At 42.3% G+C, this 57,671-nt stretch carries 49 protein-coding genes and 1 pseudogene (1 of these 50 running past the window's edge); 38 read left to right on the top strand and 12 right to left on the bottom strand.

All coding sequences use genetic code 11. The annotated features are described in order from the left end of the window. From bioH to BWD47_RS16005, 5 genes are all read left to right on the top strand, one after another. Positions 1 to 680, top strand: partial view of a pimeloyl-ACP methyl ester esterase BioH gene (gene bioH, locus BWD47_RS16025; RefSeq protein WP_075594301.1) — the 3' portion only. Its footprint begins 58 nt before the window's first position; 680 of the gene's 738 nt are visible here — the last part of the coding sequence; its start codon lies off the left edge, out of view; it ends in the stop codon at positions 678 to 680. A 100-nt stretch (positions 681 to 780) separates the two neighbouring features. Beyond that, positions 781 to 1,089 (top strand): hypothetical protein, encoded by a 309-nt coding sequence (locus tag BWD47_RS16020; RefSeq protein ID WP_036973397.1) that lies wholly within the window; start codon positions 781 to 783, stop codon positions 1,087 to 1,089. 5 nt (positions 1,090 to 1,094) lie between these two features. Continuing rightward, the gene (locus tag BWD47_RS16015; protein WP_075594300.1) at positions 1,095 to 1,955 is read left to right on the top strand and encodes a putative metalloprotease CJM1_0395 family protein; all 861 of its coding nucleotides are present in this window, start codon (positions 1,095 to 1,097) and stop codon (positions 1,953 to 1,955) included. Between the two features lie 106 nt (positions 1,956 to 2,061). Further along, positions 2,062 to 2,793: an outer membrane beta-barrel protein gene (locus tag BWD47_RS16010; protein WP_065979407.1), complete on the top strand. Its 732-nt coding sequence runs from the start codon at positions 2,062 to 2,064 to the stop codon at positions 2,791 to 2,793. A gap of 282 nt (positions 2,794 to 3,075) precedes the next feature. Next, positions 3,076 to 8,616: a S8 family serine peptidase gene (locus BWD47_RS16005; RefSeq protein WP_075594299.1), complete on the top strand. Its 5,541-nt coding sequence runs from the start codon at positions 3,076 to 3,078 to the stop codon at positions 8,614 to 8,616. Between the two features lie 91 nt (positions 8,617 to 8,707). On the opposite strand, the gene BWD47_RS16000 is transcribed toward BWD47_RS16005, so the two are convergent. From BWD47_RS16000 to greB, 4 genes are all read right to left on the bottom strand, one after another. Further along, entirely contained in the window at positions 8,708 to 11,023 is a 2,316-nt protein-coding gene (locus BWD47_RS16000; RefSeq protein ID WP_065979405.1) for a Tex family protein, read from the bottom strand. 136 nt (positions 11,024 to 11,159) lie between these two features. After that, the gene (locus BWD47_RS15995) at positions 11,160 to 11,741 is read right to left on the bottom strand and encodes a CBS domain-containing protein (protein WP_036973388.1); all 582 of its coding nucleotides are present in this window, start codon (positions 11,739 to 11,741) and stop codon (positions 11,160 to 11,162) included. A gap of 52 nt (positions 11,742 to 11,793) precedes the next feature. Continuing rightward, complete coding sequence (locus tag BWD47_RS15990) at positions 11,794 to 12,099, bottom strand: hypothetical protein (protein WP_036973387.1); 306 nt, start codon at positions 12,097 to 12,099, stop codon at positions 11,794 to 11,796. Between the two features lie 116 nt (positions 12,100 to 12,215). Next, positions 12,216 to 12,698 carry a transcription elongation factor GreB gene (greB, locus tag BWD47_RS15985; RefSeq protein ID WP_036973385.1) on the bottom strand — a complete coding sequence of 161 codons (483 nt, stop codon included), beginning with the start codon at positions 12,696 to 12,698 and terminating at the stop codon, positions 12,216 to 12,218. A 166-nt stretch (positions 12,699 to 12,864) separates the two neighbouring features. Between greB and ompR the strand changes: the two genes are divergently transcribed. Next, positions 12,865 to 13,584, top strand: a complete 720-nt coding sequence (ompR, locus tag BWD47_RS15980) for a two-component system response regulator OmpR (RefSeq protein ID WP_036973384.1) — start codon at positions 12,865 to 12,867, stop codon at positions 13,582 to 13,584. A 5-nt stretch (positions 13,585 to 13,589) separates the two neighbouring features. Continuing rightward, positions 13,590 to 14,885 carry a two-component system sensor histidine kinase EnvZ gene (gene envZ / locus BWD47_RS15975; RefSeq protein WP_036973383.1) on the top strand — a complete coding sequence of 432 codons (1,296 nt, stop codon included), beginning with the start codon at positions 13,590 to 13,592 and terminating at the stop codon, positions 14,883 to 14,885. Positions 14,886 to 14,959: 74 nt separating this feature from the next. Here the strand turns inward: envZ and BWD47_RS15970 are convergent, their stop codons facing one another. After that, a complete protein-coding gene (locus tag BWD47_RS15970) occupies positions 14,960 to 15,664 on the bottom strand; it encodes a 2OG-Fe(II) oxygenase (RefSeq protein WP_075594298.1) in 705 nt (234 codons plus the stop codon). Between the two features lie 36 nt (positions 15,665 to 15,700). Between BWD47_RS15970 and BWD47_RS15965 the strand changes: the two genes are divergently transcribed. From BWD47_RS15965 to speD, 9 genes are all read left to right on the top strand, one after another. Further along, positions 15,701 to 16,099 carry a thioesterase family protein gene (locus BWD47_RS15965; protein ID WP_036973381.1) on the top strand — a complete coding sequence of 133 codons (399 nt, stop codon included), beginning with the start codon at positions 15,701 to 15,703 and terminating at the stop codon, positions 16,097 to 16,099. 81 nt (positions 16,100 to 16,180) lie between these two features. Then, positions 16,181 to 16,759, top strand: a complete 579-nt coding sequence (locus BWD47_RS15960) for an aminodeoxychorismate/anthranilate synthase component II (protein ID WP_075594297.1) — start codon at positions 16,181 to 16,183, stop codon at positions 16,757 to 16,759. A 47-nt stretch (positions 16,760 to 16,806) separates the two neighbouring features. Continuing rightward, the gene (locus BWD47_RS15955; RefSeq protein ID WP_036973752.1) at positions 16,807 to 17,967 is read left to right on the top strand and encodes an HDOD domain-containing protein; all 1,161 of its coding nucleotides are present in this window, start codon (positions 16,807 to 16,809) and stop codon (positions 17,965 to 17,967) included. Between the two features lie 368 nt (positions 17,968 to 18,335). Next, positions 18,336 to 19,541 carry an aspartate aminotransferase family protein gene (locus BWD47_RS15950; protein ID WP_036973379.1) on the top strand — a complete coding sequence of 402 codons (1,206 nt, stop codon included), beginning with the start codon at positions 18,336 to 18,338 and terminating at the stop codon, positions 19,539 to 19,541. Between the two features lie 81 nt (positions 19,542 to 19,622). After that, entirely contained in the window at positions 19,623 to 20,639 is a 1,017-nt protein-coding gene (gene astA / locus BWD47_RS15945) for an arginine N-succinyltransferase (RefSeq protein WP_036973377.1), read from the top strand. Between the two features lie 18 nt (positions 20,640 to 20,657). Further along, on the top strand, positions 20,658 to 22,127 hold the full coding sequence (gene astD, locus BWD47_RS15940; protein ID WP_065979401.1) for a succinylglutamate-semialdehyde dehydrogenase: 1,470 nt from the start codon (positions 20,658 to 20,660) through the stop codon (positions 22,125 to 22,127). Positions 22,128 to 22,257: 130 nt separating this feature from the next. Beyond that, on the top strand, positions 22,258 to 22,605 hold the full coding sequence (locus BWD47_RS15935) for a DUF3802 family protein (RefSeq protein WP_065979400.1): 348 nt from the start codon (positions 22,258 to 22,260) through the stop codon (positions 22,603 to 22,605). A gap of 88 nt (positions 22,606 to 22,693) precedes the next feature. Then, entirely contained in the window at positions 22,694 to 23,107 is a 414-nt protein-coding gene (locus BWD47_RS15930; RefSeq protein ID WP_036973371.1) for an OsmC family protein, read from the top strand. An 88-nt stretch (positions 23,108 to 23,195) separates the two neighbouring features. Then, positions 23,196 to 24,008, top strand: a complete 813-nt coding sequence (speD, locus tag BWD47_RS15925; protein WP_036973370.1) for an adenosylmethionine decarboxylase — start codon at positions 23,196 to 23,198, stop codon at positions 24,006 to 24,008. Positions 24,009 to 24,060: 52 nt separating this feature from the next. On the opposite strand, the gene BWD47_RS15920 is transcribed toward speD, so the two are convergent. Continuing rightward, positions 24,061 to 25,389 carry a M24 family metallopeptidase gene (locus tag BWD47_RS15920; RefSeq protein ID WP_065979398.1) on the bottom strand — a complete coding sequence of 443 codons (1,329 nt, stop codon included), beginning with the start codon at positions 25,387 to 25,389 and terminating at the stop codon, positions 24,061 to 24,063. A 145-nt stretch (positions 25,390 to 25,534) separates the two neighbouring features. On the opposite strand from BWD47_RS15920, the gene BWD47_RS15915 reads away from it, so the two are divergent. From BWD47_RS15915 to BWD47_RS15895, 5 genes are all read left to right on the top strand, one after another. After that, positions 25,535 to 27,010: a bifunctional ADP-dependent NAD(P)H-hydrate dehydratase/NAD(P)H-hydrate epimerase gene (locus BWD47_RS15915; protein ID WP_075594296.1), complete on the top strand. Its 1,476-nt coding sequence runs from the start codon at positions 25,535 to 25,537 to the stop codon at positions 27,008 to 27,010. Positions 27,011 to 27,252: 242 nt separating this feature from the next. After that, positions 27,253 to 28,767, top strand: a complete 1,515-nt coding sequence (locus BWD47_RS15910) for a S41 family peptidase (RefSeq protein ID WP_075594295.1) — start codon at positions 27,253 to 27,255, stop codon at positions 28,765 to 28,767. A gap of 161 nt (positions 28,768 to 28,928) precedes the next feature. Then, positions 28,929 to 30,224, top strand: a complete 1,296-nt coding sequence (locus tag BWD47_RS15905) for a tyrosine-type recombinase/integrase (RefSeq protein ID WP_075594294.1) — start codon at positions 28,929 to 28,931, stop codon at positions 30,222 to 30,224. Positions 30,225 to 30,890: 666 nt separating this feature from the next. Next, on the top strand, positions 30,891 to 31,454 hold the full coding sequence (locus BWD47_RS15900) for a recombinase family protein (RefSeq protein WP_039037949.1): 564 nt from the start codon (positions 30,891 to 30,893) through the stop codon (positions 31,452 to 31,454). Positions 31,455 to 31,465: 11 nt separating this feature from the next. Continuing rightward, positions 31,466 to 32,416: a hypothetical protein gene (locus BWD47_RS15895; protein ID WP_256719391.1), complete on the top strand. Its 951-nt coding sequence runs from the start codon at positions 31,466 to 31,468 to the stop codon at positions 32,414 to 32,416. Between the two features lie 123 nt (positions 32,417 to 32,539). Here the strand turns inward: BWD47_RS15895 and BWD47_RS15890 are convergent, their stop codons facing one another. The 4 genes from BWD47_RS15890 to BWD47_RS15875 form a co-directional block, all read right to left on the bottom strand. Next, entirely contained in the window at positions 32,540 to 33,292 is a 753-nt protein-coding gene (locus BWD47_RS15890) for a hypothetical protein (RefSeq protein WP_178387094.1), read from the bottom strand. A gap of 378 nt (positions 33,293 to 33,670) precedes the next feature. Continuing rightward, a complete protein-coding gene (gene groL, locus BWD47_RS15885; RefSeq protein WP_075594292.1) occupies positions 33,671 to 35,317 on the bottom strand; it encodes a chaperonin GroEL in 1,647 nt (548 codons plus the stop codon). Between the two features lie 51 nt (positions 35,318 to 35,368). After that, positions 35,369 to 35,656, bottom strand: coding sequence for a co-chaperone GroES (locus BWD47_RS15880; protein WP_036973362.1), 288 nt, complete (start codon positions 35,654 to 35,656; stop codon positions 35,369 to 35,371). Positions 35,657 to 35,799: 143 nt separating this feature from the next. After that, positions 35,800 to 36,276 carry an FxsA family protein gene (locus tag BWD47_RS15875; RefSeq protein ID WP_036973751.1) on the bottom strand — a complete coding sequence of 159 codons (477 nt, stop codon included), beginning with the start codon at positions 36,274 to 36,276 and terminating at the stop codon, positions 35,800 to 35,802. A gap of 161 nt (positions 36,277 to 36,437) precedes the next feature. On the opposite strand from BWD47_RS15875, the gene cutA reads away from it, so the two are divergent. From cutA to BWD47_RS15800, 15 genes are all read left to right on the top strand, one after another. Then, positions 36,438 to 36,758 carry a divalent-cation tolerance protein CutA gene (gene cutA / locus BWD47_RS15870; protein WP_036973361.1) on the top strand — a complete coding sequence of 107 codons (321 nt, stop codon included), beginning with the start codon at positions 36,438 to 36,440 and terminating at the stop codon, positions 36,756 to 36,758. Continuing rightward, positions 36,758 to 38,599: a protein-disulfide reductase DsbD gene (locus BWD47_RS15865; protein WP_075594291.1), complete on the top strand. Its 1,842-nt coding sequence runs from the start codon at positions 36,758 to 36,760 to the stop codon at positions 38,597 to 38,599. Before cutA ends, BWD47_RS15865 begins: the two co-directional genes overlap by 1 nt. A gap of 350 nt (positions 38,600 to 38,949) precedes the next feature. Next, positions 38,950 to 39,402 carry a type II 3-dehydroquinate dehydratase gene (aroQ, locus tag BWD47_RS15860; RefSeq protein WP_036973359.1) on the top strand — a complete coding sequence of 151 codons (453 nt, stop codon included), beginning with the start codon at positions 38,950 to 38,952 and terminating at the stop codon, positions 39,400 to 39,402. 30 nt (positions 39,403 to 39,432) lie between these two features. Continuing rightward, a complete protein-coding gene (accB, locus tag BWD47_RS15855; RefSeq protein WP_036973358.1) occupies positions 39,433 to 39,894 on the top strand; it encodes an acetyl-CoA carboxylase biotin carboxyl carrier protein in 462 nt (153 codons plus the stop codon). Positions 39,895 to 39,917: 23 nt separating this feature from the next. Next, entirely contained in the window at positions 39,918 to 41,258 is a 1,341-nt protein-coding gene (gene accC, locus BWD47_RS15850) for an acetyl-CoA carboxylase biotin carboxylase subunit (RefSeq protein ID WP_036973357.1), read from the top strand. 143 nt (positions 41,259 to 41,401) lie between these two features. Then, positions 41,402 to 41,872, top strand: a complete 471-nt coding sequence (tsaE, locus tag BWD47_RS15845) for a tRNA (adenosine(37)-N6)-threonylcarbamoyltransferase complex ATPase subunit type 1 TsaE (RefSeq protein WP_036973356.1) — start codon at positions 41,402 to 41,404, stop codon at positions 41,870 to 41,872. 35 nt (positions 41,873 to 41,907) lie between these two features. Beyond that, positions 41,908 to 43,251 carry an N-acetylmuramoyl-L-alanine amidase gene (locus BWD47_RS15840; protein WP_036973355.1) on the top strand — a complete coding sequence of 448 codons (1,344 nt, stop codon included), beginning with the start codon at positions 41,908 to 41,910 and terminating at the stop codon, positions 43,249 to 43,251. 23 nt (positions 43,252 to 43,274) lie between these two features. Further along, the gene (mutL, locus tag BWD47_RS15835) at positions 43,275 to 45,128 is read left to right on the top strand and encodes a DNA mismatch repair endonuclease MutL (protein WP_075594290.1); all 1,854 of its coding nucleotides are present in this window, start codon (positions 43,275 to 43,277) and stop codon (positions 45,126 to 45,128) included. Between the two features lie 6 nt (positions 45,129 to 45,134). Continuing rightward, positions 45,135 to 46,052 carry a tRNA (adenosine(37)-N6)-dimethylallyltransferase MiaA gene (gene miaA, locus BWD47_RS15830; protein WP_074989208.1) on the top strand — a complete coding sequence of 306 codons (918 nt, stop codon included), beginning with the start codon at positions 45,135 to 45,137 and terminating at the stop codon, positions 46,050 to 46,052. An 80-nt stretch (positions 46,053 to 46,132) separates the two neighbouring features. Continuing rightward, a complete protein-coding gene (hfq, locus tag BWD47_RS15825; RefSeq protein WP_036973352.1) occupies positions 46,133 to 46,396 on the top strand; it encodes an RNA chaperone Hfq in 264 nt (87 codons plus the stop codon). Between the two features lie 17 nt (positions 46,397 to 46,413). After that, positions 46,414 to 47,703, top strand: a complete 1,290-nt coding sequence (gene hflX / locus BWD47_RS15820; protein ID WP_036973351.1) for a ribosome rescue GTPase HflX — start codon at positions 46,414 to 46,416, stop codon at positions 47,701 to 47,703. Positions 47,704 to 47,794: 91 nt separating this feature from the next. Further along, complete coding sequence (hflK, locus tag BWD47_RS15815; RefSeq protein WP_036973350.1) at positions 47,795 to 48,961, top strand: FtsH protease activity modulator HflK; 1,167 nt, start codon at positions 47,795 to 47,797, stop codon at positions 48,959 to 48,961. Positions 48,962 to 48,966: 5 nt separating this feature from the next. Continuing rightward, positions 48,967 to 49,845, top strand: a complete 879-nt coding sequence (gene hflC / locus BWD47_RS15810; protein WP_036973349.1) for a protease modulator HflC — start codon at positions 48,967 to 48,969, stop codon at positions 49,843 to 49,845. Positions 49,846 to 50,070: 225 nt separating this feature from the next. Continuing rightward, positions 50,071 to 51,384, top strand: coding sequence for an adenylosuccinate synthase (locus BWD47_RS15805; RefSeq protein ID WP_036973348.1), 1,314 nt, complete (start codon positions 50,071 to 50,073; stop codon positions 51,382 to 51,384). A 112-nt stretch (positions 51,385 to 51,496) separates the two neighbouring features. Further along, positions 51,497 to 52,105, top strand: a complete 609-nt coding sequence (locus tag BWD47_RS15800; protein WP_036973347.1) for a tetratricopeptide repeat protein — start codon at positions 51,497 to 51,499, stop codon at positions 52,103 to 52,105. Positions 52,106 to 52,140: 35 nt separating this feature from the next. On the opposite strand, the gene BWD47_RS15795 is transcribed toward BWD47_RS15800, so the two are convergent. Continuing rightward, positions 52,141 to 53,997, bottom strand: coding sequence for a sodium:proton antiporter (locus tag BWD47_RS15795; RefSeq protein ID WP_036973346.1), 1,857 nt, complete (start codon positions 53,995 to 53,997; stop codon positions 52,141 to 52,143). Positions 53,998 to 54,918: 921 nt separating this feature from the next. Here BWD47_RS15795 and proB point away from each other — a divergent pair. Both proB and BWD47_RS15785 read left to right on the top strand, forming a co-directional pair. Beyond that, positions 54,919 to 56,025 (top strand): glutamate 5-kinase, encoded by a 1,107-nt coding sequence (gene proB / locus BWD47_RS15790; protein WP_036973345.1) that lies wholly within the window; start codon positions 54,919 to 54,921, stop codon positions 56,023 to 56,025. Beyond that, positions 56,022 to 57,269 (top strand): glutamate-5-semialdehyde dehydrogenase, encoded by a 1,248-nt coding sequence (locus BWD47_RS15785; RefSeq protein WP_075594289.1) that lies wholly within the window; start codon positions 56,022 to 56,024, stop codon positions 57,267 to 57,269. Before proB ends, BWD47_RS15785 begins: the two co-directional genes overlap by 4 nt. Positions 57,270 to 57,321: 52 nt before the next feature. Here BWD47_RS15785 and BWD47_RS15780 read toward each other — a convergent pair. Continuing rightward, a pseudogene (locus BWD47_RS15780) lies at positions 57,322 to 57,671 on the bottom strand (IS4 family transposase); the annotation flags it as partial.

Raw genomic sequence — 57,671 nt, 5'->3', positions numbered from 1 at the left:
TCATTATGCCTGAACTTACGTTTTTTCATGATGGCGCTGTTCGCTGCTTAGATTTACCTGGGTTTGGTAACGCACAGTCAATACCAACACCTTACACTTTGCATGCTGCGGCAGAGCAGCTCAGTAGCGAACTAAATGAAGGATCAATACTTGTCGGTTGGTCACTGGGAGGGCTGTTTGCTTTGTATATTGCTGCGCACTGGCCTGACAAAGTGGCCAAAGTTTTGCTGGTAGCATCAACCCCATTTTTTGCCCAGCACGATGATTGGCCTGGTATTAAGCCGGACGTCCTGAATGCGTTTAAAGATCAGTTAGTGAGCCATAGAGAAAAAACCATAGAACGCTTTCTCGCTATTCAAGCTATGGGCAGTGAGTCTGCTCGTGATGATATAAAGCAGCTAAAATTATTATTGAATCAATACCCCGCTCCCAAAGAGCAGGCGCTAAGTGCAGGACTCGATATACTACAGCACGATGATTTACGCGCTATGTTTGCACAGTTAACGGTGCCTATAGTCGGCATTTTTGGTCGCTTAGATGCGTTAGTGCCTTATCGTGCTCTTAAGAAAATGCAGGCGCTGCAGCCTAATTTTGACTACGAGGTAATTGATAAAGCATCCCATGCCCCGTTTATTTCTCATAAAGCGGCATTTATAACAGCTCTTAAATCAGTGTGTTAAACAAAACCTAGCTTGAGGCCATAAAAATAGCGGGATTATACTTTATTTTGTTCGTTTTGTGAGCGATAATTACGGTTAGATCTCACTGTTGGAGACCATCATGGCAATCGGTTCTGTTTTTAATAATGCGGTAGAAGGTTATAACCGTGCTAGCCAAGGTATTGAAAAGGCAAGCGCTGAGATTAGCCGTGCCTCAATAGATCAACAAGATGATGCTCAGCTTGCGCAGCAGCGCCAATTACAAGCCGCTCGCCCCGATGAAGCAGTCACCCCTCCTGTATCACAACCCGCGCGTATTGATGAGTCGCTGGTCAACTTAAAAGTAGAAGAGTTTAATGCCAAGGCGAATATCAATAGCATTCAAACCGCGGATGAGGTACTGGGCACTTTAATCGATATTAAAGTATAAATATCATGAACATCGTTACTCCTTATCCGGCCATTAACTTAAATACTGCGAATGTGCATACAGAAAGTGCGCGCCGTGATAACCAGTTGCGCGAGGTAATCCCCGCACCTACGGCAACCAAACCCAGTAACGCTGAAAATAAAACTTTAAACGATGGCGAAAAAGCCAGACAACCAGGCACTGACGCTGGCACTTATGATGCGAAAGGCCGTCTTGATGACAACACCGTAGTTCAAGAACGCCAACAAGGCGATTCTGAGCAATCTGAACAAGAGCAACAAGAAACAAAGCAAGAACAAAAAAAAGAGCAACAAGTTGCTGAACAAGAGCAGCAAGATGCGGAACAAATAAAGGAATTAAAAGCCCGTGATACTGAAGTGCGCATTCACGAGCAAGCACATGCATCTGTCGGTGGGCAATATGCGGGTGCGCCAAGTTATGAGTATCAGCGCGGTCCCGATGGTACTAATTACGCTGTTGGTGGAGAGGTTCAAATCAATGTTGCACAAATCGAGGGGGATCCAAAAGCCACCATTGAAAAAATGCAAACTGTACGAGCAGCAGCGCTTGCTCCACAAGAACCCTCAGGTGCTGACCGTGCTATAGCGGCAGATGCAACGCAAAAACTTGCGGCGGCTCAAGCTGAGTTAGCGACTCAGTCTGATGACGATAAGCAGCAAAATGGGCAAGCGTCATTTAAAATTAACCGTGAATTTGCCAATGAAGATAGCCCGCAAGTGAGTGCATCGGAGACTAAAACAGCAAAGCGTGACGTGGAAGTAGATCAACGCGCTCAACGAATTGCTAATTTCTATCAAGCGGCAACCTCTGCTGCGGCTCAAAACCAATTTTCTGCGGTTATTTAACCTCATATTTTCTTACACATTACTTACTATAAATAGGGTTGTTCCTATTGTGGTAAAAAATTAGCTCTGTTAGATTGTCCACGATTTTAAATAAGGATGATTTAACATGAAATATGCTGTACTTATCGGTGCACTTTCACTTGTATCAACAGCTGTTATGGCACAAAACACCACACCTCTTAGCTATGATTATGTTGATGCTGGCTATCAGAAAATGAAAATTGATGATGCTGATGATCTTTCTCTCACGGGCTATGGTATCAACGTCAGTAAACAATTTGCACAAAACTGGTATGTGCAAGGCCACTACTCAAAAGTATCTGATGACTTTACAGAGTTAGATATCTACGACAATGTGACTGTTTATGATATGAACAACAACCCAGTCGGTACGGGGCAGACTGAATATCTTTATCGTACAGAGTTAGATATCACGCGTTATGAGTTAGCTTTAGGCTATATTTACTCTCTGTCTGATGTGACTAAAATTGATTATTCAGCGAAGCTGGGCCAGCTAAAATTTGAAGGTGACGTACTGTACAAGCAAGATATCACTTATCAAGAACAAGTACTCGATACCAACTCTGAGAGATATTCTGATTCAGATACAGCTGATATTTTATCTGTAAATGCACAAATTAGGCACTTATTAACCGATTCAATAGAGCTAAATGCGGGTATCGGTTACGAGCGTCTGCATGATGAAGAAAGCGAAAATAATACCGTGCTTCATGTCGGTGCAAATTATGCGATTACAGCTGATTGGTTAGTGACCGCAGCGTATCGAGATGTAAACGACTATTCAGATCTTACCTTCTCAATTCGTTATAATTTTTAGTTAATTAGCAAGCTAGCGAACCTTTCGCTAGCTTCTTTTTATATATTATTTCTGTTCCTGCAATAGTGTTTTCTACAAAAAGCTACATTTTGTATAAATAATCCGCAACGCTTTATATATCACCACTTCAATGTTTACATGGTGTTAATTTTGTGTCTGAAATGTATACCTCACAGTTTGACCCTTCATAACGCCGCCTGTATATGTCTGTCTGCTAATAGAATTTAGTGTCTCAGCTTTTGCGTAAGCAAAGCTGTTTTAAATTAAATCAGTGGGAATCATATGCAACCTAGCAATAATAAAATAGCACACTTGAAAAAGAGCTCAGTTGCAGTACTTACAGCATTGTATGTAGGTACTTCAGGTTATGCTGCGGCAGAGCCGGGCTTTAATAAAGTGTCAGACAAAGGCTTTTATCAGCCAACATTTACAGCTGAAGATATCGCAAAGTATCAAGAACAAAAACAAATTGCTGATCATCCAAGCTTATTAAAGGGCAGTGTTGAGCGTTTAAATCAACATTATCAAAATCAACAACCAGAACATGTGTTCCAGCCTCAAGAGGGTGTGACAGGTGTTCAAACTTATATCGTTCAAATGACTGAAGAGCCAGTCGCGAGTTACCAAGGTGACATTCAGGGCTTTACTGCAACAGCGGTTACTGAATCTCGTTCGTTAATGGTTAATGAGCGCTTGGATACATCGGCACATAAGGTGCGTGCTTATCAGGGTTTCTTGAAGCAGCGCCAAACATCTGTATTAAGCAAAGCACGTGCCGTGGGTGCTAGCATTGATGTTAAAAAGCAATTTACGTTAGCAAACAATGCCGTTGTTGTCGAAATGACGCAGGCGGATGCTGAGCTACTGGCTAAGCAATCGGGTGTGAAACGCATCACACCAAACCGTATTTTCGAACTACGTACAGACCGTGGCCCAGAGTTTATTGGCGCAGATCAATTATGGCAAGGCGCTACACCTGCATCATCAGTGGGTGTTAAAGGCGAAGGCATGGTTGTAGGTATTATTGATACAGGTATCAATACTGACCACTCTGCGTTTGCAAGCGATGAAGAGTACAGCAAATCAAATCCATTTGGTGCAGGTAACTTCGTTGGTGATTGTGAAGCTGATCCTACGTTATGTAATGACAAGTTAATTGGTGTTCGCTCTTACCCTGAAATTACGGCTGCGAATTCAGACTATCGATTTGCACGTGCTGATCGTCGTCCAGAGAATGGTGAAGACTACAACGGTCATGGTTCACATACTGCAAGCACAACCGCGGGTAACTACATAGAGAATACGCCACTTCAAGCAGCCACAGGTGAGAAAGTGAGTGATGGTGAAAACTTACCATTTACCTTTGATCATACCAGTGGTGTTGCACCGCGCGCGCACATTATTTCATACCAAGTATGTCACGCGGGCAACTCGGGCGACTTATACGCTGGTTGTCCTGAGTCGGCGATTTTATCTGCTTTTGAAGATGCAATTGAAGATGGCGTTGATGCGATTAACTTCTCAATCGGTGGCGGTGAAAGCTTCCCGTGGGAAGATCCAATGGAAATGGCATTTTTAAGCGCACGTGAGGCCGGTATTTCTGTTGCTGCTGCTGCGGGTAACTCAGGTCCGTACTATATGTCTGCGGATCATACATCACCTTGGGTGACGACAGTGGGGGCATCAACGCATGATCGCGTGATGGAATTAGGTGTTAAAACCATTAACAACTTCCAAGGTACACGTGCACCTTCTGTTGGTGAGTATGCAGGTAAGAGTTTCGCTGGTGGAATTACTGGTGAGGTTGTTTTAGCTGAGAATTACGACGACCCTAATGCTGACGATGGCTATGATGCAGCTAGCTGTAATGCCCCATTCCCTGCGGGTACTTTCACCGCAGACCAAATAGTGGTGTGTTTACGTGGTGATATTGCGCGTGTTGATAAAGCGAAAAACGTAGCTGCGGGTGGCGCAGGTGGTTTTATCCTGCAAAATATTGCTTTTGGTGAGAACGTTGTTGCAGATAACTATGTGATCCCAGGTATTCACTTATCTTCAAGTGCGCGTTTTGCTATTCGCAACTGGGTGAATGCTAACCCTGATGGCGCTGCAATTGCGACTATTGGTGAGCCGCAAAATAACTATTCGTTTGACGAAGAAGCTGGCAACCAGCTCGCTATTTTTAGCTCTATGGGCCCAAGTTATTATATTAACAACCTTGTTCCTGATTTGACGGCACCAGGTGTTGATATTTATGCTGCGAATGCTGATGACCAACCATTCACCGCCAATCCTAGAGCATCAGACTGGACATTCATGAGTGGTACGTCAATGGCTACTCCGCATGTAACCGGCGCCATGACTTTATTGATGCAAATGCACCCAGATTGGACGCCTGCTGAAGTACAATCGGCTCTGATGATGACGGCGAATAAAGTGCGCATTTCTAACGGTGTTACGTTAGTTGACCCTTACTACAACTTCATGACGGGAAGTGGCTCAATTGATGTTGCGCAAGCGGCAAATGCAGGTCTTATCATGGATGAGACAATCGAAAACTATCACAATGCTAACCCGCGTAATGGCGGTTTAGTGGAGTGGTTAAACCTGCCGACATTAGTAAACCAAGACTGTGAACTGACCTGTTCTTGGATGCGCACAGTGAAAGCGACTAAAGATGGTTCGTGGGATGCAACAGCCTATGGTTGGGGTATTGAAGGCGAGCAAGAAAGTGCGGGTGTCGAAGTGAGTGTTACACCAAGTAACTTCACACTTAAAGCGGGTGAAACACAAGACGTGATGGTAACGATGAAGTTACCGAATATCATTCAGTCTAAACTAGACCCAGCAGAACCCGGCGCACCATGGGACAGCATTATAAACAAAAATGCGTGGTTTAACGGTAAAGTACTTTTTAAAAATACCGATGGTAATTCACCTGATGCTCACTTCACATTAGCGGCTAAAAATGTCATTGATGAGCTTCCAGCCATGGTTGATATCGATATGGCTCGTGCCAATGCATCAGAGTCAATCGTTGTGAATACTGACAGCTACAGTGAGTTTACACCAACTTATTATGGCCTTGTAAAACCGACTGAAGTAACAGCCAATATCTTAGGTGTATCACCTTATGTAACGAAAGACCGTGTAGAAAAAGCATGGGATATTCAGGCAATTGAGGTACCTGAAGGTACAAAACGCCTGATGATTAAAGTGGCATCAACAGAGCAAACGACTGATTTATCAGATATCGTTGAACCGCGTTGGCAAATTAAAAAAGCACACTTAGTGGTGGGTTATGATGCGAATGGTAGTGGCTCGTTCATGGTGTCGGATGAAGACATTGCTGAAGATCCAAATGCATTAATTAAAGCACTGAACGAAGAGATGATTTGTTATTCTTCAAGCAGTGTTGAGGATAACTACTGTAATATTATCGATCCTAAGCCTGGTAAATACTGGTTCGCTACCGCAGCGTTAGCTGGTTTACGCGATGTGGGTTATCAAACAGTGACTCACTATGCATTTGTGAAAGAGCAAAATACGGGTGAGTTCAGTGTGTCGGCTCCACAACAACATTCAGGTAATGGCAACTATGAAATTGCGATTAATTGGAATCTACCAGAAGCGCAGCTAAACGATGTGTATTACGGTGGTTTTGAACTGGGTGATTCAGAAGGTGCTGAAGGGACTTTAGGGTTTACATCAGTTAACTTTAAACGTGACGCTGAAGCGTTAACCCTTAATATTGATCAAGACTCAGCACGCGCTATGGATCTTGTAAATGTTAACGTGAAACTCAAAGCTAACTATGAATCTGACGCGCGCGATTACACTTTAGCGTTAACCATTCCTGAGGGCATGGAAGTTTGGCCTGACACATTGACTTCTAACAACGAGTCAGTTGCTGCTTCATTGGAAGTAGAGGGCAACACTTTAACAATTAAAGGGACTCAAGAGGCTACTCGCAATGTGAAGCGTGATTATGTTGTCACGAATAACATCACTAATGAAATGTGTAAAACGCCAATGATCGATGAGTACTCAACAGGTGGCTACATCGATTTATGGGGTGACTTCCGCATTCAACCTGATGCTTCTTGGTATGAAGGTGGCTCAAATGTTTACTTTGATGTACCAATTGATTGGTTATTCTACAAACAAGGCGCTAAGTTTGAAGTTTATAATCAAGCAAACAACAACGAAGTACGTTTACACCCAACAGGTGCTATGCAATTTACACCAATTTGGTGGATGATGAGTGCGCACCGTGGTCCAGGTTTCTTAGTTGAAGCATTAGCCCCGTTCTGGCGTGGTTCATTTGAAATCACTAATCTACGTGATCCAAGCGATCCAACAGGGTTAACAATTGCAAGTCAATATGCAGAAGAACGTCCTGATCTTGGTGACCTTCTGTTCATGGAATTTGATAATGTTACCGACAAGAATACGGGTGATACTTATGATTATGAAGTGATCTTACGCAGTGGTATTGATGACCATGAAGGTAAGTTTGAAGCGATTTTTGCATACGACAATCTAGGTGTTGATATTGATACAGGCACTATCTTTATTGAAGGTGGTGACAGTGTTTATGCTACAACCGCGGGCTACAAAGACGGTGCTCTAAGCAATGTAATCGGTTTCGATGACCTTGGTAAAATCTTACAAGATGACTTAGTCATTTGTTTTGATTACGTGGGCCCTGAGCAAAGTGAAGTTGAATTTAACTTTACAGCGACAATAAAGCCAGAAGCGAAAGGCACCATGCAAGACATCGCGCTTGATTATCTATTAGGTAGCCAAGAGTCAGGTACATTAATGCACTCGATTGGTGTACAAAGCAATCTTAAAATGGCAGATATTGCTGATATGACGGTTGCTGAAAATGGTCGTATTGATGGCATTGAAGTGATGGTTATTGATGCTGATCAATCGCCAAATGAGCTAGTAATCACGGGTGAACATGTGTCAGCTGAGGTGAACGGTATGTCGTTTAATCTGATCCCTGAACCTTATTTCTTCGGTGAAACTTTTGTAACTGTTACAGTGCAAGACAAAGCAAACCCAACAGATAAAGTAAGCAAAGAGTTTTTACTGACTGTTGAGTCTGATGGTGAAGAAGCCCCCGTGATGGTTAACGACATTGCAGATATGACTGTGATGCAAGGCGATATGTTAGAAAGTATTGCTGTTTCTTTATCACGTGAAACAGAAGAAGCGTTCACTCTTACTGTAGACGCTGATAATGCGACATCAATGGTTGATGGCATGACATTTAGCCTTAAACCTGACGCTGACTTCTACGGTGAGATCCCTGTAACAGTGACATTAACGGGCACAGATACCACTATCTCAACTGACTTTATGGTTACAGTAACCGCCGTTGATCTTGCGATTGTTGCGCTAGAAGATATGTCGGTGATGGAAAACGAGTCAGTTGACAATATTATGGTTAGTTTAACGCGTGAGACAGCTGAAGAGTTCACACTGTCTGTTGATGCTGACAATGCGACGACATCAGTCGATGGCATGTCATTCAGCGTAACGCCTGATGCTAACTACTATGGTACAACGACAGTTAAAGTCACTTTAACCAGTGGTGAAAAATCATTGATGGAAGAATTTGCACTTACAGTTGTTTCAGACGGTATTGAATTAGGTTGTACAGATACCGCTGCAACAAACTACGATGCGAATGCTAATACTGATGATGGTAGCTGTGTATACCCAGAAGTAGAAGAAGATGATGACAGTGGTTCATTCGGTCACTTCATCCTGTTACTCCTTCCATTACTTGCACTACGTCGTCGTAAGTAATCGCTTTAAAGGCTCATTTTAGTGAGCCTTTAAAAACAAAAAAACCGCGTAAGCTTAACTTACGCGGTTTTTTATTAGCCTAATATAATGGCTACTTTTTAACTTTAGCGTTGGCAAAGGCATCGGCAAAGGCATTGCCCATGGCTGCATTACCAAAGTCGCGTTTTGGTTTAGAGGTGTTTTTTACCTTTTGAGCCGCGGCAGGTTTGCTTGTAGTTGCCGCTTTATTGCTGGTATCAACATCATCGTCTAAGCGCATGGTAAAGCTAATACGTTTACGAGCAGCATCCACTTCAAGCACTTTTACTTTTACGATGTCACCCGCTTTGACTACTTCACGCGGATCTGAGATAAACTTATTCGTAATAGCAGAAATATGCACCAAACCGTCTTGGTGAACACCTACATCAACGAAGGCACCAAAGTTTGCTACGTTTGACACCACACCTTCTAGAATCATGCCCGGTTTTAAATCGTTAATGGTTTCAACACCGGCTTTAAACTCGGCCGTTTTAAATTCAGGGCGCGGGTCGCGGCCTGGCTTATCAAGTTCTTTAATGATGTCTGTGACGGTTGGTAAACCAAATTTGTCGTCAATATAGTCGTTCGCAACAAGCTTGTTTAGTATATCTGAGTTACCAATTAAGCTATTGACATCCAGGTTGTTCTTTTCGCAAATACGCTTAACAATCGGGTAGGCTTCAGGGTGAACTGATGACTTATCAAGAGGGTCTGTACCATTAGTGATACGTAAGAAGCCCGCGGCTTGTTCAAATGCTTTTGGCCCTAAACGCTCTACTTTTTTAAGCTCAGAACGCTTGCTGAATGAGCCATTCGCATCACGGTAGTTAACAATGTTCTGTGCCAGAGTTTTGTTTAAACCCGATACACGAGTAAGTAACGGCACTGAAGCCATATTTAAATCAACACCGACAGAGTTTACACAGTCTTCAACCACCGAAGTCAAAGTTTGCCCTAACTGACTTTGTGACACATCGTGTTGGTATTGGCCCACACCAATTGACTTAGGTTCAATTTTAACAAGCTCTGCAAGGGGGTCTTGTAAACGACGCGCAATTGAAACAGCACCACGTAACGATACATCGAGATTAGGAAATTCATTCGCAGCAAACTCAGAGGCAGAGTAAACAGATGCTCCAGCTTCACTGACCATAATTTTGTTAAGGTTAAGCTCGCTGTTTGCTTTTATAAGCTCTGCGACGAGTTTGTCTGATTCACGTGATGCGGTGCCATTACCAATAGCGATTAACTCAACTTTATGCTGGCGACATAATTGTTCAAGCGTGCGCAGTGATTTTTCCCAATGATTTTGAGGGGCATGTGGAAAAATAGTTTGTGTCGTTAATAGTTTACCAGTGCTGTCTACAACAGCTATTTTACAGCCTGTGCGTAAACCTGGATCTAGGCCCAATGTTGTACGAGGACCAGCCGGAGCTGCCATTAATAAGTCTTTTAAGTTCTTTGCAAATACGTCAATGGCACCGGTTTCGGCTTTTTCGCGCATCGCCCCTAAAAACTCATTTTCAAGATGTAAGCTTAATTTAATTTTCCACGCCCACTGCACTACGCTCATTAACCATGCACTCGCTGCTGAGTTGCTAACATCTAAGCGATAATGATCGGCAATCATTTGTGCGCAGATTTGTGCAGGATTTTCAGCACTGGGTTCAGGGTTAATATTGAGCTGCAATACGCCTTCATTTCGTGCTCTTAACATGGCTAAAGCACGGTGAGAAGGCACTTTTTTTAGTGGCTCTTGGTGTTCAAAGTAATCACGGTATTTTGCGCCATCATTTTCTTGGCCAGCAATAACGCGGCTCTCAATTTGACCATGTTGACTTATATGACTGCGGAATTTTGCAAGCAACTTAGCATCTTCAGCAAAGCGCTCCATTAAAATGAACTTAGCCCCATCGAGTACGGTTTTCGTATCAGCAAAACCAGCATCGGCATTGATGTAGTCAGTGGCGTGTTGTTCAGGGTCTAAGTTTGGATCATTAAACAGGGCATCAGCAAGTGGTTCAATACCTGCCTCAATTGCAATTTGCCCTTTGGTACGGCGCTTAGGTTTGAAAGGCAGATATAAATCTTCAAGCTCCGTTTTACTGTCCGCGTTATTAATATCCGCACTGAGCTCGGTTGTTAGTTTTCCTTGCTCTTTAATCGTGGCAAGTATAAAGCTACGGCGCTCTTCTAGTTCACGTAAATACGATAGGCGTTGCTCAAGTAAACGCAGTTGCGTGTCGTCTAAGCCACCCGTTACTTCTTTACGATAACGCGCGATAAAAGGTACTGTGGCACCTTCATCAAGTAATTTGATTGCAGCAACAACTTGTGGTTGCTGGGCATTTAGCTCAGTCGCTAAGCGTGCAGAGATATTGCTCATGCATAAACCTTTTTAAAAAATAGAAAATCAGTAAAACTGAAGATTAATTGCCTGAATAATATCACAATAAGAAGGCCTTAAAAGCACTGCTTTTAAGGCCCGCTGAAATAGTTCTTCACAACGCAAATTTTAATACTTAGTGAGGGTGATCGATGTGTTGCATCACTTCACTGAAGCTATTAGCAATGGGGTTGATATTAACAGGAATATGTAACTTTTTAGCAATTTGACGCGCAGAAATTAGCCCACAAATTTCATTCTCTTTACTGGTGACTAGCAAGAACATCATACCTTGATGCTCCATTGTTTGTAGTACATCGCCAATGCATGCGTAACTAATGCTTTGTAAGCTTGCACCCGCTAAATTACTAAGCGGTGTCATTACATCGTGTAATGTAATCTCGTCACGGTGCAGGTTTAAGCGCTGTGCAAGCATCATAATCTTAGAGCTTTGCAGGTCAGCACTTGATGTAATACCCAGTAACTTATCTTCACTATCAATTACTAAGATAAAGTCAGAACAGTGATTGCTAGTTTGTTTCAGCGCATTAACAATCGTTGTGTCGTAATGAGCGCGTAACGGGTCTTTACTGGTGAAGCTATTTAATACTTTAAGCGCCGGAGAGGTTAGGTCTAGGGTTGGCTCAACTTCATTTACAGCATTAGATAATGCGCCATTTGAAATGTCTTGTAGACGTAATTCTTTGAAATTATTCATTTTGATCACCATACATTTTAATAAAACTTTAATTGAAACAATTTTGAGTTAATTAAAAAGCAGGGGGACCTCGCTGATGCGCGCTGAACACAGAAATAACAGAACAAGGATTAACATACACCGCAACACGGCCATCTGGCAGTGGTTGAGCTGCACTGGCAATCAGCGATGGGGTATGTTTGTCAAAGTCAGTATCTGTATTGGCTGGGTCTGTACTGTCGCACGCAATGTAATGTGCGGTTGGCGTAACACTGTCTGAGTGGCTTTCAATGTCATTGGCGTAAGATATCAAACTCGCACTCATTAAAAGCGCGAATACAATGGCATTACTCATGATGCGATGTATTAGGTTTGACATACTTACTACCTTCTAAAACCTCAAGCACTAAATGCGTCTTGAGTCTCCTTAGTTATAGAACACATTTTTAGAGTAGACAATCACTAATTAATGTTTTCTGAATATTTAAAGATAAATTAGGGTGCGTTAGGGTAAGTTATTTCATTGACGAACCATTCTTTTGTGCCTTCGGGTGTGATGACCGAAAATTCGTCATCCACTTCTTTACCTAATAGCGCACGCGCCATAGGTGCGTCGATAGAAATATAATCTTTACGCTCATAAATTTCGTCTGGGCCCACAATACGAAATCGTTTGATGTCGCCTTGTTCATTTTCAATTTCAACCCAAGCGCCAAAAAATACTTTGCCTGCTTGTTGCGGATTGTAGTCAACAATTTTTAGGTCTGGCATACGTTTTCTTAGGTAACGTACGCGGCGATCTATTTGTCGTAAAACACGTTTATTGAATTGATAATCGGCGTTTTCAGAACGGTCACCTAAGCTTGCTGCCCACGTGACAATTTTGGTAATTTCAGGACGCTTCTCATGCCACAAATAGTCATGTTCTTGTTGTAATTGTTGATAACCTTCACGCGTAATTAAATTTGTTTTTGCCATTTTACTTAGCCTCACAAGAAAACCTGCCGCACGGTATAAAAGTCTTTTGTCTTTGTCGAGTAGGATTTTGAAATGTTCCGTAACAATCTAAGCGTGCAATTCGATTTTTATTCTTAAGTTTTTCATTTATATTAACAAGTAACACATTACAACAAGAATGAAAGTTATGGGACACGAAACGACAAAGGTATTAGTTGTTGATGACGATATGCGTTTACGCAGTTTGCTTGAACGTTATTTGGTAGAGCAAGGGTTTATTGTTCGTACAGCAGCAAATTCAGAGCAGATGGATCGCTTACTCGAGCGTGAAAATTTCCACTTAATCGTACTCGATTTAATGTTACCCGGCGAAGACGGTTTATCCATTTGTCGCCGTTTACGACAAAAAGAAAACGATATACCCATTGTGATGTTAACAGCTAAAGGTGACGAAGTAGACCGTATAATAGGTCTTGAGCTCGGTGCTGATGACTATATTCCTAAACCGTTTAACCCACGCGAACTATTGGCACGCATTAAAGCGATTTTACGTCGTCGCGCTAAAGAAGTACCAGGCGCGCCTGCTGCAGAGGAAAACGAAATTAGTTTTGGTGAATTCACACTAAATTTAGCCACGCGTGAGATGACGCAAGGTGATAACACCATGTCATTAACCAGTGGTGAGTTTGCGGTATTAAAAGCGCTTGTCACACACCCGCGTGAACCGTTAAGTCGTGATAAGTTAATGAACCTTGCGCGAGGCCGAGACTACAGCGCACTTGAGCGTAGTATCGACGTACAGGTTTCGCGTTTGCGTCGCATGATTGAGGTTGACGCTGCTAATCCTCGTTATATTCAAACAGTATGGGGCTTAGGCTACGTATTTGTACCAGACGGTGAAAAGTAGCAATAATGGGCATGTTTCCGCGAAGCGCATTTGGGCAAACCGTCTTTTTAGTCGCAGCGTTGCTTTTAATCAACCAGATCGTGTCTTATATCACGGTCAGCTTTTATGTTGTAAAGCCAACCATAGAGCAAGTAAATCTGATCCTCGCTAAGCAAATTAAAACGGTGTTTATCGAGTGGGAAGAAGGCGTTGAAGTGAGCAAAGAAGCCTCTGAAAAGTTCTTTGAAATAACAGGGATAGAAGTCATGACTCAGCGCCAAGCAATGCGCGAAGGGCTGGCTGAAACACGTGAGTATTCAATGCTTTCGCGCAGCATGTCTAAAGAGTTAAATGGTTCAGCACGTGTGCGCATTAGTCAAACGGATCCGCTTGTATATTGGGTTGAAGCACCGCAAGCCCCTGGTTATTGGGTGCGCGTACCCTTAACGGGTTTGCAAGAAAACAACCTGAAATTTTTAACTTTTTACTTGTCCAGTATAGGTTTTTTAAGTGTGCTAGGTGGCTGGTTGTTTGCGCGTCACTTGAACCGTCCTTTAAAAGCACTGCAACAAGCTGCTGTAAAAGTGGGGGTGGGCGACTTCTCCACCAAACTCGAAGAGCAGGGCTCAACCGAAGTCATTGAAGTAACGCGTGCTTTTAATCAGATGTCTCGGGGTATTGCGGCATTAGAAAACGACCGTCGTTTACTAATGGCGGGGGTATCTCATGACCTTAGAACGCCGCTTACGCGCATTCGTTTAGCCACAGAAATGATGTCAGATGATGAAGACTACCTTCGCGAAGGGATAATCCATGATATCGAAGATATGAATGCGATTATTGACCAATTTATAGAGTACTTGCGTCATCACAAGCGCGAAGAGCTTGCGCTTGAAGATTTAAATGCGCTTGTTGCAGAAGTCGTCGAAGCAGAACAAAAGCATCATCGCAGCATCACCTTTAAAGAAAACCCCAGTATTCATGATGTACCAGTGAGCATGGTGGCAATAAAACGTGTTGTCACTAATATGATTGAAAACGCGATACGTTATTCACAGGGTGATATTGAGGTTGAAACTCGCCTGAGTAGCAATAAAAAATTCGCGATGGTGGTTGTAAATGATCAAGGCCCTGGTATTCCTGAGAGTGAACTTGAAACCGTGTTTGAACCGTTTAAACAAGGTGATGCGGCCCGTGGTAGTGAAGGTAGCGGTTTAGGGCTGGCAATAATCAAACGTATTGTTGATATGCATGGCGGAAAAGTGCAATTGCTTAATCGCCCCGAAGGTGGCTTAAGTGCACAAATCTATTTACCGTTGTAGATGAAATAACGTGACAGATTAAGACTGATTGCTTAAAAAGTGCGACAGGAGTGTCGCACTTATCTTATTGAACGTTATGACTGTGGTTGGCCGTAAATTTGCTCGGCACGATTAAACAATATCCACGAGGTCAAAATATACTTATCGTTTGAGATTGGCTTATTGCCACGGTGAGTGTGGGTAAAGTAGCCAGGAGCCACCACCATCGTTCCTTTCTTGGGCGATATTTTACGTTGTTGATAGTAAAATTCGGTTTCACCACCTTCCTCTACATCGTTTAAGTAAAACATAAACAACAATACGCGATGAAGCGCTTCGTTATGACCTACTTGCGGGTATACCTCACTGTGCCAGTATGGATAGCCCCCTTTATTGATGTCGTATTTTTGCGCCTGAATTTTACCCATTCTAAAGATTTGCTGGACTAGTAAAGGCAGTTGCGGCTTGCCGACTTCTTCAAAGTTGTCTTGGTTTAAGTCAACGGGTTGACCGGTTTTTGGGTGATAGACTTTTAATCCAAACGCGCCAATCATCATAAAAATATGCTCTTCGAGATACTTAAAGATGTACCCTGCGGTGGTTTGTTGAATATGTTTTAATTGTTCGGCGTATTCTGGGTGATTATTTAGGTATAAATCGCGGCTGTCTTTTTTAGATAAATCAACGCCACCAGAGGTAATGCCTTGTTTTAAATGCGGGCTTTGTTCAAATACCGTGATAAAATTATCGCAAAATTCTTTGCTAAGGGCGTTTTCGTATACGCGAATAAAGTCCGTCATGAGCTACCTTTAGTTTATATTTTTTATAGGGTTACTATGTTTATTGAATCAATCACGCCCCGATTTAGCGAAACGGATGTCTTAGGGCATATCAACAATACCGTACTCCCCGTGTGGTTTGAAGCCGCCCGTGCGCCTATTTTTAGATTTTTTACACCGGATTTAAATCCGCATCAGTGGAAATTGATTATAGCGAAGGTTGAAGTAAGCTTTGTCGGAGAGTTGTTTTATGGCCACGATGTTGAGATAAAAACAAGTGTTGAGCATATTGGTTCAAGCTCCTTTGTATTACGTCAAGAAGCGTGGCAGCAAGGCACATGTTGTGCGGTGGGTAAAACGGTCTTGGTACGGTATGATTTTGCTAATAAATGTTCGCAAAAGTTAGATGAGCAAGAAAAAGCAGCACTTTCTGCACACTTATTCGTTTCTGAGTAGCCGTTTTTTGCCGACATTTCTGGGCGCTTGGGGTAAAATGTCGCTTCATTATTTTGACTGAGTAATTTTGGGTTACATGCAATGCTGTTAATGATCGACAACTATGATTCGTTTACCTACAACCTAGTGCAATACTTTCAGCGCTTGGATCAAGAGGTATTGGTTAAACGAAACGATGAGATAAGTGTTGCCGACATCAAGCAATTAAAGCCCGAACATATTGTCATCTCTCCTGGGCCTTGCTCACCAAATGAAGCCGGTATTTCGCTGCAAGTGGTTGAAGAGTTTAAAGGGCAGCTGCCTATTTTAGGTATCTGCTTGGGACATCAAACAATTGCGCAAGCATTGGGAGGTGAGGTCGTACGAGCACGACAGGTTATGCACGGTAAAACCTCCTTAGTGCACCATACAAACCAAGGTGTTTTTAAAGGCTTAGCCAACCCATTGACGGTATGTCGTTACCATTCGCTGGTGGTTGATAAACAGAGTCTTCCCAGTGAGCTCAGTATTACAGCGTGGACCGAACACAATACGCATTTTGATGAAATAATGGGAATAATGCACAAGGATCTCGCACTTGAAGGTGTGCAATTCCATCCTGAAGCAATTTTGACGCAACAAGGGCTTGAATTACTTGCCAACTTTTTAACTCACTTCTAATCTTAAGCTAATTATTTACAAATATGAACGACAATACTGCTGTGCAAATGACCGATGAAATCCGACAACAAAGGACTGCGATGGTGCTTAATGAGCGTGCGCATGATCTTTTGCTTGGCCACAGTTTTGCACAGCGTCAGATTGGCTATATTCATACTTTAGAAATTGATTATGGCGAGCAAATGGAGCAGCGAACTTTATTAGAAGTTGAAGTTGCAGCGCAAAAGAAACGCCAAAAAAGCAGTACAGCGCACCATAAGTATCGTGCTCAAGCGAGTCAGCAATTACATCAAGTGATTGAAAATGCGATGAACAAGCAGCTGGAAGATATTGATTCAGTGGTACATGAAACCATTGGCATTCAAGACAGTGTGCCCGCTATTTTAGATATTCTTGCGACACGTTCAGCATCGGTAGGTCGCTTAGAGCCGTTAATTAAAGATTTAACCTGGCTTGGGCGTGAGCTCGTCGCGTTTGTTAATTTGCCATACTATCGCCAGCAACGCAGTAAACACACTTCCGTTAAAGTTGATAACCCGTTACTCGCATTGCGTTATATTGGTCTTGATAACCTGAAATTTGTGGTCCCGACATTCGCAGTACGTCACTGGATGCCTCACAGCACAGAACCCTTTCCTTTATTAAAGCGCCGCTTACGAGATAATTCAATGGCATGCGCTATTGCAGCACAAGAAATAGCAAAGCTAAACGGCGTTAATGAAGAACACGCGTTTACTTTAGGCATGTTATTGGATGTAGGGAAAATTGCCTTAGTAAGGCTCTATTTGCGCACTTTTGAGCGAGTGTGGCAACGCAAGGTGGCAATGGCGCGCGAAGAACAAAAGAAAGATTTGCATACTGCATTATTAGAGTTAAAACCCGATCCTTTATTTTTAAGTTCGTTATTAAGCAAATTGTCACTTAAAGTGACAGCCACCGTGATTGAGCAAATGGCATTTCGGTATTTGCCGTTTAACGCCGTTTTGCAGCAATTAACGACACCCCTTGCTAAAAATGATGAATACCTTCCTCTGACCCAAGTGATTTTAAAAGCACGGTGCTATGCGCAGTTTTTAAGCTTGAACGAACATCAGTTAGTTGAGAAAGATGAAGTTCAACGCTGGTTTACGCATTATGGTTTTACACAAAATGAGCTTGATGAACTGGCAAAATGCAACTTTGAGAACTTCCATATCCAAATTAATTAAAATAATTGTTAATTTTTTTGCGACTATTCATTCATTGTAAATGCTGAGCGATAGCAATATTTAGATAACGTGCCCATGCGTGGTTTGCTAGCAGCGCGCCTTTTAAGTGTATTTTGTATAAAAAATACCCCTCAAATAGTTATTCACTATCCATGAAAAAATATCTCAAACCCTTTATTTTCAAGGGCTGCATGAAAGTTTTCTAAGAGACAGATGGATTTTTTTCTGAAATAATGGATGAATGAAAATTGAACCAAAGAGTAATTAAGGTGATTTTACTCTAAGCTCAATTAGCTTAGTAAAATAGCTTAGTTTAGCTTTATAGCGCCGCTTAAGATGGCGTGTGCTTACGATAAAGAGGATATAAAATGACAGTCAATCGCGAATTATTTGATCACGTAATGGTTCCTAACTATGCACCATCAAGTGTTATTCCTGTGCGAGGCGAAGGCTCTCGAGTTTGGGACCAAGAAGGTCGTGAATTTATCGATTTTGCAGGTGGTATTGCTGTTAACTGCCTTGGCCACTGTCACCCGGCCTTAGTAAGTGCATTAAAAGAGCAGGGCGAGAAAATCTGGCATCTATCAAATGTGATGACCAATGAGCCAGCACTGCGTTTAGCTAAAAAGTTAACCGATGCAACGTTCGCAGAAAAAGTTTATTTTGCTAACTCTGGTGCAGAAGCAAACGAAGCCGCATTAAAACTTGCGCGTCGTTTTGCACTTGATAACTTTGGTGAGCAAAAATCACAAATTATCTCATTCAATAAAGGTTTCCACGGTCGTACATTCTTTACTGTAACAGTAGGTGGTCAGGCTGCCTATTCAGACGGCTTCGGTCCTAAGCCGGGCGATATCGTACATTGTGATTACAATGATTTAGCGGCTTTCGAAGCACTGATCAGTGACAATACATGTGCAGTTATGATGGAACCTCTACAAGGTGAAGGCGGGATTATTTCACCAACAAAAGAGTTTGTAAAAGGTGTACGTGAGCTGTGTACTAAGCACAATGCGCTGTTAATTTTTGATGAAGTACAAACAGGTGTCGGCCGTACTGGTGAGCTTTATGCGTATCAAGGTTTAAATGTCACGCCTGATATCTTAACCACAGCTAAAGCGTTAGGTGGCGGTTTTCCTATTGGTGCAATGATCACCACAACTGATATTGCTCAGCACTTAAAAGTAGGAACACACGGTTCTACTTATGGTGGTAACCCACTTGCGTGTGCTGTTGCAGAAGCTGCATTTGATACGGTGAATACACCAGAGGTGTTAAGTGGCGTTAAAGAAAAATCGGCTTTATTCCGCGAGCTATTAACTGCAATCAACGACAAGTACAACGTATTTAGTGAAATTCGTGGCGAAGGTCTACTATTGGGTGCAGTGGTTACTGAGCAATTCAAAGGCCGTGCAAAAGAGTTTTTAGTGGCAGGGACCGAAGAAGGCGTCATGTCATTAGTAGCGGGTGCAGATGTTGTTCGCTTTACTCCTTCACTTGTTATCCCTGACGCTGATATCCGCGAAGGTATGGCTCGTTTCGAAAAAGCAGTTGCTAAAGTCGTTAACGGCTAATCATTCAACTGACATATCAGGGCAAGCACTGCTTGCCCGCGTTCATAATTTACCGTTATTTATAAGGGAGCAAGCGGACTCATGATGATCCTTCGCCCAATCCAGCAAAGTGATTACCCAGCATTACTTAAAATTGCCCATGAATCAGGGCATGGTTTTACATCTTTGCCTAATAATGAAGAGTTGTTACAAAAGAAAATCGATCATTCACTGAGCTCATTTGCAAAAGTAGCCCAGCAGCCTGGTGATGAAGGTTACCTGTTTGTTCTTGAAGATAGCGAAACAGGCGAAGTAGTGGGTACTTCAGCCATCGAAGCCGCCGTGGGTTTAGATGACGCGTTTTATCATTATCATTTAAGTAAAGCGATTCATTCATCGCGTACACTTAACGTTTATAAAGCCGTTGATATCTTAACGCTATGTAATGATTACACCGGTGCAACAGAGCTATGTACATTGTTTTTGAGAGATGGTTACCGCAAAAATAACAATGGTAAATTACTATCAAAAGCACGTTTTATGTTTATTAATCAACATAAAGAACGTTTTGCTGAAACAGTTATTGCAGAAATGCGTGGTGTGTCAAACGAGAATGGCGAAAGCCCATTTTGGCAATGGCTTGAAGAGCACTTTTTCTCAATGGATTTTCCAACAGCCGATTACCTGACGGGAATAGGTCAAAAAGTATTTATTGCCGAGTTAATGCCTAAATACCCAATTTACGTGAATCTATTAAGCAAAGATGCGCAAGCTGTTATTGGTCATGTGCATGATAATACTCGCCCAGCTATTGAGCTGTTGAAGAGTGAAGGTTTCACTTTTAACGGCTACGTTGACATTTTCGATGCGGGTCCTACGGTTGAAGCTAAAGTGGATAATATCGCTACGATTCGTAATTCAAGAAAGGTGCAGGTCGAAATAGGTCAAAGCCAAGGCGACACCACCGTGATGCTCGCTAATGATAAACTGACTGACTTTAGAGCCACAGTGACACAAATTAATCTACCGTGTGATGTCGATACAATTACCCTTTCAAGTGAGCTTGCAAAAGCCCTTCACTTAGAAGCTGGCGACACCGTATCAGTTGCAAAACTATAGAATTTAGGAGACACAGTAATGACGCATGCAGCGCAATTTATTAATGGTCAATGGCAAGCAGGCCTTGGTCATGCATTCAACTCTGTAAACCCTGCAAATAATGATGTTATTTGGCAAGCAAATACAGCCACGGCTGAGCAAGTCGACAGTGCTGTAAATGCCGCGCGCCAAGCTTTTTATAGTTGGGCGGATAAATCATTTGCAGAACGTTTAGCTATTGTTAAAACGTTCGCTGAAACGCTTAAAGAGCATAGTGAAGAGTTAGCGCTGATCATTGCGCAAGAAACAGGTAAACCGTTGTGGGAAACTCGCACTGAAGCAGGCGCCATGGTGGGTAAAATTGCGATCTCTGAAAAAGCGTTTTTAGAGCGTACCGGCGACGTTGAAAACCCCATGCCACAAGGCCGTGCGATGATCCGTCATAAACCACATGGTGTTGTTGCCGTTTTTGGTCCGTATAACTTCCCGGGTCATTTACCAAATGGGCATATTGTTCCAGCATTACTAGCGGGTAACACGGTTGTATTTAAACCTTCTGAGCTCACTCCCGCTGTTGCAGAGCTGACTTTAAAACTGTGGCAAAAAGCAGGTTTACCTGATGGGGTTATTAACCTTGTTCAAGGTGAAGTTGACACAGGCAAGGCGCTTGCGGCGCATAAAGGCATTGACGGCTTATTCTTTACGGGGTCATCGCGTACAGGTCATATCCTACATGAACAATTTGCAGGTCAACCGGGTAAAATCCTTGCTTTAGAAATGGGGGGGAATAACCCGCTTATCGTGACTGACGTTGCGGATACTAAAGCTGCTATTCACGATATAATTCAATCTGCGTTTATTTCTTCAGGCCAACGTTGTACCTGTGCGCGTAAGTTATTCTTACCTGTGGGCGAGCAAGGTGACGCCATCTTAGCGGGTCTAATAAAAGCAACCAAAGCGATTAAAGTCGGTGAATATGATGCTGATGACCAGCCGTTCATGGGCTCTATGATTTCGGCTGCGGCTGCCGCGGGTATGGCTGCAGCACAACAGCAATTAGTAGAACTAGGTGCTGACGTATTAGTTGAGTTAACGCATACAGAAAATACCGGCTTTGTAACGCCAGGCATTTTAGAGTGTACAAACGTGACTAATTTCCCTGATGAAGAGCACTTTGGTCCACTTCTTAAAGTTTTCCGCTTTACTGATTTTGATGCTGCCATTGATAAAGCAAATGACACAAGCTTTGGTTTATCAGCGGGTCTATTAAGTGACAATGCAGCTGATTACGACCACTTCTTACGTCGTATTCGTGCTGGTATTGTTAACTGGAACCGCCCAATTACGGGTGCATCGAGTGCGGCTCCGTTTGGTGGCATTGGTGCGTCTGGTAACCACAGAGCAAGTGCATATTATGCAGCAGACTACTGTGCATACCCTGTTGCGTCAGTTGAGCTTGAAAAAGTGGCTATGCCAGCCACATTAAGCCCTGGCTTAAAAATAGACTAAATCAGTATTAATGATTATAAAAAGCAGCTTCGGCTGCTTTTTTTGTATTGGCTTTATAGCAAAGGTAGCAATTAAAAGCGCTTTCTGCTTAAATCTATAGAGTTAGTCATTTTATTAGGTGTGCAGTCGTATGGTTTTAGATAGGCAAGGGTACGATGATCTTGTCATGTATCTCACTCAAAATTTAGCGCTATTTGAGAAGCCAGGTCAAATAAAGCCAGGAGCTCCAACGGTGCTAGAGCTAATTGAAGACGTGATTGCCGAGAATGTCATGCTGCTTTGCGAACAGCATACAGAATTGAACACCGAACAACGCAGCCAAATCGTTCGCGAAGTCGATGGCATCGTTTATGACTTACAAGAAGTACTAAGCAGTGTCACAAATCAACCTGTTACTGTTGAGCAACACGCCTTTATTGATGAGTTTGCTGGACTTGTAAAAAACTTATTCGATACAGCCGTTGCTGAAAGTGCGTAATCTCCTTTAACACCTAATATCGTTTTTCGATTGCATCTGAGTGTGACTTGCTTACAATCAAGCAAAATAACTTTTAGAGATAAAATAAATGCAAGCGAATGTAAAATGGGTAGAAGGTGATACCTTTATTGGCCTTTCAAATTCAGGTCACAATGTCGTTTTTGATGCGGGTAGTGACAGTGCTGCACCAAGTCCAATGGAAATGGTATTAATGTCGGCAGGGTGTTGTTCATCTGTTGATGTTGTTAGTATTCTTAAAAAAGCGAAGCAATCATTTTCTGACGTGCAAGTAAAGCTCAGTGCTGAGCGTGCTGAATCTGCTCCTCGTGTGTTTACCAAGATTCATCTACATTTTGTGGTTACTGGCGATAACGTGTCTGAAAAACACCTTGCGCGTGCTGTTCAATTGTCTGCAGAAAAGTATTGTTCTGTAGCCTTAATGCTTGATAAAACAGTAGAAATTACACATAGCCATGAAGTTGTGGAAGAACAAGTAAAATAACGCTTTTTCCAAACGCAAAATTCGTATAAAATCCGCGAACTTTTATTTCTGCTGGTGCAGGTTTCACTCGTTTAAAGGTTGGTTTAGCATGAATAAACCCTTCGATAAAATTAAGCTTCATGGCTTTAATAATTTAACTAAGAGCTTAAGCTTCAGTATTTACGATATTTGCTACGCGAAGACTGAACAACAGCGTAAAGAATATATTGAATATATCGACGAACAGTACAGTGCTGATCGCCTTACCGATATTTTAGGTGAAGTAGTGGACATTATTGGTGCAAACATTTTGAATGTTTCTCGCCAAGATTATGATCCGCAAGGTGCCAGTGTAACAATTCTGATCTCAGAAGAGCCAATTGAGCAGCAAACAACGTACGACGTTGATGAAGCGCCGGGTCCACTTCCTGAAACTGTGGTAGCACACTTAGATAAAAGTCATATCTGTGTTCACACGTACCCAGAAGCGCACCCTGATGATGGTATTTGTACTTTCCGTGCTGATATCGAAGTATCAACGTGTGGCATTATTTCGCCACTGAAAGCGTTGAACTTCTTAATTCACAGCCTTGAGTCAGATGTAGTAACAATTGACTACCGTGTCCGTGGTTTCACGCGTGATGTTGATGGTGTGAAACACTATATCGACCATGCGATCAATTCTATTCAGAATTACATGACTGAAGATACAAAAGAAGCGTACCAAATGATGGACGTAAACGTGTATCAAGAAAACTTGTTCCACACTAAAATGATGTTAAAAGAAACCGACTTAAATACCTATTTATTCGGTGTATCTACATCTGATTTGTCAGAAGACGAAGAAGAAGAGATCCGCTCTAAGCTAACACGCGAGATGCAAGAAATCTTCTACGGTCGTAACTTACCTGACACTGAGTAGTCACTGGTAACGTATTAAAAAAACGGCGCATAAAATTATTATGCGCCGTTTTTTATTTTATAAGCAGTAACTCAGTTTGTCTGCCATTTAGATACCACACCCCTGATTTATCGAAAAACGCATCTTCTTCGAGCATAATTCGAATTTCTTTATTCCATTGTTTTATAAAAACGGCGTTGTTTAATTCAATCGAATACGCGGTATTTAAGTGCAGTGGATAGTCGCCATCGCCAGCAACCCCTTGTTGTGAATCCCACATGCCCAGCGTTGTTCCCGCAGCATGGCCATGGTAACCAATAGGGTGGGTGTATATTGTGGGCTTTAACCCTTGAGCAATCGCCTCTGCACGAGACTCTTTTAGTACTTCATTACCCGTTTTACCGGCTGCAAAGTGTGAGGTGAAAATATCTTGTAATTGATTGCCACTTTTTAAGGCATTCACTAAATAGTCTGGTGCCTGCGTTTCGTTTTCTTTTAACACGTAAGCATGTTGTTGAGTGTCAGTGTTCAAGCGCAAATAGGTAATGCCAAAATCAACATGCAGTAGATCACCCGCTTGAATAATGTGCTCATTATCTTTGCTAAAGCTTGTTTCATGATCAAACGTTTTTTTATCGGCACGCTGTATACTGACACTGGGGTGAAACCATGTTTGCAGTTTTAATTCTCTTACCCGCTCTCTAAACCACCAGGCTAAATCGTTTGTGGTTGTTTCACCTACCTTTATCACTTTGCTTGAGAAGCCCTCAGCAATAATTTGATGCGCAATAGCCACTGCCTTTTTATACATGTCTACTTCTTCAGGTAAACGTTGCTCGAGCCACTCAATAGCGAGAGGTTCAGCAGAAATGAGCTTATCAAGGTATTTTTTAGGGAGTGCGCTTTTAAGATTATTAAAATCACCGACGACAAGACCATCGGCATGTGCCCAGTTTTGAGAGGTGTTTAGGGCAATATTTTTAGGTTGGTATGTTTCAATTATGTCATTTAGAGCAAGCCATTGATCAGGTTGCTTTTGTTTATCCCATGACTTTTTGAATACCTTGCCGATTTTATATGGCGCGATAGCGTGCGCATCAACCCCACCTTGTTGGTTTCGAGCAAACACCAAAATGGTGGTGCGTCTGGCTGATAACCAAGTCGCAGGCAGCATTGTTTTTAAAATAGGATCTTCGTTATATTCTCTACTGATTAGCAGCCACATATCAATATTATGTTGCTTCATTAAAGGGGGCAGTAACGTTTTTACTCGTAATTCAGTCATTTTATCAATAAATTCAGCGCGCGCTTTCATTGGTAAAATATCGACCGTATTTGCGCTTAATGGTAGGGCTAATAAGGCACAAAATAATGAAATAACCGTTTTTTTGTTATTAGTCATGGGTTAACTCTTTTTATTGTCAGTGTCTTTAGAACATAGCAATAATAAATAGACAAGACGATAAGATTAAGATGAATAACAGGTTTCTATCTACGGGGTTGCTTGCTACAGTAAATTGATAGATTGCTCAAGAATGACTAAACCAATGATTGAACATCAGTTATTTAAAGCCGAACAAATAAGAACGAATGAAGCCATTGCGGCTAAACGCTGCGGTGTTGCGATGTACACGCTTATGGAACGTGCTGGTCAGGCTGTGTTTATGCATAGCGTGAACTACTTTGCGGACGCGTTGCATTATGTGGTGTTGGTCGGCGTTGGAAACAATGCAGGTGATGGCTACATCGTTGCAAATTTGGCTAAACAAGCAGGAAAAAACGTGACAGTGATAGCCGCTGTACCTGACAAACCCTTGTCAGGAGATGCACTCACCGCACAACAAGCTTGGTTAGATGCCACAGGCGAAATCGTGACAGACTTTGCTGTGCTTGAACAGGCTGATGTTATCGTTGATGGTTTGCTTGGTACGGGTATTCAAAGTGACGTTCGCTCGCCATTTAGTGAGCTGATAAACGCGGCGAATAATAGCCAAGCGCCCATTATAGCTATCGATCTACCCTCTGGTATTCATGCCGATACTGGCGCCGTTCAAGGTATTGCAATTAAAGCGACTGTTACTGTGACCTTTGTGGGTATTAAACAAGGTTTGGTAACGGGGCAAGGGCGCGCGCATGCAGGGCAATGTGAGTTTGCAGATTTAGGCATTGCTGATGCATTTGCGTTGCTGTGCTCACCCTGTGCTTTGCTTATTAATCAGCAAACAATCAACTCACTACCAGCGCGTGATAACAATAGCCACAAAACCAGCCATGGTAAGTTATTGTGCATTGGCGGTAATGCAGGTACAGCAGGTGCTATTCGCTTAACGGCAGAAGCGGCACTGAGAACAGGTGCGGGTATGGTTAAGGTGTATACGCATACCAGCTCAATTCTCAGTGTAAGTATGGGAAGGCCAGAGTTAATGGTCACAGACGCTAATCTAATTGCTTCTCTTGAATGGGCAAGCTGTATTGCCATAGGCCCCGGTTTGGGGCTTGATAGTTGGTCTGAGGCTACCTTTGAAACAGTCATGCAGTACTGTTTCACCAATAATAAACCCTTAGTTATTGACGCCGATGCACTTAATTTAATTGCCCAACATGCGTCGTCATTTCCACTGACAAACACGGTTATCACTCCTCACCCCGGTGAAGCCGCACGGCTGCTTAATTGCAGCACCTCAGACATAGAAACTGACCGTTTTGCAGCGGTCAAACGTTTAGCGCACAGCTATACCACAACCTGCGTACTAAAAGGGGCTGGCACATTAATTAGCAATAACAATAAAACCTGGGTCTGCACAGATGGTAATCCAGCCCTTGCTGTTGGGGGGAGTGGAGATGTACTCACTGGCGTTATTGCAGCCCTAATTGCACAAGGGCTAGATACTCAGCAAGCAGCCTGCCGAGGGGTCTGCTTACATGCAAAAGCGGGTGATATCGCCGCTGAGCGTGATGGTGAGCGTGGTATGTTGCCAAGTGATTTGTTTATGATAGTCAGAGAGTTAGTTAATTCACCTTAACAAGCCATAAATTAAAGGGCCAATTTCATTTATGCCCATTCGCCTCATAAACAGCTCACAATCGTTGAGTATTATTGCGGGTTGTATCAGAGTGTTTCAAAATGATGGGCTCTTGTGTCGACAGTGTGGGTTTTATTTTTTAGTCATTAGTTATAAATTAAACAATATGTAGCACGGTTAATAGTCGCGTTGCTATTACATGTATACCCACTGTTTGGATTAAAATAATTAAAAGGATTTATATGAATAAAGCGGTTAATTTATACTTGCCTCTACTCGTGAGTGGCATAGCCTTAGTCACTGCAAGTGTGAGTGTGCAAGCTGACAGCTCTCACCCAGTACAACACTTTCCAAAAACAGCAACCCAGTGGAAAGCCACTACACAAAAAGATATTGAAGCTGCTTATCAGCAATCAGTCGATAATCACCCCGGCATGTTTGATAGCGATAACCCAGGGTTTCCACAATTACTGTTTAATGCCAAGCAACACGCTTTAATGCTTGCCGACCAAGTAGAAAATGCACAAGGTTACGCAGCCGCAATTGCACGTTTTAATTCGGTTTTGCAAGATGGTCACGCTGGGGCAGTTGCACTGTTACCTGACGACGTTAAGTTGCCACGACGCTGGCCCGGATTTTCTGCAGTATGGCGTGGTGATGGCTTAAAAGTGTATTACAGCGAGCATGATAAAGTAACGAAAGGGGATAAAATAGTGCGCTGTAATAACACGCCTATTGAACCCTTAATGCGCGATACCCTGTTTAAATTTTATGGTGAAGTTGATCAACCCGGTCATTGGTGGAACCAAGGATGGCGATTATTAGTGGATGATGGAAACCCATTTCTAACCCCCTTTAAAAGTTGTGATTTTGTGAAAGTCAGTGGCGCGACGTATAGCGTTAGACTTGAATGGTCTGAGCGACCAAAAAATGTTCGCCAGCACTTAGTAAATGCTTACAATGGTGATGAGCTCGAGGTAGGCCTACACTGGGCAACTCAAGAGATTGCTTGGGTAGCAATGCCTTCATTTTCACCAAATGAAGAACAAAAAGCACGTTACCGACAACTCTTCACTGATTTAGCCGATCAGCGTGAACAATTGCTAACGGCTAAAGCGGTGATATTCGATCTTCGCCATAATCAAGGTGGCTCAACATATTGGAGTATGAAAATTGCTGAGCAACTTTGGGGGCCGCAGCATGTGACATCGCGAAGAGAGCTGTTAGCTAAAAATACACGCGTTTGGTGGCGAGCATCCAAAGATAATACGCAATACCTTGAGTCATTAAAAACAAAAGTGCAAGACCAGCCCGAGGTCTTCGCTATAGTAAAACAAGTCTCAGCAGGTATGCAGACGGCGTTAGATATGGGTGAACCTTTTTATATTGAGAAGAAGCCAGCAACGACACCGGTCTTAGATGAAATATCTGAAAGCGATTTTAACACTAAAGCCATCGTTATAGTGCCCGGACAATGTGCCAGTGCGTGTCTGGATGCAATTGATACTTTTAAGTTATTTTCAAATACAGTGTTATTTGGTGCGCCGAGCAGTGCTGATTCAACCTATATGGATGTTCGATTTGTTGATACTCCCTCAGGATTAAGCAAAGTGATAATCCCTAATAAAGTTTATGTAAACAGAGCGCGCGGTAAGGGGGATTTTTACTGGCCTGATATTCCATACCATGGCGTTGACTGGACAACAGAGGTTTTATTAGAACACATTGAGCGTGTTATAAAGAAAAGTGATCTGTAGAGATAAAAAACCCAGCCGAAGCTGGGTTTTTTAAGCGAAGCGCTTGGAGTGGACTACATCATGCCTTCCAAATCTGCCTTAACCCTCTGTATGTACTGTAAATAAAGGGTTGTGGTATTATTTGTCTCTACATTGGTCTCCACTTTTGGGTATATTCAACAATGGCAGAAGCTAGTAATAACAAATACCTTAAAAAACGTAAGAATCGTGATGTCTGGATGTTTCAAATAAGAATACCTAAGGAAGTTAGGCACTTATATGACGGTAAAGAGATTTACGTAAAGTCACTTCAAACAAGCTGCATTAAGACGGCTAGGTTGCGTAGAGATAGTTTGTTGGGGCAGCTAGCGGTCCAGAAGGAACAAGCTATTGATGGTGGGCGTAGCACCTTTATGAGCTTCTATAATAGCTTAGAGCAAGCAAAACGAGATGCTAGGGGTGATAAATGTGAAGCGTATTATCAGCTTGAAGACTCTATTTTGGTTGGAACAGAGGAACACCCAGAGATACGACAGGAAGCAGCTAAAGCAGTTAGGACTGGAATAATACCAGTAAAGTATACCTATTCCATGAGAGAAGCACTTAATGATTGGCTGCGTAAAAATAAACAGAGAAACCAAGATACTATAGTCAAAATGAAGTCTACCGCTAGTCGTTTCTTGAGGCATCTAAATGTACATGATATGCCGCTAATGGGTATTGAAAGAAAGCAGGTGATTAGTTTCATAGACGAACTCATTCAGGAGGTTTCAGTAAGCACAATCAAAGGCCACTTAAGCAGATTAAAAAGTATTTATGACCATGCTTGGAGAATCGCTGAAATAGATAAACGTGATAACCCTTTTGACTCCCACATACTTACCCACTATGAAGAAGATACGGTTGTAGAGAAAAAACAACTATTTAGTCGTGAGGAAATCAAGAAGATCATTAATTGGGCTGACTCTGAAAGTGAAAGTATTAAAGCGCTTGTCTACTTGGGTCTGTATACAGGTTGTCGAATCTCTGAGATCTGTGCGGTGACCCCTGAAGATGTATATATAGAAGGTGAACTAATGGCTTTGTATATAAGGAAGGGTAAGACAACGGCAGCGAGCAGGACAGTACCTCTTCCTAGGGTCGTGCATGGAATCGTAAGGAAGCGTTTAGAGTCCGTTGACGCTGGGCAAAGCCTTATTGGAATGGATGGTAAAAAGGCCTCCAGAGTCTTTAGTAACTTTAAATCCGCTATGGTTACCAAAGACAAGAGTCGAACATTTCACTCGTTTAGGGTTCATGTGAGTACGGCCTATCAAAGGGCTGGTATAGACGAGAGTAGTGCTGCATTTTTAATTGGTCATAAAGGTGGTAAAACAATGACTTATGGCTACTACTCTAAGGGGGAGGAATTAAGAAAACTCTGCGAGTATGCTGAAATAGCATCAAAAGTGATAGAAAGGGACTGGTTAAATGGCTAATTATGACACTTTTATTTCAAACTGGTCTGATGTCTTTATTGGGTTTACTGTGTTATCATACGAGAGTAGATCCATGTTTGACCATAATTTGATCTTCCTATATAATAGTACCTATACACAGTAAAAAGAGGTATGAAGTGCTATGAACTGATGAATTTTCAGGAATTAAAAAATAGGAAAGAGAGATAGAGCTAACAGAGTCTGTTTTAAGAAAACTACTGAAAGCCCCAAAATAAGCAATTGGATTTTAGCCTTGTCTCTCTATGAAATCAACTATAAATTCTATAGGGAGTCTTGATGTTATATCATGATAATCCATGGGATGTAGATTTGGTGTATGTAAGAAAGTACACGCGCGAACGATTTGGTCGCACGGAATACGTATGTTCTCACTACAGATCTCATCCTAGCTGCTGATAACGCAGCAAACCATAGGGCAGTCTTTTGATTGCCCTCCTTATACCCCCAACCTCATGCACTTCCTGCTTCGATTTTGAAACTTCTCGTAGCCTCATTTTTTTATTTTCAATCAAGTAAGGTTGTATTCAAATGAGTATACCTAAACAGGTATGGTCATAACGCGATCAAACAGTACCTGTTAGGGTTTACTTTAAATTAAGACCACATTATTATTTCCCGCCTCTTAGAATTAAACGAGTACAGGATTTGGCACACATAGCTTATATGAGGGTCTCTTCTACAGACCAAAACACAGAACGACAACTTGCAGACGTAGAGATTAGTTTTACAAAAAAGTTTGTTGATAAATGTAGTGGTGGCTCTGCTCAACGACCAGCCTTAAATGAGCTAAAGGAATACATCAGGGAAGGTGACACTGTACATATCCATAGCATTGATAGACTTGCACGTAACCTCTTAGACTTGAAGCAGATTGTTACTGATTGGAATGGTAGAGGGGTCAAAGTGAAGTTTCATAAGGAAGGCCTCTGCTTTAAAGCTGGTGGCTCTGACCCAATGTCTGAGTTAATGCTGAGTATGTTAGGTGCAGTTGCTCAATTCGAGTTATCTATGATTCAAGAGAGAAGGCAGGAAGGCATCGAAAAAGCCAAGGCTGCTGGTAAATACCGTGGCCGTCCTACCAATAAGACTAACCACCAGCAAATCAGGCTATTACGCTCTCAGGGTATATCTTTGCGTAAAATAGCTAAAGAGGTTGGTGTTTCCCTTTCCACAGTACAAAGAGCTCTAGAAGCGATAGAGAAGCCTTAATGAACCAATACATGTCTGATAGTAGTTTTATAGACATTAACCCAAGAGAAGTGATTTTAGACCCTGCAATGCAAGGGCGAGATACTAATTTAATTAGAGATAAGAACACAAGACGCGCCCAAGAGCTTAAGCAAGAGAGCCAATCAAAAGAAATCTTAGACGACCTTCACAATGGAGTAGGAATAAAGCAACCAATAACTGTGTTTGAGGTTTCTGGAAAGAAGCTTGTTATAGATGGTTTTCATCGTATTAGTGCATCCTTAGAGTACATGGACAAAGCTAAATGTGATGATTTTAGGGTAAAAGCTAGGTTAATTAGAAACAGAACATACACAGAGGCTTTTCTTGCGGCTCAAGAGGTTAATCAAGGGCATGGTGTAGGAGTTACTAAAGACGAAGTCAATCAGTCTAAGTTTAGGTCATTAGTAATAGCTGGAAAATATGATTACAGTGTCAGTGAGCTTGCAAAGCTTATTGGCTGTAGTCGAGGGCAAGCAAACCATGTAATGAGAGCCCTTAGAGCTTGTGAAGAAGCTATTCAAGGTAAGTTGGAAGACTATAGTTCTCTTGATAGTTTTACCCGTCATCTGCAAAAAAACCTCGAGAATAGATATACAGAGGCAGCTAAAAGCTCCACTTGGGATGCTAGGGGGTTTCCAAAGGTTAGAAGGCTTTCTGATATTGTTTCAGGCAAAAGTTACATCCCTAAGGATATGGATAATGAAGAGTACAGGCATTATCTAATAGAAGAGGCATATGCCAAGATAGATAGCCTAATAGAATCAGTAGGTGAAGATAACTTTAGGGAAGCCCTACGTAAAACTGCTAGAGGCTCTACCCTTGGGATTTCTATTACCAGAAGGGATAAATGGCTTGAGCAAGCAGGAACGTTAGAGAGTGACGAAGCGCCAGATAATTGGGATGGCGTATCAATACCTGAAAGCTCATATGACGCCTTTTAGATGTCGCTGTATAGCCATCAAAGGAAGACCACACATAGTCTTTATAAGGAAATAGAGCCTAGTGTACACATGTGTACAGTGTGGTTTCCTTGGTGTACACAACAGGTTTACAGGTAAGTTAAATCAACATGCTAAGCGAAGTCTAGTCGAAAGTATGAACTCTCTATGTAGCTCAAATAGCTCTGTTGCTAAGTCATTTAGCTCACTAATTTGCTCACTAACATTATCTGGCCAGTCGTATGAACCTCTGTATCTATCTGGTATACAAGAGAACACATCGCCATTACCAATAGGGTAAGACTTAACAGCGAGGGTATAAATAAAATGCTTTACCTTACCTAAAAAATGACTTCTTTTAGACTCAAGCTCTTCATCTAAGAAGGATTTTTGAGCGTTGTCCCACGTATTAACAAACTTCTCTAAAGAATCAAAACTACCTCTATAATAAGCATTACCAAAGTCATGGTCTTTTAATGTGCATACATCAAGGCCATCTGCAGGTAATAAAGCAGCAAATTCCATAAATAATTTTTTATCTACATCAATTTGAGCCTGTTTCTTATTTTGAGATAGTTGCTCAGTCTTATATATGAGGACTCGATAAACAATATTGTGTAGTAGGGCTAAAAAGATTAACCCAAACCCAAAAGAGTAATCAGCTGTACTGTTTTGCAAATCTGATAGGGTATAAGGAATACCAGAGTTTAAATTAAAGGTATCTACCAGCCAATTGTAAAACAGGTGTTTAAAAGGGGTTGGGGTCAAAATTATTGCCGCTCCAGTACCCCCAATGAACCAAGTGAGTTTGTTAGAAAAGTCTGGGAATAGCCATTTTTTCCATATGATTTCTTTAACTTCCTTTTTGTTATACACCATAGCTCCAATATGAATATGACTTTTATAGTTAAGCTTAACGCACTTATCATACTTGCTCTACATTTATAAAAAACAGATAAATATAAAACACGTTTTTTTTAAGCGTAGTGAGTCGATGCAATCGCTAAGGTGCTTTACTGCCTCCACCTCTCCCCCCCTGTAACTCAGTAGGAACATACTCAAGGCAGTAGTAAGTTAACTTGTGAGAAAATTGCTTAAGGATGAACCTCAAGAAGTAATTATATTTCTTAAAAAGATATAGAAAAGTGGGTAAGTGTATACCTATATATACAAAAGGGTTTACCCATGTCTCTACAGATGTCTCTACAGAGGATGAATAAACCCTTATAAATCAACGGTTAGGTTGTTGGGCAATAATTACATCATGCCGCCCATTCCACCCATGCCGCCCATGCCACCCATATCAGGGGCACCAGCGTCATCTTTTGGGATTTCAGCAACCATTGCTTCAGTTGTGATCATAAGACCCGCGATTGAAGCTGCGTACTGTAGTGCAGAACGCGTTACTTTAGTTGGGTCTAGGATACCCATTTCGATCATGTCGTTGTATTCGCCAGACGCTGCGTTATAACCGTAGTTACCTTCACCGCCTTTCACATTGTTAACAACAACAGATGCTTCGTCGCCTGCGTTTGTAACGATTTGACGCAGTGGTGCTTCCATCGCACGAAGTGCAACTTTAATACCGTGACTTTGGTCTTCATTGTCACCAATTAAGTCTACCAGCTTGTTTGCAGCGCGCACTAATGCAACACCACCACCCGGTACAACACCTTCTTCAACCGCTGCGCGAGTTGCGTGTAATGCATCTTCTACGCGGTCTTTCTTCTCTTTCATTTCGATTTCAGTTGCTGCGCCAACTTTGATTACTGCAACACCGCCAGCTAGTTTAGCCATACGCTCTTGTAGTTTTTCTTTATCGTAGTCAGACGTTGCTTCTTCGATTTGTGCTTTGATTTGTGCAACACGGCCATTGATACCGTCTTCTTCACCTGCGCCATCGATGATTGTTGTGTCATCTTTAGTGATCACAACGCGCTTCGCTGTACCGAGGTCTTCAACTGTTGCTTTTTCTAGTTCTAAACCGATTTCTTCAGAAATTACAGTACCACCCGTTAAGACTGCGATGTCTTGTAGCATTGCTTTACGACGGTCGCCAAAACCAGGTGCTTTAACCGCAGATACTTTAACGATACCGCGCATGTTGTTCACAACAAGCGTTGCAAGTGCTTCACCTTCAAGGTCTTCAGCAATAATTAATAAAGGCTTGCTTGCTTTAGCAACCGCTTCTAATGTAGGTAGTAACTCACGGATGTTAGATACTTTTTTATCTACAAGTAGAATGAATGGGTTATCAAGCTCTACAGCGCCTTTTTCTGCGTTGTTGATGAAGTAAGGAGACAGGTAACCGCGGTCAAACTGCATGCCTTCAACAACGTCTAATTCGTTTTCTAGTGACTGACCTTCTTCAACAGTGATAACACCTGAATCACGACCCACTTTTTCCATTGCTTCAGCAATAATGTTACCAATTTCGCTATCAGAGTTAGCAGAAATAGTACCTACTTGGGCAATCGCTTTTGTGTCAGCACAAGGAACAGACAATGCTTTAAGCTCTTCAACAGCTGCTGTAACCGCTTTGTCGATACCGCGCTTAAGATCCATTGGGTTCATGCCTGCGGCAACTGCTTTTAAGCCTTCGTTTACGATAGCTTGCGCTAATACGGTTGCAGTTGTTGTACCATCACCTGCAGCGTCATTCGCTTTTGACGCTACTTCTTTAACCATTTGTGCGCCCATGTTCTCGAACTTGTCTTCAAGCTCGATTTCTTTTGCAACAGACACACCATCTTTAGTGATGACTGGCGCACCGAATGATTTGTCTAAAACAACATTACGGCCTTTAGGGCCTAAAGTTACTCTTACTGCGTTTGCTAAAATATTTACGCCTGTTAGCATTTTGCCACGTGCGTCACTTGCAAAAAGTACTTCTTTTGCTGCCATGATTTAATTCCTCTTAAATTCTGTAAACGGGTTGCTAAACGAAAAGTAGGATTAACCTACAATGCCTAGAATGTTATCTTCACGCATGATCAGGTACTCTTGACCTTCGATCTTTTCAGCTTTTTCAACATAAGAGCCAAACAGCACAGTGTCACCGGCTTTTACTTCTAATGCTCTTACTTCACCGTTGTCTAATACACGGCCATTACCAACAGCGATAACTTCTCCGCGCGTTGATTTTTCAGCTGCAGAGCCAGTTAAAACAATACCGCCAGCAGACTTAGTTTCTTCTTCTAGACGCTTAACGATGACGCGATCATGTAAAGGACGAATGTTCATTTATTTAGTTCTCCTAACAGTTTCTGAACAGTACAGAAAAAATCTTGTGTTATGCAGGGGAGTGCTAAAGCCACCCGTTGCGTTTCATTGCCTTCAATAATGGGGGTGGCTTAAAAAAATCCAAGTATAAAAATTAAAAATTTTTAATCTTTTCGCTCAAATTCGCCATCAATGGTTGTTGGCTGGTGAGTTGGCTCTTCATGTTGGCTGGTTTTACTATGATATTGAAAGTGTGCAGCGCCTTGATTCATTTGTGAGCTCATACGCACAGTCGCTTGACTGGCAAGGCCTGCCGCCAATTTATTGCGCACTACTGGCGTTAATAATAAAAAGCCAAACACATCGGTCATAATACCAGGGGTCATCAGTAAGACACCGGCGATAATCACACACAGACCGGTAAATAACTCTTTTGCAGGCATTTGCCCTTGCGCCATTTGCAGTTGTACGTTTTGAATAGCACCGATACCTTGCTGCTTTACAAGTTTTGCACCGACAATCGCGGTGACAATGACAAGCGCTATGGTTGCAAAGCCGCCAATGACTTCACTCACTTGAATGAGCAGTGCAATCTCAACAATCGGCACTAAAATAAATAATAAAAACAAAAATCTAAACATAACGCTCTCTAAAAATGTCGCTCTTTTTTGAGTCAGTGAAATATAAATATGGGTGATCAGGTCTTTTTTCAAGGTAGAACCAAGGATCATTGAGGCCGCTACACATTGTAGTGACTATCGGCTACTATGGTGCGACTCATGTAATCAAATAAAGGTTCCTTATGACTACGCATTTTCGACTAATTTTTACTACCTGTGCAAATGAGAATGAAGCGCGTCTGCTGGCTCAGCACCTAGTTAAAGAAAAGCTAGCGGCCTGTGTGAACATTTTGCCGACCATTGAATCGATTTACATGTGGGAAGGTGAAGTGACTCAAGCCAAAGAGAGTAAGTTACTGATCAAAACAAAATCAGAAAAAATGAATGAGGTGATCCAAACTATCAAGAAGTTGCATAGTTATGAGGTGCCAGAAATTCAGGTCGTTGATGTCGCAACAGGCAATTTAGCCTATTTTAATTGGATGGATGAGGTACTTAATTAATGCGATCGTTCTTTTTATTACTCTGCGCACTGTGGTTATTGCCAGCCAGTGCAAGTAATAGCAATTTACTCGGAAATTTACTGCAACAACCAGCAGAACACACTTTTCTTCCTGTGGATCAGGCCTTTGTTTTTGATTTTGATCAGCAAGGTAACACCCTCTTCATTGGCTGGGACATAGCGCCAGACTATTACTTATATAAAAAGAAAGTCGAAATAATTGCCAAAGGAGCTGATATTGAAATTCCAGACCTTGGCAAAGGTGAAATAATCGAAGATGAGTTTTTTGGCAGAACCGAGGTTTTTTTTGATTCCTTAAGTATCATCTCCAAATTAAGCAACGTGACAGAAGATGCCGTTGTAAAAGTGCGATTTCAGGGCTGTGCAGAGGCTGGCTTATGTTATCCGCCAGAAGTTAGAACCATCCCTCTTTCAATCATCGCCGGTGAGCAGGTTACCGACAGTGCATCTGCGGGTAATGCATTAGCGGCATTAACAGCCAATGCTGAGTCTTTAGAAAATGCAGAGCCTTCAAAAACAGAACAAAAAAATACACCTGCAGCTCCCAAGGGGGAACAGTCTTATACAGATAAATTAGCCTCACAGGGATTACTGACTAATTTAGTGATTTTCTTCTTGGTGGGTGTGGGTCTGGCCTTTACGCCGTGTGTTTTTCCGATGTTTCCAATTTTATCGAGCTTAATAGCAGGCCAGCAAAACCTTTCAACGAAAAAAGCATTTTCATTATCTTTTGTCTATGTACAAGGTATGGCGGTGACATATGCTGCGTTAGGTTTGGTGGTTGCTTCACTGGGTGGACAAGTTCAAGGGTATTTACAGCACCCAACCGTACTGATTAGCTTTAGTATTTTGTTTGTATTGCTGGCCATGTCGATGTTTGGTTGGTACGAAATTAAATTGCCAAGCGGCATGATGAATAAGCTCACTCAGGTGAGTAACCAGCAAAAAGGCGGCAACTATGTTGGCGTGTTTATGATGGGGGTGTTGTCGGGTTTAATCGCGTCACCTTGTACCACGGCACCGTTATCAGCAGCCCTGCTTTATGTTGCACAAAGTGGCGACTACTTGGTAGGCGGCTTGACGCTTTATGTACTCAGCTTAGGTATGGGCTTACCGTTATTATTACTTGGCACGTCAGGTGGTAAATTACTCCCTAAAGCCGGCGGTTGGATGGAACAGGTTAAAATCTTGTTCGGCTTTATTATGTTGGTTGTGCCACTCATTTTATTAGAGCGAATTGTTGATATTGAAATCATTTGGTTGATGGCCGGTTTACTTGCACTTGCAACCGCGTTGTATTTGCACCATTGGCAAAGTGGTCAGTCGCAAAGTAAGCTAAAAACGGTTTTATGGTTTGCGGCAACGTTATTAGTCATTACAGGGGCTTCGTTAACGAAAAACTACTTTTGGCCGACTAAAGCAGTGGTTACTAATGTGGTAGAGCAAAACCACGGCTTTACACAAGTGGCGAACCTAGCAGAGCTTAAAGATAAAATTAGTGATGCAAACAGCCAAGGCCGTTTAGTGATGGTGGACCTGTATGCCGATTGGTGTGTTGCGTGTAAAGAATTTGAGCATTACACCTTTCCAGATGCCAATGTGCAAAGTGAGTTTGCTCATTTTGAGTTAATTCAAATTGATTTAACCGACAGTGATGCAAAAACCATTGAGTTAATGGAAGAGTACACGGTGTTTGGTTTACCAAGTATTTTGTTTTTTGATACCCAAGGTAACGAGTTAGCCGAGCAACGAGTCACGGGCTTTTTAAATGCGAAAGACTTTGCCGAACATTTAGCAAAAGTAAGAAATAACGCAAAATAAACGGTTAATTGCATCGAACAAGCTGAACGCCACTCAATTGAGTGGCGTTTTTATTTTTAAAAGAGCACTTCATGTAAAATCTAATACATTAGGTTTAATTTTAAACGGTTTGAATAATTAATCACCCTAATAAAACAACAAGGATAACTTGTCGCAGCTCCTTGTCACACGTACGATGCGCCTTGTTTAAGAGTGATTAGACCAGTATTTTGCTGCTATTTACGTCGAAATATCTATAATAGGTGGTTAACGTGAGAAATAGTTGCTATTTTACATTTACCCTCTTAAGTTAAGCAGGGGTTTATGTTGAATATGTTTAAACTAGTTACTTAAAGGATATATCGCGTATTATGGCTGCAAAATTCAGACTTTTAGTTATAAATGGGCCAAATTTAAACATGCTTGGCAAGCGTGAACCTGAAAAGTATGGCACACAATCTCTTGACGAGATTATGGCTGAACTAAGCACGGTCGCGACGCGTTACCATGTTGATTTAACGCATTTTCAAAGTAACAGTGAAGCGGCGCTTATTGAGCGAATTCATGCAGCGTGGCAAGCGGTTGATTGTATTATTATCAACCCTGCAGCATTTACACATACAAGCGTTGCCTTACGAGATGCATTACTCAGTGTAAACATTCCCTTTTACGAGGTGCATTTAAGTAATGTACATGCACGTGAAGCATTTCGTCATCATTCGTATTTTTCGGATGTGGCACAAGGCGTTATCGTTGGATTAGGAGCAATGGGTTATAAAGTAGCACTTGAAGCTGCGGTTAATCGGTTGCAAAACACACATTAATTTTAAATAAACTAACAGGCGGGTCGTTTAATGGATATTCGCAAGATCAAAAAACTTATCGAACTAGTAGAAGAATCTGGTATTGCTGAATTAGAAATCACTGAAGGTGAAGAATCAGTACGCATTAACCGTAATAATATGAGTGCAGGTCCTGCAATGCATTATGCACCTCAACATTTTGCGGCACCAGCGCCGGCAGCAGCACCTGCTCCAGTTGCTGAAGCACCAGCGGCAGAAGCAGCACCGGCAGCACCAACCGGTCATCAAGTTAAATCACCAATGGTAGGTTCTTTCTACTCAGCAGCATCACCAGAAGCAGCGCCGTACGTAGAAGTAGGTTCAAAAGTAAATGTTGGCGATACACTGTGTATCGTTGAAGCAATGAAAATGATGAACCAAATCGAATCAGACAAAGCGGGCACAGTAAAAGCTATCTTAGTTGAAAACGGCGAGCCAGTAGAATTCGATCAACCTTTATTCATCATTGAATAATAGCGCAACAAAAGGCCAACTCTATGTTAGATAAAGTAGTCATTGCAAACCGAGGTGAAATTGCACTTCGTGTATTGCGCGCCTGCAAAGAGCTTGGGATCAAAACTGTTGCTGTGCACTCAACGGCAGACCGTGATCTTAAGCACGTGTTACTGGCAGACGAAACAATTTGTATTGGTAAACCTGCTGCGTCTGAAAGTTACTTAGATATTCCGCGCATTATTGCGGCGGCAGAAGTAACGGATGCGGTGGCGATTCACCCAGGTTATGGTTTTCTTTCTGAGAATGCAGACTTTGCTGATCAAGTAGAGCAAAGCGGCTTTGTGTTTATCGGTCCAAGAGGCGACACAATTCGTCTAATGGGCGACAAAGTATCTGCAATTGAAGCAATGCGTAAAGCTGGCGTACCATGTGTACCAGGTTCTGATGGTCCATTAACGGCTGATAATGAACGCAATATTCAAATCGCTAAGCGCATTGGTTACCCTGTAATCATTAAAGCAGCAGGCGGCGGCGGTGGTCGTGGTATGCGTGTTGTGCGTAGCGAAAAAGAGTTAGTAGATTCAATCGCATTAACACAACAAGAAGCGAAGCAGTTCTTCGGTAATGGTATGGTTTACATGGAAAAATTCCTAGAAAACCCACGTCATATCGAAGTACAAGTATTAGCTGACGGCCAAGGTAACGCTGTTCACCTTGGTGAGCGTGACTGTTCAATGCAACGTCGTCACCAAAAAGTGGTCGAAGAAGCACCCGCACCGGGCATTACAGCTGAAATGCGTAAGTTCATCGGTGATCGCTGTACACGTGCATGTATCGAAATCGGTTATCGCGGTGCAGGTACTTTTGAGTTCTTATACGAAAACGGTGAGTTCTACTTCATTGAAATGAACACCCGTATTCAAGTTGAGCACCCTGTAACAGAGATGGTAACAGGTGTTGACTTAATTAAAGAACAGCTAAAAATTGCTGCGGGTCAACCATTATCATTCACTCAAGAAGATGTGGTTATTCGTGGTCACGCCATTGAGTGTCGTATTAACGCAGAAGACCCTGAAACCTTCATTCCTTCACCGGGTAAAATCACACGATTCCACCCAGCTGGCGGTTTAGGTATTCGTTGGGACAGCCACATTTATGCTGATTACACTGTACCACCTCATTACGATTCAATGATTGGTAAGTTGATCTGTTACGGTGAAAACCGTGATGTAGCGATTGCGCGTTCACGTAATGCGTTAAACGAATTAGTTATCGACGGCATTAAGACCAACACCCCACTGCACAAGAAAATCTTGGCAGATGAAAACTTCCAAAACGGTGGTACTAATATCCACTACCTTGAGAAGAAACTCGGTCTTTAAACATAATAATGTTTACCTAAAACAAACCGGCAACTTTGCCGGTTTTTTTGTGTCAAATTCAAGGCATGGCTGATTCTCGCCTTACATAAATAATCTGGTATGATTAACAAAGTAGTGTGTTTTTAGTTTTTCATGAGGTAATAATGACCGACAGTGTTGGTTTTCCACTGGCTGATGAAGCTGCAACGGTAAACATGGGTAAGCAACTTGCGGCGTTAATGGAGCAAGGCGCGGTAATTTATTTGCACGGCGACTTAGGAGCCGGCAAAACGACTTTAACGCGTGGTATTGTTCAAGGTTTTGGTCATCAAGGTAAGGTTAAGAGTCCGACGTATACATTAGTAGAGCCTTATCAATTAACGAAAGCAGATGTCTATCACTTTGATTTATATCGTTTAGGTGACCCTGAAGAACTTGAGTATATGGGAATTCGTGACTATTTTTCACCACAGGCAATTTGTGTGGTTGAATGGCCCGAGAAAGGGGGCGAGTTTATCCCTACGCCCGATTTAGATGTCACGTTACGCTATGAAGGTGAGGCACGTGCTATTGAAATAAAGAGTTTAACTGAGCGTGGTCAGTCTATAGTTAGACAATTAAAGAGCGCGCAATAATAAAATAAATAACAATAAAAGGTGTGTTATCAAAAATGGGTCGTTGTACATTTAAACTATTAATTTTTTGGATGCTTTTGATTGTTAGTGGCGTTGCGCTGGCACAAAATTCCATTAATAGCGTGCGTGTGTGGCCCTCTCCAGACAGTACTCGGGTTGTGTTTGATTTAAACGACAAACCCGATTACAGCTACTTTATGCTGAAAAACCCTTCGCGTTTAGTGATTGATCTCAAAGACACCGATAAGTTAGATACACTGCCAAGTATTCCAAACAAACACCAAATAGTTTCTAAGCTGCGTTATTCGAAACCAAAAGACAGCAAAAGTGTGCGCTTTGTCTTTGAATTAACCCGAGCGACGAAGCCCGTGGTATTTGCATTATTACCTACCGACCCTTATAAGCATCGTTTAGTTGTTGACCTTGTAGATAAAACACCAAAAGCGGAGCCGATAGCGAGTACGAATAGCAGTGTCAAAAAGCGCGAGCTTAATCAAGAGCGTGATATTGTGATTGCGATTGATGCAGGGCACGGTGGTGAAGACCCCGGTTCAATAGGGCCATCAGGCACCTATGAAAAAGACATCACGTTGCAAATCGCTAAACGCTTGGAGCGAATGATTGATGCTGAGCGCGGGATGATTTCACGTATGATCCGCCGCAGTGATTATTTTGTAAACCTGAATACGCGTACCAATATTGCACGCGAGAAAAAAGCAGACTTTTTTGTGTCTATTCATGCTGACGCCTTCACCAGTCCGCAACCTAATGGAGCCTCTGTATGGGTGTTGTCGCTGCGCCGTGCAAACTCAGAAATTGGTAAATGGATTGAGGATAAAGAAAAGCATTCGGAGCTTTTAGGCGGTGCAGCTGGGGTGTTAAAAGACACCGCTAGTGAAAAGTATTTAGCGCAAGCATTGCTTGATATGTCGATGGACCACTCAATGAAAACGGGTTTTAACGTCGCTGAAGAGGTGGTGAGAGAGCTTAAAAAAGTGGCTAAATTACATAAAAAAGAACCACAAGCAGCGAGCCTTGCAGTGCTTAAATCGCCAGATATTCCTTCTATTTTGGTCGAAACAGGGTTTATCTCGAATCCGCGTGAAGAACGTTTACTAAAAACAGCCAATCACCAAGAGCGATTAGCTAAAGCAATCTTTAAATCAATTAAAAGCTATTATTTACAAAATCCACCGGATGACTCTTTATTTGCTAAATTAAAAGCGCAATACCCAACCAAGCATAAGGTACGCCCGGGTGAATCGCTAAGCATGTTGGCGAGTCGTTATGGCACATCTGTGAGCAAGCTTAAAACGGTAAATAACCTAAAATCGAACACTTTGTTTATCGGGCAAGAGCTTGATATTCCCCAAAGCTAGTCAATTAGCGTGTTAGGAACACTATGAGTATAGAAATATTACCCGCGCGACTGGCTAACCAAATTGCAGCGGGTGAAGTGGTTGAGCGTCCCGCGTCAGTCGTTAAAGAGCTGGTTGAAAATAGTTTGGATGCCGGTGCGACGCGAATCCAAATAGATATTGAACGTGGCGGTCATAAGCTTATTCGGATTCGAGATAATGGCTCGGGTATTAATAAAGACGAGCTCACGTTGGCATTATCTCGCCACGCAACCAGTAAGTTAAAGTCACTCGATGATCTGGAGAATATTTGTTCGCTAGGTTTTCGTGGTGAAGCGTTGGCCTCGATCAGCTCAGTATCACGTTTGACATTGAGCTCGAAGCCAAAAGAGCAAGAGGCTGCATGGCAAGCGTTTGCTGAAGGCCGTGATATGGCGGTGCAAGTCAAGCCAACAGCCCACCCCGATGGCACTACCATTGAGGTGAAAGACTTATTTTTTAACACCCCAGCACGACGTAAATTTTTACGCACCGAAAAAACCGAGTTTTCGCATATTGATGAGCTCATTAAGCGAATCGCTTTAAGTCGCTTCGATGTGTCGATTACGTTAACGCATAATGCCAAGGTAGTGCGTCAGTACCGTGCTAAACCAAACCCTGAGGATGCGATTACCCGTGTTGCGCAAGTCGCTGGTAGAGCATTTAGCGAACACGCTTTACATATTCAATCTGGTGAAGCGGGGCTGATGCTGCGAGGTTGGGTTTTACCTGTAGGGTCAAGCAACAGTACGCAGTACACCTATGTAAATAATCGCATGATGCGCGATAAGTTGATTCTGCATGCAATTCGTCAGGCCTTTGAAGAGGTCGCAGGGTCTGAGGAGCTACCAGGCTTCGTTATTTATATTGATATTGACCCGCGCCAAGTTGACGTTAACGTGCACCCGGCCAAACACGAAGTGCGTTTTCACCAAGGGCGCTTGGTTCATGATTTTATTCTACAAGCGATTAAACAAGTGGTCGTGCCGCTTCAGCATGACGTCGATTTTGAGTCAGGTGTTAATAACACGGACTCTGTTGCAGACACGCCGCTTAATTTCACTCAACCAAGTACGTTGCCAGTGAGTCGCCCTGCTACAAGCTATTCTGAGCAGTATGATTACCCTAAGTCGGCATTACAGCCAGCGCGTCACCCTTCGTATTCATCGTCGGGTGGGGCATCGCGAGCAGGGGGCAGTGCGCCAAGTGAGCCCCGAACTAAAACGACTCATCACGATGTTAATGCGTTTTATCAAGGAATTAGCGAGCAACACGCGGCACATTTTGACCGTGTTAGCCCTGAGCCCAGTGTTGCAGCGGTAACCGATACACAACCCGCATTGACCCAGCTTATCCATGTGCAAGAGGGGCAGTGTGTATTTTGTGAAGATAACCAGTTATTTGCAGCTCACTTTAAGCATGCACTGAGCCTCGACTGGCACACTCAGGTTGAACAAGCAGGAAACCTTGAAGGCAAAGCATTGCTGTTGCCTGTGCGTGTTAATGTGAGTGATGATGACGTTAATGCGCTTAATGCGCAGCAATCTTGGTTTACGTTATTAGGGTTTGACCTCGTCATTGAAAAACATTTTGTGATGGTGAAAAAACTGCCGCCCTGTTTGTATTTATTAGATGTGAGTGATGCAATAGCACGACTTATTAGTGCCTGTCAGAGTGTTGATAGCACATTAGACGGTTGGCTTATTTGGCTTGATAGCCAAATACCGACCCGGTATTTTGCAAGCCAAGTCTTTTTGGAACAAATATCGCGACTAGAAAATAATCCACAAACAATGCAACGTTTGCGTGAAAAAGCAGTTAAAATAGAACTATCTCAGTTTTTAAACGAAGCAAGGTAATCAGGCTTGAATAACTTACCCGTCATTTTTTTAATGGGACCAACAGCTGCAGGGAAAACCGAACTGGCAATTGCATTATGCGAGCACCTTAACACTGAAATTATCAGTGTTGACTCCGCACTTGTATATAAAGATATGAATATTGGTACGGCTAAGCCCGATGCTGATGAATTAGCGCGAGCGCCACATCATTTGATTGATATTATTGATCCAGCAGAGAGTTATTCAGTCGCAGATTTTCGTCGCGATGCAATTGAAAAGATTGATCTATTTCATGAGCAAGGTAAAGTACCTGTACTGGTTGGCGGTACAATGATGTATTTTAAATCATTACTTGATGGCTTATCACCGCTACCAGAGGCATCACCCGAAGTACGTGCTGAGCTTGAAAAAGAAGCAAAGCAGTTTGGTTGGCCGCATTTGCACAAAGAGCTTATTAAAATTGATCCTGATGCTGCGAGCAAAATGAGTGAAAATGATTCACAACGCATTAATCGTGCGCTCGAAGTGTATCGTATAACAGGTAAAACAATGACAGAGCTGCAAAAACAAAAGCAGCCTGAGTTACCTTATACTTTCCATCAATTTGCGATTGCACCTGATGATCGCAGTGAATTGCATCAGCGAATTGAGAAAAGGTTTAAAATAATGCTCGACCAGGGGTTTGAAAATGAAGTTTCATCCCTATATAAACGTAAGGATTTACACCCCGATCTGCCATCAATTCGTTGCGTAGGTTATAGACAAATGTGGGATTACATTGCAGGCGAAACTGACTATGATGAAATGGTCTTTCGTGGTATTGCAGCCACACGGCAGTTAGCCAAGCGACAGCTAACTTGGTTAAGAGGTTGGCCAAATGTTACTTGGTTAACCACGGGTGATGAAGAAAACTTGCAACGTGTAGTAAGTTCGCTAAGCTAGTAGTAGTTGAAAAAAATTTAGCTTTGTTAAATGAGTTCAGCTACTTAATTATAATAACACCTAGAACGAAGGAAAATAACATGGCAAAAGGCCAGTCGTTACAAGACCCATTTTTGAATGCGTTACGTCGTGAGCGCATTCCAGTATCAATCTTTTTGGTTAATGGCATTAAACTTCAGGGTAAAATCCAGTCATTTGACCAATTTGTTATTTTACTAGAAAACACCGTAAATCAAATGGTGTATAAACACGCTATTTCTACCGTTGTTCCAGCGCGATCTGTTAACTTCCAAGGTGTACAAGGAAGTGATGATGCAGAAGAGCAAGAAGCTGGAAACTTTTAAATTTAGGAGCGTAATGCTTGTTTGACCGTTATGAAGCCGGCGAACAGGCAGTTTTAGTTCATATCGACTTACCTAAAGAGGGGGATCGCGAAGATCTTCACGAATTAGAGTTGTTGGTATCTTCTGCTGGTGTTAGTAGTTTGGCGATTGTGCAAGGCAGTCGTCAAGCACCACATCCGAAACTATTCGTCGGGACCGGAAAAGCAGAAGAAATCGCTGAAACTGTCAAAATCCACAATGCAGATGTCATCATTTTCAATCATCAACTTAGCCCGTCACAGGAGCGCAATTTAGAGCGCGTTTGCCAGTGTCGTGTACTTGATCGTACGAGTTTGATCTTGGATATTTTTGCGCAGCGAGCGCGTACCCACGAAGGTAAACTTCAAGTGGAGTTGGCTCAGCTTCGCCATATTTCTACTCGCCTGATCCGTGGTTGGACCCACCTTGAAAGACAAAAAGGCGGGATTGGTTTACGAGGACCGGGTGAAACTCAACTCGAGACAGATAGACGCTTACTGCGTGCAAGAATTAAGAATATTCGTGCCCGTTTAGATAAAGTCGCTGTTCAGCGTGAGCAGGGGCGACGTGCGCGTACTCGAAATGAAATCCCCACGGTGTCATTAGTTGGGTATACCAATGCGGGTAAGTCGACACTCTTTAACCGTATAACAAATTCTGATGTGTATGCAGCGGATCAGCTGTTTGCAACACTTGATCCAACGTTACGTAAGTTGGACATTGGAGACATTGGCCCCGTTATTTTGGCCGATACGGTGGGCTTTATTCGCCACTTACCACATGATTTAGTGGCTGCCTTTAAAGCAACATTAACAGAAACGCGTGAAGCCGATTTACAGCTTCATGTGATTGATGTGGCAGACCCTCGCCGTAAAGAAAATATAGAGCAGGTGCAATCGGTACTCAAAGAAATTGAGGCAGACGATGTGCCACAATTATTGGTTTATAACAAAATTGATGCGCTAGATGACGTTGCGCCACGTATAGATAGAAACGACGAAGGGCAACCTATTCGCGTTTGGCTTTCGGCACGTACGGGGGTCGGTTGTGAGTTGTTGTCTGAGGCAATTAATGAGTTACTTGCCAAAAAAATGTTTGCCGATGAGCTTAAATTACCGCCACAACATGGGCGTATTCGTGCCGCATTATTTAATTTAAATGCTGTGCATGAAGAGCAATTTGATGAGCAAGGCAATTGGCTTTTGTCAGTACGTTTGCCTATGGCGGAATGGAATCGTTTGAAAAAAGAAATGGGGCATGACCTCGATTCTTTTGTAGCGGCGAACTAAAAATCAGCAGCATTTGTCATTTTTAGTATGAGAAATGCTGTATATTTGATAGATTTAACCTAATTCATTTAGATAACAATGGAGTATAGCTATGGCCTGGAATGAACCGGGTAATAATGGCAATGATAAAGATCCGTGGAATAATAAAGGCGGTAAAGATCAAGGCCCACCTGATTTAGACGAGGTACTGCGTAAGTTCTCCGGCAAGTTTGGCGGTTTATTTGGTGGTAACAAACCAGGTAACAACGGCGGCGGACTTGGTGGCGCAGGCATTTCTTTCATTTTAATCATTGCCGTCATCGTATGGGCATTGAGTGGTATTTACACCGTAAAAGAAGCCGAGCGTGGTGTGGTTCTACAGTTTGGTCAATTTGACCGTATTGCTGAACCTGGCTTACGTTGGAAGATGACGTTCATCGAACGTGTTATTCCTGTTGATATTGAAGCCGTTCGTTCATTATCAGCAAAAGGGTTTATGCTCACCGAAGATGAAAACGTAGTTAATGTTGAGTTTGAAGTTCAGTACCGTGTAATTGACCCACATCTTTACAAGTTTAGTGTAACGGATGCTGATCACAGCTTACAACAGGCACTTGATAGTGCACTGCGTTATGTCATTGGTCATGTGAAAATGGACCAAGTACTCACAACAGGTCGTGAGGTAGTTCGTCAACAAACATGGGATGAACTAAACAAAATTATCGAGCCTTATAACCTCGGTATTATTGTCAGCGATGTGAACTTTAAAGACTCTCGTCCGCCGGGCGAAGTGAAAGATGCCTTTGATGATGCGATTGCAGCGCAAGAAGATGAAGAACGTTTTATTCGTGAAGCCGAAGCATATGCCCGTGAAATTGAACCGCGTGCACGTGGTCAAGTCACACGTATGACACAAGAAGCAGAAGCGTATCGCGAACGTATTACCCTTGAAGCACAAGGTGAAGTGGCACGTTTTGAAAAGTTATTACCTGAGTACCAAGCAGCAAAAGAAGTCACGCGTCAGCGTTTATATATTGATGCAATGGAACAAGTGTTAGGTAACAGCTCTAAAGTGTTAGTCGATGTGAAAGGTGGCAATAACATGCTGTATTTACCACTTGATAAAATCATGGAAAAGCAAGGCACGGCAACGCGAGTTGCACTTCCAAGCTCAAGTGATATCAAGGACCTTCGCAATAAGATAAACACATCACGAAACAGCACTGTTAATCCAAGCGGTGATCGTTTCGCTACTGACCGTTTTAATGAGGGGAGATAAACAAGATGAAAAACTTTAGTTTAGTCATACTCGCCCTTGCTCTTGTATTGTCGTTCTCAGCAGTATTTGTTGTGCAAGAAGGCGAAAAGGCAATTGTGCTGTTATTCAGCAAAGTGCAAAAAGACGACAGTGATAACGCGGTGGTGTATGGGCCTGGTTTACACCTTAAAGTCCCATTTTTTAGCCAAGTACGTCGCTTAGACGCACGTATTCAAACGCTAGATGGTGCACCAGACCGCTTTGTAACCAGCGAGAAGAAAGACTTAATTGTTGATTCGTACGTAAAATGGCGTATTAACGATTTTAGCGCTTTCTACTTGCGTGCTCGTGGTGATAAGCAATACGCTGAAACACTCCTAAAGCAAAAAGTTAATAACGGACTGCGTACTAACTTCGGTTCGCGCACTATCAGAGAAATTGTCTCTGGTGAGCGAAGTGAGCTGATGGAAGAAGCATTAGTACAAGCATCAGAAAGTGCGCAAGAGTTAGGTATCGAAGTACTTGATGTGCGTGTTAAGCAAATTAACTTACCACAAGAAGTGAGTAGCTCTATTTTCCAACGTATGCGTGCTGAACGTACTGCAGTGGCAAAAGAGCACCGTTCTGAAGGTCAGGAAAAAGCGGAAACAATTCGTGCAGAAGTCGATCGCCGAGTCACCGTTATGCTTGCTGATGCAGAGCGAAATGCACGTACTGTGCGCGGTGAAGGTGATGCGAATGCCGCAGCTATCTACGCGAACGCATACAGTAAAGATGCTGAATTCTTTAGCTTTGTTCGTAGCTTAGAAGCATACAAAAATACCTTTAAAGATAAGCAAGACGTGATGGTTCTATCACCGGATAGCGATTTCTTTAATTACATGAAAGGTTCTAAAGCACAGTAATTTACTGTCGCTGTTAAAAGCCCCGCCTATTTTGCGGGGCTTTTTTGTTTCTGAGATTGCTTAAAACATAGACTGTCTGTTTTTATAAACCTCTGTTCTGCCTGTAATTGTGCTATTAAATAAGATGATAAAAATTCAGCCGCAGAAAAAATAAGCTAAACGGGGTGATCTTTCACCTCGTTTTCTGGTAAAATCTCGTCCTAATTTTTTCTAAGTGAATTTGCAATGGGTAAAAACGTTGTTGTACTAGGCACCCAATGGGGTGACGAAGGTAAGGGTAAGGTAGTTGACCTCCTTACAGACAAAGCATCTTTAGTAGTTCGTTATCAAGGTGGTCATAACGCAGGCCATACTTTGGTGATCAACGGTGAAAAGACGGTTTTACACCTTATTCCATCGGGTGTATTACGTGACAATGTTAAGTGTGTGATCGGTAATGGTGTTGTTTTATCACCAGAAGCATTAATGAAAGAAATCGGCATGCTAGAAGAGCGTGGCGTACCAGTACGTGAACGCTTATTAATCAGCGAAGCATGTCCGCTAATTTTACCTTTCCACATTGCATTAGATTTAGCCCGTGAAAAAGCACGTGGCGATAAGCCAATCGGTACGACAGGTCGTGGTATCGGTCCAGCTTATGAAGACAAAGTAGCACGTCGTGGTATACGTGTTGGTGACTTATTCAACCCTGAACAGTTTGCTAGTAAGCTTAAAGAAGTATTGGAATACCATAACTTCACGTTAGAGCATTACTACAAAGTAGAGCCAGTGGACTTCCAAAAGACATTTGACGATGCAATGGCAATCGCTGATATCTTAAAAGCAATGGTTGTTGATGTTACTGAGCTTCTTGATCAAACACGTTTAGCGGGCGACAACATCTTATTTGAAGGTGCGCAAGGTACGTTACTTGATATCGACCACGGTACATACCCATACGTAACATCGTCTAACACTACTGCAGGTGGTGTAGCTACCGGTGCGGGCTTTGGTCCATTACACCTTGATTACGTATTAGGTATCATCAAAGCTTACACAACACGTGTAGGTTCAGGTCCATTCCCTACCGAGCTTTACGACGGTCTAGATAAACAAGACCCAGTAGGTAAGCACTTAGGTGAGAAAGGCCATGAGTTTGGTGCAACAACGGGTCGTTTACGTCGTACAGGTTGGTTAGATGCAGTGGCTATGCGCCGTGCAGTACAAATCAACAGCATCTCAGGTTTCTGTTTAACTAAACTAGACGTACTAGACGGTTTAGAAACACTGAAAATCTGTACTGGTTACCAGTTAGAAGATGGCACAGTAACGAACGTTACACCATTAGCTGCTGAAGGTTACGAGAAAGTAACACCAGTATACGAAGAGATGCCTGGTTGGTCTGAAAACACAGTTGGTGTTACTTCAGTTGAAGAGCTGCCAAAAGCAGCGATTGACTACATCAAACGTATCGAAGAAATCACTGGCGTGCCAGTTGATATCATCTCAACAGGTCCAGACCGTGTTGAAACAATGGTATTACGCAACCCGTTTGCATAATCACGATATGTTTAAAAAAAGCTGCTTCGGCAGCTTTTTTTGTGCCTAAAATTTATTCTGGAATGAAAATTGTATATTATTTACTAAGACAGATTTTCATTAAGTGATTTTGATGCGTGTTTTATTGCCTTTAACATTCCTCTTTTCAAGCCTAGCCATGGCTGAAGAGCCTATTACAGCAGTCCCTTTGTATACTGAGAGCGAGTTAATTGGCTTAATTAATAAAAATGCACATTTGGCGCGGGTAAAGGCTGATGATTGCCAGCTAGTACAAGATATTGAAGCGCGAGCCAATAAAATGGCGTTGCCATCGTATCAATTCCTGTATGGTGATATGTTAGCGTATGCGGTGTGTGTAGACCGCAATGTTGAGCTGGGTGTTTATTATATGCGCCAAGCCGCACAGCAAGGTTTTGCAGCGGCACTCGAGCAGCTTGGTCGTTACTATGATGTCGGCCAGTTAGTGCAGAAAGATAAAGCCATGGCGGTCACCTACCTCAGAGAAGCGTCGGCACAGGGAAACCTTAAAGCACAAATTCGCTTGGTTAACCTATTCAATCAAGGCTATGGCAGTCCTCGTGACTATGAAGACGCCTATCGTTGGTTATTTCACTCAATGGTGGCTGACAAAGCACAGCATAAAAAAGTAGAACAGTTACTGGCTAAATTGGCAGAAAAAATGCCCGACAGCGTTGTCGCCCGCGCCCGTCTACCTGAATAAACAAAGGCCAGCAAATGCTGGCCTTATCGTTATTATTAGTCTTCTTTTTTCTCTTTATTTTTACCGTTATTCGGATCTTTTAAAACAGAAAGTTTAGGAGGCTGTAGTGCCACGACTCGTTCACCAACTTGAGGTGTTTTTTCCATGTGGGTGGTGAAAGGGCGAAGACGTATAGGTGAATCATCGTCATCATCTTTTTCACCATTTAGAATAAACAATGGAATTGCTTCACTGTTGACTTCTTGGTACTGCTCCCAGCTAAACTCGTCAGAAATACGCGTTGCACTCACTTTACCCCCTTTCGCGATTAAGCTACTTAAACGAGCATAGGCCCCGTTATCACCAAATAAAATTTGTCGTGATAAGAACGTCGCACTGTCTTTATTCGCTTTAGCGTGGTTGGTTGATGAGCGCAGTGAAAATACATTTTTTTCATCCAATAGGTGAGAAAAATACTGTACGCCCAAGGCATTATGATGACGGTTTGGCGACAGGGCCAACACGTTTCTAATTGTGGTTAGGGGTAAGTAACGCTCAGCATGTTCTGATTGCGGGTTACCGTAATAACAGGGTAAACCATCCATGCGCGCCATGCGACAGTTTTCCCACGCGGGGTCAGATAAATGAACAGGAATGTTTTGTTCTTTTAAACCACAGGCGATAGCACGTGCAACATGGTTTGCACCTATGATAAGAATCGTATTAGGTGACGGCTGACGTACTTTTAATAATTTAGCTAAAGGCGTTGCCGTTAAACTTTGTAAAACCACAGTGACGATAATGACTGTGAAGATAAGTGGCACTATTTTTTCTGCATCCGCGATACCGGCTTCGACCATGCTTAGGGCAAACACAGAGCCTACTGCTGCCGCGACAATACCGCGTGGGGCTATCCACGATAAGACGAGACGAGATTTTAAGGGTAAATCACTTTTAAACGTCGAAATTGCGATACACGCAGGGCGCGCCACAAATAAAACAATGGCTAAAAAGATAAACACGTCGCTGTGCAGCATCATTAAGTCGGATAGCTGCAAACGTGCAGCCAGTAAGATGAACAGGGATGAAATGAGAATCATCGACAGGTCTTCTTTAAATTCAAGCACAGAGTCTATTTCTAAGTCGTCCTGATTAGCAAGCCATATACCAAAGACGGTAACAGCAAGTAGTCCTGATTCATGGCTTAAGTGGTTAGAAACCGTGAAACTAATGAGCACTAAGGCTAGTATGCCAAACTTATGTAGTTCGAACGGTAACCACTCTCGGCGAATAAGTAGGGTTGTTAACCAGCCAGCGACGACACCGATTGTTAAACCAACGCCTAAGGTCTTGAATAAAGCAATGATCGTGTGGCTGAGTACTTCGCCCTGACCAACAAGCATAACGGCTTCAAATACCAGCACTGCAAACAAGGCACCAATGGGGTCAATAACAATACCTTCCCAGCGTAATATGCGGTCGATATCTTGCGTAGGCCGCATTGAGTTTAATAAAGGGGCAATAACCGTCGGGCCGGTAACCACTAATACTGCCCCCAGAACTGCTGCAACACGCCAGTTTAGTTCTAAAATCCAATAGGCACTGAGGCTTATAATTAAACAGGTGGTGATCATACCGATGGAGCATAGGTTTCGAACAACTTTGCCTATGCCTTTTAACTCTCGAAAATGAAGCGTTAAGGAGCCTTCAAAAAGGATCACTGCAACACTCAATGACACGACAGGGAAAAGCAAGTCGCCGAGTAAGGCATCGGGGTTTAAAATGCCGCTAAATGGGCCAAGTAATAAACCCGTTAGTAGTAAAAATAAAATAGCGGGTACACGAAACGCCCAGGCTATCCACTGTGCTAACACAGAGCACAAGGCGATCCCTGCTATATAAATTGCTGACATAGAATAAAGTATCCTTTAGTTACTACTATTTAAAAACACCAACGAGATAGGTAATCGCGTTTGAAAACGATAAACAGTCGTTAACTTTTAAATAAAATTGCTTACCTATTAAAGCCTACTCACCGTCATAGACACAAGCAAACTTGTTGCTTCACATACGATTTTAGTCGTTATTACTACTTTTTGGGCTGCTTTCGACAACAAAATCCTTAAAAGTTGATAAAAAATCATTAAGTGATAAATGCTAGGTCTTAACTGTTTGTTATTTGAGCTCTATTTTTCAAGGTTATGGTAAGTATAAAAGGTATGATTGCTTTTCAGACTTGATCTTACCCCCATGTTTACCGTATTATATTTCGTGTTCAAACAATTTGATATCTAAATGATTGGTAACGAAAACCCTCTCTACTTAGAGCTTAAGCTCTATTTAATCAATTGTTTGGCGAGCTAAGTGTGTATTTTACACTTTGTTTTCTAATTAAATAGAAATGAGCTTGGCCCTATTCAGTGTGTATTTATTACGTGTTGAATAGAATATAAGTTCATTGTCTGGTCAATGTTTAGTTCCCATCGTGGCAGCTAAATCTCGGTCATACAGTCTACACCCTATCTGTTGGTGTACCAGACTGTATAGGCTCTATGTATGTTGTTATTAATAAAAGCCGCACACAGCTTTTTACAGCGATACATAAACAACACTTATCTTTTTATAACAACTTATGGTTTATAACCGTTTGGTCTACTGACTGAATAAAAGTTGTGCTATATCTAATCGCATTACTTGCGTGGCTTAGCTGTGTGCTCAGATAAGTGGTTTGACAGATTAATTATGATCAGTGCGTTTAGCTCGGCTAAACGTGAGTCTTTTAATCAGTGGCATTTTGACACTGAACAGATAGTAAAATGGAAAGTTGAACAGTTATGCAAAAGTTTAAATGGCAACGTATAGTACTAAAAGTTGGTAGCGCCTTAATCGCACCTGATCAAGATGGGTGTCGTTCTCGTTATTTACTGACCATTGCACAGTTCATCGTTCGTTGTCGAGCGCAAGGTATCGAAGTTATTTTAGTATCGTCAGGTTCGGTGGCTGCTGGTTCGCATTTATTCCCAGAGCAAGAGCAACGCTCTGTGACGATGAAAAAAGCAATGGCAGCGGCTGGCCAAACAGAAATGATGGCCATGTGGGATCGCTTTTTTGATTTCCCATCGGCGCAAATTTTATTAACGCATGGTGATTTGCGAGACCGTGAACGCTATACAAGTATTAGAGAAACAGTATTTACTTTACTTGAGCACGGTGTATTGCCCATCATTAATGAAAATGACACGGTAACAACCGACGATTTAAAAGTAGGTGATAACGATAACTTATCAGCCATGGTTGCGGCTGCGGCAGATGCAGATGCCTTAATGATTTTCTCAGATGTCGATGGTTTATATGACAAGAACCCTAATTTACATGAGGACGCTGTCTTATTACCTGAAATCGAAAGCATTGATGAATCAATTTATGCTATGGCTGGGTGTGCAACCAGTGCTGTAGGTACTGGCGGTATGAAAACGAAAATAGAAGCAGCAGAAAAAGCGACTTCACATGGTATCACCACCTATATTTTAAACGGGTTTAAAGAAGAAACATTTAACCGTTTATTAGCAGGTGATAATCCAGGCACTATTTTCACCCCATACGAAAAACCAATGCAAGAAGCGGTGCATTGGATGACCCACACTGCCAATGAGCAAGGTGAAGTTGTGGTTGAAGGTTCAATTAATGAATCATCAAACCGAGAAAATGGGTGTATTCGCAGTGATGAAATTCTTGCGGTACACGGAGAATTTGGCGTAGGCGATACTATTTTAGTACGCAGTGACGATGGTACGCGCCTAGCAAAAGCAACAGCGAATTACAGTAGCTGTTTATTAAGTTTTATAGCTGACAACGAGCAAAGTGAATTTAGCGAGAAAATGCAGGATTCAATTGGCCCCGTTGTTTCAGAGAAAGATATCGCATTATTGGAGAAGTCATGAGTTTAATTACGGATATTTCGAGCCAAGCAGCACACGCTGCTACCCAGCTAGCCTTACTGGATACAGCCACTAAAAATCAGGTTTTAACTGAGATGGCACAGGCACTTCGTGAAAGTAAAGCGTTCATTATCAAAGAAAATGAAAGCGATTTAGCTGCGGCGCGTGATAATAATCTCCCTGGGGCAATGATTGATCGCTTAACGTTAAATGATGAGCGTATCGAAGCCATGGCTGAAGGGATTGAGGTAATTGTTAGCCTTGACGATCCTGTGGGTCAACTACGTGAAATTACTGAGCGCCCGAATGGCATTAAGATCAGTAAAATGCGTGTGCCTTTAGGTGTGGTGTGTATGATTTACGAAGCGCGTCCTAATGTAACAGCAGATGCGGGTGCATTGTGTTTCAAATCAGGTAACGGTGTCATATTACGCGGTGGTAAAGAAGCGCTTAAAAGCTCGCAAGCGATTGCCAGTGTGATGCACAAAGTATTAGAAAAGCATGGCCTGCCAACAGCGTTAATTTCGGTGATTCCAGACCCAGACCGCGGTTTACTCATGGAGCTGATGCAGCAACGTGACACTATTGATTTAATCATTCCACGCGGTGGTGAAGGCCTAATTAACTTTGTAACAGAAAACAGTACGATTCCTGTTATTCAGCATTTTAAAGGCGTATGTCATCTTTATGTAGATAAAGACGCCGACTTAAATGTGGCTATTAATCTATTACTTAACGGTAAAACGCAGCGTACAGGCGTGTGTAATGCACTTGAAGGTTTAGTTGTTCACCAAGATATCGCTGATGAGTTTTTAAACTTATGTGCAGTGGTACTGCGTCAAGAAGGCGTAAAAGTGAATGCAGACGCAAAAGCCGCAGCGTATTTTGACAACGCGACTGTACTGGGCGAAGATGAGTTTGGTGAAGAGTACCTCGATTTAGAAATTGCGATTAAAGTTGTTCCTGATTTCGCGGGTGCGATTGACCACATTGCTAAATTCGGTTCTAACCACACAGAAGTGATCTGTACAAAAGACCAAGCTGCTGCGCAGTTATTCCAACGTAGTGTAGATGCTTCAGTGGTTATGGTTAATGCATCGTCTCGTTTTTCTGACGGCTCGCAATTAGGTTTAGGTGCAGAGATTGGTATTGCAACAACCAAGCTGCATGCTTATGGCCCAATGGGCTTAGAGTCACTCACGACAGAAAAATACCTAGTGAACGGCGAAGGTCAAATTCGCGAGTAATTATTTACGCAAAATAAAACATGAAAATGCCGGGCTCTGCTCGTAATGCCAGTCAGTTAAGAGCTGACTGGCATTTTCTTTTGTAAGGATACTTATTTGGTTTCCTTCTTATCACCCTTGGATAATGCCTGTCTGGTAGCCTATCGGGTAAGATAAACAACCTAAGTGTTTTCAGTAACTCATCATAATGAACAGGTAACTTACTTGCACTATGTATTGGCGTAAACATGAAGAAAGCGATTACCTGCCGCATAGATTGGCTAAAGCTTAATTGAGTAGGCAAGATATCTTCTTCTTTAGTTGCATCAAGCATGATTATGCGTATTAAGTTGTAAGCGAGTAGTAACCCCCATAACTCTTGGCGTACCATGTCTGGCTTCCTACTACGTAATGTATGTTTGC

The organism is Pseudoalteromonas sp. PAB 2.2, from assembly GCF_001938575.1.
GTDB classification, from domain to species: domain Bacteria; phylum Pseudomonadota; class Gammaproteobacteria; order Enterobacterales; family Alteromonadaceae; genus Pseudoalteromonas; species Pseudoalteromonas lipolytica.
Note: the sequence above shows the minus strand (reverse complement) of the source record. Positions and strands in the feature narration are given on the sequence as shown.

Excerpts from the sequence above, each read along its gene's own strand:
- BWD47_RS16020 (WP_036973397.1), top strand. The coding sequence starts at position 781 with ATGGCAATCGGTTCTGTTTTTAATAATGCGGTAGAAGGTTATAACCGT.
- BWD47_RS16015 (WP_075594300.1), top strand. The coding sequence starts at position 1,095 with ATGAACATCGTTACTCCTTATCCGGCCATTAACTTAAATACTGCGAAT.
- BWD47_RS16010 (WP_065979407.1), top strand. The coding sequence starts at position 2,062 with ATGAAATATGCTGTACTTATCGGTGCACTTTCACTTGTATCAACAGCT.
- BWD47_RS16005 (WP_075594299.1), top strand. The coding sequence starts at position 3,076 with ATGCAACCTAGCAATAATAAAATAGCACACTTGAAAAAGAGCTCAGTT.
- BWD47_RS16000 (WP_065979405.1), bottom strand. The coding sequence starts at position 11,023 with ATGAGCAATATCTCTGCACGCTTAGCGACTGAGCTAAATGCCCAGCAA.
- BWD47_RS15995 (WP_036973388.1), bottom strand. The coding sequence starts at position 11,741 with ATGAATAATTTCAAAGAATTACGTCTACAAGACATTTCAAATGGCGCA.
- BWD47_RS15990 (WP_036973387.1), bottom strand. The coding sequence starts at position 12,099 with ATGTCAAACCTAATACATCGCATCATGAGTAATGCCATTGTATTCGCG.
- greB (WP_036973385.1), bottom strand. The coding sequence starts at position 12,698 with ATGGCAAAAACAAATTTAATTACGCGTGAAGGTTATCAACAATTACAA.
- ompR (WP_036973384.1), top strand. The coding sequence starts at position 12,865 with ATGGGACACGAAACGACAAAGGTATTAGTTGTTGATGACGATATGCGT.
- envZ (WP_036973383.1), top strand. The coding sequence starts at position 13,590 with ATGGGCATGTTTCCGCGAAGCGCATTTGGGCAAACCGTCTTTTTAGTC.
- BWD47_RS15970 (WP_075594298.1), bottom strand. The coding sequence starts at position 15,664 with ATGACGGACTTTATTCGCGTATACGAAAACGCCCTTAGCAAAGAATTT.
- BWD47_RS15965 (WP_036973381.1), top strand. The coding sequence starts at position 15,701 with ATGTTTATTGAATCAATCACGCCCCGATTTAGCGAAACGGATGTCTTA.
- BWD47_RS15960 (WP_075594297.1), top strand. The coding sequence starts at position 16,181 with ATGCTGTTAATGATCGACAACTATGATTCGTTTACCTACAACCTAGTG.
- BWD47_RS15955 (WP_036973752.1), top strand. The coding sequence starts at position 16,807 with ATGACCGATGAAATCCGACAACAAAGGACTGCGATGGTGCTTAATGAG.
- BWD47_RS15950 (WP_036973379.1), top strand. The coding sequence starts at position 18,336 with ATGACAGTCAATCGCGAATTATTTGATCACGTAATGGTTCCTAACTAT.
- astA (WP_036973377.1), top strand. The coding sequence starts at position 19,623 with ATGATGATCCTTCGCCCAATCCAGCAAAGTGATTACCCAGCATTACTT.
- astD (WP_065979401.1), top strand. The coding sequence starts at position 20,658 with ATGACGCATGCAGCGCAATTTATTAATGGTCAATGGCAAGCAGGCCTT.
- BWD47_RS15935 (WP_065979400.1), top strand. The coding sequence starts at position 22,258 with ATGGTTTTAGATAGGCAAGGGTACGATGATCTTGTCATGTATCTCACT.
- BWD47_RS15930 (WP_036973371.1), top strand. The coding sequence starts at position 22,694 with ATGCAAGCGAATGTAAAATGGGTAGAAGGTGATACCTTTATTGGCCTT.
- speD (WP_036973370.1), top strand. The coding sequence starts at position 23,196 with ATGAATAAACCCTTCGATAAAATTAAGCTTCATGGCTTTAATAATTTA.
- BWD47_RS15920 (WP_065979398.1), bottom strand. The coding sequence starts at position 25,389 with ATGACTAATAACAAAAAAACGGTTATTTCATTATTTTGTGCCTTATTA.
- BWD47_RS15915 (WP_075594296.1), top strand. The coding sequence starts at position 25,535 with ATGATTGAACATCAGTTATTTAAAGCCGAACAAATAAGAACGAATGAA.
- BWD47_RS15910 (WP_075594295.1), top strand. The coding sequence starts at position 27,253 with ATGAATAAAGCGGTTAATTTATACTTGCCTCTACTCGTGAGTGGCATA.
- BWD47_RS15905 (WP_075594294.1), top strand. The coding sequence starts at position 28,929 with ATGGCAGAAGCTAGTAATAACAAATACCTTAAAAAACGTAAGAATCGT.
- BWD47_RS15895 (WP_256719391.1), top strand. The coding sequence starts at position 31,466 with ATGTCTGATAGTAGTTTTATAGACATTAACCCAAGAGAAGTGATTTTA.
- BWD47_RS15890 (WP_178387094.1), bottom strand. The coding sequence starts at position 33,292 with ATGGTGTATAACAAAAAGGAAGTTAAAGAAATCATATGGAAAAAATGG.
- groL (WP_075594292.1), bottom strand. The coding sequence starts at position 35,317 with ATGGCAGCAAAAGAAGTACTTTTTGCAAGTGACGCACGTGGCAAAATG.
- BWD47_RS15880 (WP_036973362.1), bottom strand. The coding sequence starts at position 35,656 with ATGAACATTCGTCCTTTACATGATCGCGTCATCGTTAAGCGTCTAGAA.
- BWD47_RS15875 (WP_036973751.1), bottom strand. The coding sequence starts at position 36,276 with ATGTTTAGATTTTTGTTTTTATTATTTATTTTAGTGCCGATTGTTGAG.
- cutA (WP_036973361.1), top strand. The coding sequence starts at position 36,438 with ATGACTACGCATTTTCGACTAATTTTTACTACCTGTGCAAATGAGAAT.
- BWD47_RS15865 (WP_075594291.1), top strand. The coding sequence starts at position 36,758 with ATGCGATCGTTCTTTTTATTACTCTGCGCACTGTGGTTATTGCCAGCC.
- aroQ (WP_036973359.1), top strand. The coding sequence starts at position 38,950 with ATGGCTGCAAAATTCAGACTTTTAGTTATAAATGGGCCAAATTTAAAC.
- accB (WP_036973358.1), top strand. The coding sequence starts at position 39,433 with ATGGATATTCGCAAGATCAAAAAACTTATCGAACTAGTAGAAGAATCT.
- accC (WP_036973357.1), top strand. The coding sequence starts at position 39,918 with ATGTTAGATAAAGTAGTCATTGCAAACCGAGGTGAAATTGCACTTCGT.
- tsaE (WP_036973356.1), top strand. The coding sequence starts at position 41,402 with ATGACCGACAGTGTTGGTTTTCCACTGGCTGATGAAGCTGCAACGGTA.
- BWD47_RS15840 (WP_036973355.1), top strand. The coding sequence starts at position 41,908 with ATGGGTCGTTGTACATTTAAACTATTAATTTTTTGGATGCTTTTGATT.
- mutL (WP_075594290.1), top strand. The coding sequence starts at position 43,275 with ATGAGTATAGAAATATTACCCGCGCGACTGGCTAACCAAATTGCAGCG.
- hfq (WP_036973352.1), top strand. The coding sequence starts at position 46,133 with ATGGCAAAAGGCCAGTCGTTACAAGACCCATTTTTGAATGCGTTACGT.
- hflK (WP_036973350.1), top strand. The coding sequence starts at position 47,795 with ATGGCCTGGAATGAACCGGGTAATAATGGCAATGATAAAGATCCGTGG.
- hflC (WP_036973349.1), top strand. The coding sequence starts at position 48,967 with ATGAAAAACTTTAGTTTAGTCATACTCGCCCTTGCTCTTGTATTGTCG.
- BWD47_RS15805 (WP_036973348.1), top strand. The coding sequence starts at position 50,071 with ATGGGTAAAAACGTTGTTGTACTAGGCACCCAATGGGGTGACGAAGGT.
- BWD47_RS15800 (WP_036973347.1), top strand. The coding sequence starts at position 51,497 with ATGCGTGTTTTATTGCCTTTAACATTCCTCTTTTCAAGCCTAGCCATG.
- BWD47_RS15795 (WP_036973346.1), bottom strand. The coding sequence starts at position 53,997 with ATGTCAGCAATTTATATAGCAGGGATCGCCTTGTGCTCTGTGTTAGCA.
- proB (WP_036973345.1), top strand. The coding sequence starts at position 54,919 with ATGCAAAAGTTTAAATGGCAACGTATAGTACTAAAAGTTGGTAGCGCC.
- BWD47_RS15785 (WP_075594289.1), top strand. The coding sequence starts at position 56,022 with ATGAGTTTAATTACGGATATTTCGAGCCAAGCAGCACACGCTGCTACC.